37 protein-coding genes and 1 pseudogene are annotated in these 47940 nt (G+C 66.1%); 23 read left to right on the top strand and 15 right to left on the bottom strand.

What is annotated here, in order from left to right; all coding sequences use genetic code 11:
- The coding region (locus ACCC94_RS06590) for a gamma-glutamyltransferase family protein (protein WP_413348535.1) at window positions 1-1477 on the top strand (1477 nt) is incomplete at its 5' end.
- 50 nt (window positions 1478-1527) lie between these two features.
- Here ACCC94_RS06590 and ACCC94_RS06585 read toward each other — a convergent pair.
- The 3 genes and pseudogenes from ACCC94_RS06585 to tssB all read right to left on the bottom strand — a co-directional run bounded on the left by ACCC94_RS06585 (window position 1528) and on the right by tssB (window position 3864).
- Window positions 1528-2343, bottom strand: coding sequence for an OmpA family protein (locus tag ACCC94_RS06585; protein ID WP_413348534.1), 816 nt, complete (start codon window positions 2341-2343; stop codon window positions 1528-1530).
- 77 nt (window positions 2344-2420) lie between these two features.
- Window positions 2421-3343, bottom strand: a pseudogene (gene tssC, locus ACCC94_RS06580) (type VI secretion system contractile sheath large subunit); the annotation flags it as partial.
- Window positions 3344-3354: 11 nt separating this feature from the next.
- Window positions 3355-3864 (bottom strand): type VI secretion system contractile sheath small subunit, encoded by a 510-nt coding sequence (gene tssB, locus ACCC94_RS06575; protein ID WP_413348533.1) that lies wholly within the window; start codon window positions 3862-3864, stop codon window positions 3355-3357.
- Window positions 3865-4432: 568 nt separating this feature from the next.
- On the opposite strand from tssB, the gene ACCC94_RS06570 reads away from it, so the two are divergent.
- Window positions 4433-5629, top strand: a complete 1197-nt coding sequence (locus ACCC94_RS06570; RefSeq protein ID WP_413348532.1) for an MFS transporter — start codon at window positions 4433-4435, stop codon at window positions 5627-5629.
- Between the two features lie 87 nt (window positions 5630-5716).
- Here ACCC94_RS06570 and ACCC94_RS06565 read toward each other — a convergent pair whose 3' ends face one another.
- Window positions 5717-8107, bottom strand: a complete 2391-nt coding sequence (locus tag ACCC94_RS06565; protein WP_413348531.1) for a TonB-dependent siderophore receptor — start codon at window positions 8105-8107, stop codon at window positions 5717-5719.
- Window positions 8108-8321: 214 nt separating this feature from the next.
- Entirely contained in the window at window positions 8322-9239 is a 918-nt protein-coding gene (locus ACCC94_RS06560) for a LysR family transcriptional regulator (RefSeq protein WP_413348530.1), read from the bottom strand.
- 130 nt (window positions 9240-9369) lie between these two features.
- Here ACCC94_RS06560 and ACCC94_RS06555 point away from each other — a divergent pair, with 130 nt between their 5' ends.
- The 5 genes from ACCC94_RS06555 (at window position 9370) to ACCC94_RS06535 (ending at window position 12449) form a co-directional block, all read left to right on the top strand.
- Window positions 9370-10104, top strand: coding sequence for an SDR family NAD(P)-dependent oxidoreductase (locus ACCC94_RS06555; protein WP_413348529.1), 735 nt, complete (start codon window positions 9370-9372; stop codon window positions 10102-10104).
- 29 nt (window positions 10105-10133) lie between these two features.
- Complete coding sequence (locus ACCC94_RS06550) at window positions 10134-10346, top strand: tautomerase family protein (protein WP_413348528.1); 213 nt, start codon at window positions 10134-10136, stop codon at window positions 10344-10346.
- Between the two features lie 110 nt (window positions 10347-10456).
- Entirely contained in the window at window positions 10457-11653 is a 1197-nt protein-coding gene (locus tag ACCC94_RS06545) for an MFS transporter (protein WP_413348527.1), read from the top strand.
- Between the two features lie 58 nt (window positions 11654-11711).
- On the top strand, window positions 11712-12212 hold the full coding sequence (locus ACCC94_RS06540; RefSeq protein ID WP_413348526.1) for a DUF2938 domain-containing protein: 501 nt from the start codon (window positions 11712-11714) through the stop codon (window positions 12210-12212).
- 63 nt (window positions 12213-12275) lie between these two features.
- Window positions 12276-12449 (top strand): hypothetical protein, encoded by a 174-nt coding sequence (locus ACCC94_RS06535; protein ID WP_413348525.1) that lies wholly within the window; start codon window positions 12276-12278, stop codon window positions 12447-12449.
- 189 nt (window positions 12450-12638) lie between these two features.
- Here ACCC94_RS06535 and ACCC94_RS06530 read toward each other — a convergent pair whose 3' ends face one another.
- Together ACCC94_RS06530 and ACCC94_RS06525 are read right to left on the bottom strand one after the other, a co-directional pair.
- On the bottom strand, window positions 12639-14084 hold the full coding sequence (locus ACCC94_RS06530) for a SulP family inorganic anion transporter (RefSeq protein ID WP_413348524.1): 1446 nt from the start codon (window positions 14082-14084) through the stop codon (window positions 12639-12641).
- A gap of 88 nt (window positions 14085-14172) precedes the next feature.
- Window positions 14173-14736, bottom strand: coding sequence for a TetR/AcrR family transcriptional regulator (locus ACCC94_RS06525; RefSeq protein WP_413348523.1), 564 nt, complete (start codon window positions 14734-14736; stop codon window positions 14173-14175).
- Window positions 14737-14909: 173 nt separating this feature from the next.
- Here ACCC94_RS06525 and ACCC94_RS06520 point away from each other — a divergent pair, with 173 nt between their 5' ends.
- The 3 genes from ACCC94_RS06520 to ACCC94_RS06510 are packed head-to-tail and all read left to right on the top strand — an operon-like array spanning window position 14910 to window position 20649.
- The gene (locus ACCC94_RS06520) at window positions 14910-16070 is read left to right on the top strand and encodes a MexC family multidrug efflux RND transporter periplasmic adaptor subunit (RefSeq protein WP_413348522.1); all 1161 of its coding nucleotides are present in this window, start codon (window positions 14910-14912) and stop codon (window positions 16068-16070) included.
- Window positions 16071-16096: 26 nt separating this feature from the next.
- Window positions 16097-19228: a multidrug efflux RND transporter permease subunit gene (locus tag ACCC94_RS06515; protein WP_413348521.1), complete on the top strand. Its 3132-nt coding sequence runs from the start codon at window positions 16097-16099 to the stop codon at window positions 19226-19228.
- A 5-nt stretch (window positions 19229-19233) separates the two neighbouring features.
- On the top strand, window positions 19234-20649 hold the full coding sequence (locus tag ACCC94_RS06510; RefSeq protein WP_413348536.1) for an efflux transporter outer membrane subunit: 1416 nt from the start codon (window positions 19234-19236) through the stop codon (window positions 20647-20649).
- Between the two features lie 310 nt (window positions 20650-20959).
- On the opposite strand, the gene ACCC94_RS06505 is transcribed toward ACCC94_RS06510, so the two are convergent.
- Window positions 20960-21268 carry an NIPSNAP family protein gene (locus ACCC94_RS06505; RefSeq protein ID WP_413348520.1) on the bottom strand — a complete coding sequence of 103 codons (309 nt, stop codon included), beginning with the start codon at window positions 21266-21268 and terminating at the stop codon, window positions 20960-20962.
- 302 nt (window positions 21269-21570) lie between these two features.
- On the opposite strand from ACCC94_RS06505, the gene ACCC94_RS06500 reads away from it, so the two are divergent.
- Window positions 21571-22263, top strand: coding sequence for an MgtC/SapB family protein (locus ACCC94_RS06500; RefSeq protein ID WP_413348519.1), 693 nt, complete (start codon window positions 21571-21573; stop codon window positions 22261-22263).
- Window positions 22264-22317: 54 nt separating this feature from the next.
- On the opposite strand, the gene ACCC94_RS06495 is transcribed toward ACCC94_RS06500, so the two are convergent.
- Window positions 22318-22662, bottom strand: a complete 345-nt coding sequence (locus ACCC94_RS06495; RefSeq protein ID WP_081517039.1) for a cupin domain-containing protein — start codon at window positions 22660-22662, stop codon at window positions 22318-22320.
- Between the two features lie 252 nt (window positions 22663-22914).
- Here ACCC94_RS06495 and ACCC94_RS06490 point away from each other — a divergent pair, with 252 nt between their 5' ends.
- Window positions 22915-24279, top strand: a complete 1365-nt coding sequence (locus ACCC94_RS06490; protein WP_413348518.1) for an OprD family porin — start codon at window positions 22915-22917, stop codon at window positions 24277-24279.
- A gap of 1164 nt (window positions 24280-25443) precedes the next feature.
- Here ACCC94_RS06490 and ACCC94_RS06485 read toward each other — a convergent pair.
- From ACCC94_RS06485 to ACCC94_RS06475, 3 genes are all read right to left on the bottom strand, one after another.
- The gene (locus ACCC94_RS06485; RefSeq protein WP_413348517.1) at window positions 25444-28584 is read right to left on the bottom strand and encodes a CusA/CzcA family heavy metal efflux RND transporter; all 3141 of its coding nucleotides are present in this window, start codon (window positions 28582-28584) and stop codon (window positions 25444-25446) included.
- Window positions 28585-28596: 12 nt separating this feature from the next.
- Window positions 28597-29847 (bottom strand): efflux RND transporter periplasmic adaptor subunit, encoded by a 1251-nt coding sequence (locus ACCC94_RS06480; RefSeq protein WP_413348516.1) that lies wholly within the window; start codon window positions 29845-29847, stop codon window positions 28597-28599.
- 171 nt (window positions 29848-30018) lie between these two features.
- Window positions 30019-31266 carry a TolC family protein gene (locus tag ACCC94_RS06475; RefSeq protein WP_413348515.1) on the bottom strand — a complete coding sequence of 416 codons (1248 nt, stop codon included), beginning with the start codon at window positions 31264-31266 and terminating at the stop codon, window positions 30019-30021.
- A gap of 402 nt (window positions 31267-31668) precedes the next feature.
- On the opposite strand from ACCC94_RS06475, the gene ACCC94_RS06470 reads away from it, so the two are divergent.
- Together ACCC94_RS06470 and ACCC94_RS06465 are read left to right on the top strand one after the other, a co-directional pair.
- Complete coding sequence (locus ACCC94_RS06470; protein ID WP_413348514.1) at window positions 31669-32343, top strand: heavy metal response regulator transcription factor; 675 nt, start codon at window positions 31669-31671, stop codon at window positions 32341-32343.
- Window positions 32340-33725: a heavy metal sensor histidine kinase gene (locus ACCC94_RS06465; RefSeq protein WP_413348513.1), complete on the top strand. Its 1386-nt coding sequence runs from the start codon at window positions 32340-32342 to the stop codon at window positions 33723-33725. Before ACCC94_RS06470 ends, ACCC94_RS06465 begins: the two co-directional genes overlap by 4 nt.
- Before the next feature lie 12 nt (window positions 33726-33737).
- Here the strand turns inward: ACCC94_RS06465 and ACCC94_RS06460 are convergent, their stop codons facing one another.
- Window positions 33738-34073 carry a DUF2790 domain-containing protein gene (locus ACCC94_RS06460; protein ID WP_413348512.1) on the bottom strand — a complete coding sequence of 112 codons (336 nt, stop codon included), beginning with the start codon at window positions 34071-34073 and terminating at the stop codon, window positions 33738-33740.
- Between the two features lie 300 nt (window positions 34074-34373).
- On the opposite strand from ACCC94_RS06460, the gene ACCC94_RS06455 reads away from it, so the two are divergent.
- On the top strand, window positions 34374-35042 hold the full coding sequence (locus ACCC94_RS06455) for a TIGR04211 family SH3 domain-containing protein (RefSeq protein ID WP_413348511.1): 669 nt from the start codon (window positions 34374-34376) through the stop codon (window positions 35040-35042).
- A 188-nt stretch (window positions 35043-35230) separates the two neighbouring features.
- Here the strand turns inward: ACCC94_RS06455 and ACCC94_RS06450 are convergent, their stop codons facing one another.
- Window positions 35231-35764: a DUF4124 domain-containing protein gene (locus ACCC94_RS06450; RefSeq protein WP_413348510.1), complete on the bottom strand. Its 534-nt coding sequence runs from the start codon at window positions 35762-35764 to the stop codon at window positions 35231-35233.
- Between the two features lie 229 nt (window positions 35765-35993).
- Window positions 35994-36830: a 3-methyl-2-oxobutanoate hydroxymethyltransferase gene (gene panB, locus ACCC94_RS06445; protein ID WP_413348509.1), complete on the bottom strand. Its 837-nt coding sequence runs from the start codon at window positions 36828-36830 to the stop codon at window positions 35994-35996.
- Between the two features lie 85 nt (window positions 36831-36915).
- Here panB and ACCC94_RS06440 point away from each other — a divergent pair, with 85 nt between their 5' ends.
- The 8 genes from ACCC94_RS06440 (at window position 36916) to ACCC94_RS06405 (ending at window position 47839) form a co-directional block, all read left to right on the top strand.
- Window positions 36916-37713 carry a helix-turn-helix domain-containing protein gene (locus tag ACCC94_RS06440; RefSeq protein WP_413348508.1) on the top strand — a complete coding sequence of 266 codons (798 nt, stop codon included), beginning with the start codon at window positions 36916-36918 and terminating at the stop codon, window positions 37711-37713.
- A gap of 615 nt (window positions 37714-38328) precedes the next feature.
- Entirely contained in the window at window positions 38329-40656 is a 2328-nt protein-coding gene (gene metE, locus ACCC94_RS06435; protein ID WP_413348507.1) for a 5-methyltetrahydropteroyltriglutamate--homocysteine S-methyltransferase, read from the top strand.
- Between the two features lie 858 nt (window positions 40657-41514).
- Complete coding sequence (gene cobF / locus ACCC94_RS06430; RefSeq protein ID WP_413348506.1) at window positions 41515-42279, top strand: precorrin-6A synthase (deacetylating); 765 nt, start codon at window positions 41515-41517, stop codon at window positions 42277-42279.
- A 158-nt stretch (window positions 42280-42437) separates the two neighbouring features.
- Window positions 42438-43574 carry a two-component system response regulator gene (locus ACCC94_RS06425; protein ID WP_413348505.1) on the top strand — a complete coding sequence of 379 codons (1137 nt, stop codon included), beginning with the start codon at window positions 42438-42440 and terminating at the stop codon, window positions 43572-43574.
- The gene (locus tag ACCC94_RS06420; protein ID WP_413348504.1) at window positions 43513-44019 is read left to right on the top strand and encodes a hypothetical protein; all 507 of its coding nucleotides are present in this window, start codon (window positions 43513-43515) and stop codon (window positions 44017-44019) included. Before ACCC94_RS06425 ends, ACCC94_RS06420 begins: the two co-directional genes overlap by 62 nt.
- 25 nt (window positions 44020-44044) lie before the next feature.
- Entirely contained in the window at window positions 44045-45403 is a 1359-nt protein-coding gene (locus tag ACCC94_RS06415; protein WP_084359672.1) for a glutamine synthetase family protein, read from the top strand.
- Window positions 45404-45443: 40 nt separating this feature from the next.
- Window positions 45444-46529, top strand: a complete 1086-nt coding sequence (locus tag ACCC94_RS06410; protein ID WP_413348503.1) for a polyamine ABC transporter substrate-binding protein — start codon at window positions 45444-45446, stop codon at window positions 46527-46529.
- A gap of 14 nt (window positions 46530-46543) precedes the next feature.
- On the top strand, window positions 46544-47839 hold the full coding sequence (locus tag ACCC94_RS06405) for an NAD(P)/FAD-dependent oxidoreductase (protein WP_413348502.1): 1296 nt from the start codon (window positions 46544-46546) through the stop codon (window positions 47837-47839).
- Window positions 47840-47940 lie beyond the last annotated feature (101 nt).

Raw genomic sequence — 47940 nt, 5'->3', positions numbered from 1 at the left:
CGACGCCGCCATCGCCACCGCCGCCGCGCTGACCGTGGTCGAACCCACCGGCTGCGCCATCGGCGGCGACGCCTTCGCCCTGGTCTGGGTCAAGGACCAGCTGCACGGCCTGGACGCCAGCGGCCACGCGCCCGCCTCCATCTCCATCGACAAGGTCAAGGCCGCAGGCTTCGACAAGATGCCGGTGCACGGCTGGCTGCCGGTCACCGTGCCGGGCATTCCCGCAGCCTGGGCCGAGCTGTCCGCGCGCTTCGGCAAGTTGCCTTTCGCCGACCTGCTGCAACCCGCCATCGCCCTGGCCCGCGACGGTTTCCCGGTCTCCCCGGTGGTCGCCCACCAGTGGGAAATCGCCCGCCGCGAATACCAGGACAGCCGCGCCGCCGTACCGGTGCTGGAGAGCTGGTTCGACACCTTCACCATCGACGGCGAAGCACCGCGCGCCGGGCAGCTGTTCCGCAATCCGGCCCAGGCGAAGACCCTCGCCGAGCTGGCCGAGACGAAGTGCGAAAGCTTCTACCGGGGTGCCATCGCCCAGCGCCTGGCCGCCCACTCCGCCGCCACCGGCGGCGAGCTGAGCAATGCCGACCTGGCCGGCTACAAGCCCAAGTGGGTCGAGCCGATCAAGACCAACTACCGCGGCTATGACGTCTGGGAAATCCCGCCGGCCGGCCAGGGCCTGATCGCCCTGATGACCCTGAACATCCTCCAGGGCTACGACTTCGACCAGCGCGACAGCCAGCTCACCTGGCACCGCCAGCTCGAAGCGATGAAGAAGGCCTATTCCGACGGCCTGCACTACATCACCGATTCGGAGCACATGCGCGTCAGCACTGCCGCGCTGCTCTCCGACGACTACGCCGCCCGCCGCCGCGCCGAGATCGGCGAACGGGCTGCCGAGCCCAAACATGGTGACCCGCACTCCAGCGGCACCGTGTACATCGCCACCGCCGACGGCGAAGGCAACATGGTCTCCTTCATCCAGAGCGCCTACCACGGCTTCGGCTCCGGCGTGGTGCTGCCCGACAGCGGCATCGGCCTGCAGAACCGCGGTTCGGAGTTCAGCCTCGACCCGGCGCACTCCAACGCCCTGGCGCCAGGCAAGAAGACCTTCCACACCATCATCCCCGGCTTCCTCAGCAAGGATGGCGTGGCCGTCGGCCCGTTCGGCGTCATGGGCGGCTACATGCAGCCCCAGGGCCATGTGCAGATAGTGATGAACCTGGTGGACTTCGGTCTCAACCCCCAGGCCGCGCTGGATGCCCCGCGCTGGCAATGGCTGGGCGGCATGAAGGTGGGCATCGAGCAGCACGCCAACCGCGACCTGGCATTCGGGCTGGCGCGGCGAGGGCACGAGGTGGAGATCGCCTGCGACCTGACCGACTACGGACGCGGCCAGATCATCGTCCGCGATCCTGAAACCGGCGTGCTCTGCGGCGGCACCGAGCCCCGTGCGGATTCGCATATCGCGGTGTGCTGACGCCTCGCTTCTCCTCGCCAGCGGCTGCTGGCGAGGAGAAGACTCCCCCTTTATCGCTTCGCGCAGGCGCCGCCTTCCGGCGTCAGGGTGATCTCCACGCGACGATTGGCATTGCGGCCCGCTTCGCTGTCCTCGACGGCAACCGGCTCGCTGGCCCCTGCGCCGCGCACGAGGAAACAGTCATCGGGAATATCGCCCATGCGCTGCATCCAGTCGCGCACGGCCGCCGCGCGATTGCGCGACAGCTCCAGGTTGCGCTGCGGATCGCCAGTGGAATCGCTGTGGCCGGTGATGACGATCAGCCAGCCGGGTTGCGCCTTGATGTGGATCAGGCTGTTCACCAGCACCTTGGTCGAGTCCGGCCTGAGCTCAGCCTTGCCGGGCGGGAACAGCAACTGGCCGTCCAGGCGAATCGGCGCGATGGACGCAGCAGGCGCCTGCGCTTCCGGGGCCGCCCCGAAAACCGCTGGCAGCGGCTCTCCGCCAAGGCTTTTCGTCCCTTGCCACCAGTGGCCGTGCGCCAAGATCAACAGGCCGGTCAAAGCCATCAGCACACCCAGCAGAAGCAGCCAGGCCCAGAGAGGACGGCGCTTGCGCGCTAACGTCTGCTCAATCGGCGGCTCGGCACTATCCAATCTCAACACGACCACCGCAGGCGCCTCGCTGCGCGGCTTGCGCGCGGTCCGGCGACGAGGCGTGGAGACCGGCGGTTGGGCCGTTGCGGCCCCAGGGTTCGGCGTAGCCGTTGTGGCTTCCTCGTCCGCCGCCACTAGCGGTGCCACCGCGGCTTCGGCAGGTGCAGCCTCCGGGGCCAGGCGTCTGAGCAAGCCCAGCAGCTGACTGCGCAAAGCCTGCAATGGAAGCAAGGGTTCAGGCTCATGGCGCGCCAGCAGTTGCGCCAGCCGCTTGAGCTGATCGTCTACGCGCAGCAGCTCGGGCAGGTCACCATGTTGGCGGCGAAGGCGAAAGAGGCATTGGTCCAGAGGTACTTGTCGTGGTCCGGCCCCTTGACGCTTTCAACGTAATTGAAGCTGCGCACCGGCACCGTATCGGGGCCGTAAGGCAAGCGCCCCAGTACTCGCGGCATGGTCAGACCGATGTAGCGGGCGTCATCGGAATCGCGGAAGGATTTCCACTTCAGGTATTCGGCGCGATCGAAGTAGTTGCCGATGTCCTTGATCGCGGCTACTTCCTCCATCGTTTCCTTACCGAAGAAGGCCGGCCCGACAGCGCCAATGAACGGCATGTGGGCTGCGGCGGCGACCTTGGAGATATTGCGCAGCAGGGCGATATCCCGCGGGCCGCGACCAAATTCGTAGTTGGAAATGGCCGCCGCGATGGGCTCGCCGCCGGGGGTGTCGTACTCCTGCGTGTAGGTATGGAGGTACAGACCGCTCTGGGCGATCTCCGGAGCGTCCTCGAAATCCTGCACCAGGTGGTCCTTGCTGATGTCCAGCAATTCGATGCGTACATTGCGGCGAAGTCGGTCTGGTCGATCAGCGACTTCACGCCGCGCCAGGTGGATTCGACTCGCTGGAAATCCGGGTGGTGCATGATCGCATCCAACTGGCGACTGATCTGCTCGTCCAGTTGGGCGATATGTTCGTCCAGCAACGTCTTGTCGAGGCGCTCGACCTTCTGCGAGGAGCGCTTGAGCAGGTCAAGGAAAACACTGACGGCAGCGGTGACGCGCTCGTCAGCGGAGACATCCGACAGTGCATCGGTGCTCTGATAGACCTCGATGCCGGTCAGCGATGAGACCGGGCTCAGGTTGATCTTGTCGAACAGTGCGGCGTAAACGCCTTGTCCATCGCGAGTGAGTACGGTGTTGCCGGCAGCCGGTACGGCATTGGTTTCCACGGACATGTCGTCTCTCCTTAGTGTGCTGCGTCGTCGTGCGGAGCCAATGCGGCCAGCTCGGCCCGCAGTTCATCGCTGAGTGCATCGTTCTTGAGGATGCGCTCCAGCTCCCGCCGGAAAGTGACGTTGTCCAGAAGGTTCGACTTGAGGTCGCGCAGGAGGTTGCGCATGGCCAGCAGCGCACGTAGCTCCGGGAGCTGGCGGGCCACCTGCTCGGGCTCGAAGTCCTTCATGTGGCGGAAGGTGAGCTCGACACTGGTATCGGCCCCGTCTTCAACCAGCGTATTGGGCACAGCCAATTTCAGGCTGGGTTGAAATTCGCTCAGTACGTTATTGAAGTTGTTCTTGTTGATATCGACCTTACCGCGCTCCGACAACGGACGGTTTTCCCGCCCATTGCTGTAGTCGCCCATCATCAGCAGCTTCAGTGGCAACTCGACTTTCTTTTGCGCGCCACCAGTGTGCAGATCAAGTTTTATATTGACCCGAGCCTTGGGAACTTCATTCTGAAAACTATCAGACGCCATGATTACCCTGCCTTACAGTCCCTTTGTTGATGCAAGAACACACCGCGAACGTATTGAAATTCGCTCGAAGCATGCGACGAATTGGGAAATATTATTTACGCCAACCTTCTGCCCTATCTAACTCGGCGCTTCTATAAGAATTTTCTGATGCAGCTGGTTTTCTGAATTCATACAGGCGACGTTCGTGGCGAAAACAGTTCAAGCCTGCCATGTACTTTTCGCAATTCAACCCTAATCAATAGGTTTAACTACATTCAGGAAACGCCCTACAAACCTCAATCAGAATTCTCTTAAAATAATTCGACATTCAAACTTCCTACAGAAACGTTGCCGCAAGAAAATTCAGAATTGTTCATTTTTTAATCAACCATCCGCTCTAGCGGTATTGCAGGATTACCGACTGCCATCTCGATCGCTTCCTCCAATTGGGGCGACTCACACCGGCGAGTCGTTCTCACGCTAGGCAGAGCAAGGCGGTGTGAAGCCAGGTAATTGCTGGTGTTCTGTCGCTGCCATTCGTCTTTGTAAGGGAAAAGAATGCCCCGTCATCCCTAAGGAATACGTCAAAATGACTGCCATCCCACCCCTGGCCCCCAGCCTCAACCTGCGCCCGCTGATGTTCGAAACATTCGTCTGCACGGTGGCGGTGATGTCCTTCGTCGCGCTGATCGGACCGGTAGCCCGTACTCTGGGCTTGGCTCCCTGGCAGGCGGGGATGACGGTGACGGTCGGCGGCGTCGCCTGGATGGTCATGGCGCGGGTCTGGGGCATCGCCAGCGACCGCCTCGGTCGCCGCCGCGTGCTGCTCAGCGGCCTGGCCGGCTTCGCGATGACCTATGCCCTGCTCTGTGCCTTCATGGCGTTGGCGCTGGATGCAGCCATGTCGCCACTCCCTGCATTCATCGGGATTGTCGTGCTGCGTGGCCTGGCGGGCGGCTTCTACGCCGCCGTGCCGGCCTGTTCGGCGGCGCTGGTGGCGGACCATGTGGGCGCGGATAAGCGCGCCTCGGCGATGGCCGGGCTCGGCGCGGCCAGTGCCGTGGGCATGGTGGTCGGCCCCAGCTTCGCCGGGCTGCTGGCCATGCTTGGGCTGGCCTTGCCACTGCTGCTCACCTGCCTGCTGCCGCTGGTGGCGCTAGGCGTGCTGTGGAAATGGCTGCCGCACCACGAGCGCGCGCACGAACGCAAGGGTCCGACGCTGGCGATCAGCGACAGGCGCCTGCGCCGCTCGCTGACCCTTGGCTTCATCGCGATGGTTTGCGTGACTGTGGCACAGATGACCGTGGGCTTCTTCGCCCTCGACCGCCTGCGACTTCCCCCAGCCGATGCCGCGCGCGTCGCCGGTATCGCGCTCACCTCGGTGGGCGCGGCGCTGATCTGTGCACAGATGCTGGTGCGCAAGTTGAACTGGACGCCGTCGCGCCTGATAGGCGTGGGCGGCACGGTCTCCGCGCTGGGCTTCGCCACGGTGTGCTTGGCCGTCGCTCCCTGGATGCTCTATGCCTCCTGCTTCGTCGCCGCCGCCGGCATGGGCTGGGTCTTCCCTGCCGTCTCGGCCCTCAACGCCAACGCCGTAGAGGCTGACGAGCAAGGAGCCGCCGCCGGCAGCCTGGTCGCCGTGCATGGTCTGGGCATGATCAGCGGCCCGTTGCTGGGCACCCTGCTGCACCAGATGGACAGCCGCGCCCCCTATGCCCTGGTCGCCGCGCTGCTCCTGTTCGGCGTCGCCTGGACAGTGCTGCCGCGCAAAGGCGCCGCCTTCTGAGGACCGCAGCCGGGAGCCGAACGGCTGCATATTCCGGTAGATGAAAAAGCCCCGCGACGCGGGGCCTTCTCATTCAGGCCAGGCGGATCACATCGAGTACTTCACCGTGAACATCAGGTTGCGCGGCTCGCCATAGTTCAGGTTGCCGAAGCTGATGCCGCTGTAATAGTACTTGTCGAAGATGTTGTTGAAGTTCACCCGGGTATCGATGTTCTCGCTGACCTTGTAGCCGAGCATGGCGTTGGTCACCGTGTAGCCGCCCTGCTGGAAGCCGGTGCTGGTGTCCTCGGTCTGGCTCTGGGTCACCAGGTTGCCGCCCACGCGCCATTTGTGCAGTTCGCCCGGCAGGGTATAGCTGGTGGCGAGCTTGAACAGGTGGCGCGGCTTGCTCGGGTCGAAGGGCTTGCCGACGTTGTCCTCGTTGCTGTCGTGCTTGTACTTGGCGTCGACGTATGTGTAGCCCGCCATGGCCTGCCAGTTCTCGGTCATCGCACCGCTGACTTCCATGTCCACGCCCTGGCTGCGGACCTTGCCCGAAGCGCGCGAGCAGTAGATCGCTGTCGGCGAACTGGGGCACGGCGAGGGGCCGCTGGTGTCGTCGGTCGCGCGGTTTTCCTGGTCGATCTGGAACAGCGCCAGCTGGGTATTGAGCGTACCGCCGAAGTGCTCGCCCTTCAGGCCGATCTCGTAGTTCTTGCCGGTGATCGGGTCGAGCAGGCTGCCGCTGGAGTCGAAGTTGCTCTGCGGCTTGAAGATGTCGGTGTAACTGGCATAGACCGAGTAGACCTCGTTCAGGTCGTAGACCACGCCAGCGTAGCGGGTGACGTTGCGGGTGACCTTCTGGGTGCCGGTGTCGTTGTGCGGGTCGGCCTCGTACCAGTCCAGGCGGCCACCGAGAATGACCTTGAGCGGATCGGCGACGTTCAGGCGGGTGGTGACATAGGCGCCCTTCTGCTCCTGGTCGAGCTTCATGTTCCAGAGGCTCATGTCGATGTTCGGCTTCTGCACCGAGCCCGGGTCCCACTTGGTCGGGTCGAATGGGGTCACTGGCGAGCCATCGTTGTAGGTCAGGTCTCCCCAGCCACCGTGGCCATCGAAGCGCTCTTCCCGGTAGCTGCCGCCGAATACCAGTTCGTGCTCGCGGCCGAAGGCCTGGAACGGGCCGTTGGCGAAGGCGTCGTAGCTCTGGTGGTCGTCGGTGTAGGCGTACTGGCCGGGCCCCTGGATCATGGTCGGGCAGCCTTCGGTGTAGTAGCAGCTGTTGTACAGGCCGAGCATGTCGATGCGCGCCCACAGTTTGTCGGCGGCCACCTTCATTTGCCATCCGTTGTCGAAGCGGTGCACCACGTCACCGAACAGGTGGGTGGTGGTGGTATCCCAGTAGGACCAGTCGGCGCCGTAGTAGTCGGAGCGCTTGAGGTCCAGGTGACGGCCGCCCAGCGGCGCCGGCAGGCCCACCCAGTTGTCGTTCTTGTTGTCGTTCTGGTAGGACGCGCCCAGGGTCAGGGTGGTGTCCGGGTTCAGGTCGGCTTCGGTGATGCCGTAGAGCACGCCGCGCTCGCCGCTGACCACGTCCTGGAAGCTGTCGCGGGTTTCGTAGGCGGCCACCGCGCGGCCGCGCAGGGTGCCTTCGCTGTTCAGCGGTCCGGACACGTCGACCTGGCTGCGGTAGCGGTCCCAGGTGCCGGCGCTGCCTTCCAGGCTCATGTGGAAGTCCTGGGTCGGGCGCTTGCGCACCATGTTGACGGCGGCGGCCGGGTTGCCCGCGCCCTGCATCAGGCCGGTGGCGCCGCGGACCACTTCGACGCGGTCGAACATCGCCAGGTCCGCGGCGGAAATCACGTCCTGGGTGTAGGTGGAGATGCTGGTGGCGAGGCCGTCGTACATGATGTTGTCGACGTCGAATCCGCGCGCGGCGTAGCTCACGCGTGCGGGGCCATATTGCTGGACGGTCATGCCGGTGACGCCGCGGATCGCGTCGTCGAGGTCCTGCATGTTCTGGTCTTCCATCTGCTGGCGGGTGACCACGCTGACCGACTGCGGCGTCTCGCGCACGGTCATGTTCAGCTTGGTGGAGGTCTGCATCACACCGGTGGTGTAGGAACCGGTGCCTTCGGTGGTGCCGGGCGCCACGCTGGCGGCGCCGACGATCTCGGTGGCGCCCAGGTCGACACTGTCATTGCCCGCGGTGCCGCTGATCTGCGCGCTGTTGCCGCTGACCGTGCCCTGCAGGCCGCTGTCCGCCAGCAAACGATCGAGTGCCTCGCGCGGCTCCATGTTGCCCTTGATGGCCGGCGCACCGACCTTGGCGGCCTGGGCACGGTCATAGGAAATCCGCAGCCCGGTCGCAGACTGCAGTTGCTCCAGGGAAGCGGCCAGGGGCTGCTTGGGCAGGTCTATGGCGACCGGCGCGGCGACTGCGGAGAGAGCAAAGGTGGAGAGACTGAGCAGGAGAGCGCCCGAGGCTACGTCTTTCATCTGCTGGAAGGATCCTTGCTGCGAGGTTTGCGCTCTGGCGGCGCAATGACTCGGGTTGGCGAATGCCGGCGTAGTGGGCACCGACGGGGAGCCAAAGTGTATGCAGATGTAAATTACTTGTAAATGCGAATACGTCTTACTAACCAGAAGAGCGGCAGACTGAGCTCCGGTCAGCCAAGCGGTTAAGCGTGATCATCGCGGACGGAGTCCGCTCCTACGCCTGGCTTGAGCGCGTCTCCAGCATGAACTCGATGAACGCCCGCACTCGCGACGGCACATGGCGCGCATGGGGGTAGATCAGCAGGAAAGGACGAGTCGTCTGGCCATAGTCCTTCAACACTTCCACTAGCTCACCCCGCTCCAGCTCTTCCTGCACGGTGAAGCGATAGGCCTGCATCAACCCGCCGCCGCACTTGGCCAGGGTCGCGGTGGCCAGGTAGTCCTCCAGTACCGTGAAGCTGCCGGAAGTCTCGATTTCCACCGGCTTGCCGTTGACGCGGAAGGTCCAGGGTACGCGCCGGCCGGTGCTGGGCAGTTCGAACTGGATGCATTCGTGCCCGGCGAGATCGTCCGGCGTCTGCGGCGTGCCGGCACGCGCCAGGTACTCGGGCGTGGCGACTACCACGTTCTCCGCCTCCTCCAGGCGCCGCGCCACCAGACTGGAATCCGCCGGGTCGCGGCCGCGGATTGCCAGGTCGTAGCCCTCATTGGCGAAGTCGATGTTGCGGTTGCTCACGTGCACCTCCACCTGCACCTGCGGATAGCGCCTGCGGAACTCCGGCAGCCGCGGGAACAGCCGGTAATGTGCGTACGGCGTGGGCACGCTGATGCGCAGGCGCCCGGAGGCGATGCTCTGGCCGCCGCTCACCGCGCGCTCGGCATCCACCAGTTGGGTCAGCGCCTGTCGGCATTGCTCGAAGTAACTGCGGCCGTCATCGGTCAGGCGCATCTGCCGCGTGGTGCGGACGAACAGGCGCACGCCCAGGCGCTCTTCCAGCCGGGCCACCGAGCGGCTCACCGCGGCCGGCGTGATGCCCGCCTCGTTGGCGGCGGCGGTGAAGCTGGCGGTCTCCGCAGCCAGGCAGAACAGCTCGATGCTGCCCAGTTGCAGGTCGTCGAAATGGCGGGTCATGGCATAGGTGGATTGATTACATGAGGTATCAATTCAAATGCCATCCGCCTCATTTTTCAATGGCTGAATGCAGCCTAGATTGGCCTCCAGGACGCGGGCACACCGCCCCGCCACACTCTCGGAGATAACCATGAGCAAGACCGTCATCGTTACCGGCGCCTCCAGCGGCCTCGGCTTCGCCATCGCCCGCGCCTACCTCGAGCGCGGCTACAACGTGGTCGGCAACGCCCGTACCCAGGCCCGCCTGGACGAAGCCGCCGCCAAGCTGGGCAACCCGCACAACTTCCTCGCAGTGGCCGGCGACATCGCCAGGCCGGACACCGCCAAACGCCTGTTCGCCCAGGCCATCGAGGCCTTCGGCCGGGTGGATATCCTGATCAACAACGCCGGCATCTTCATCGCCAAGCCAATCGGTGATTACACCGACGAAGACCTCGAAGCCATTGTCGACACCAACCTCAAGGGCTTCTTCTATCCGGCCCAGGCCGCCGCGCAGCACATGGCTGCCAACGGCTCGGGGCACATCATCAGTATCACCGCCTCCATCGCCCTGCAGCCCAACGTGAAGGTCCCGGCGCTGCTGCCGATCCTGATCAAGGGCGGCCTGAACAGCGCGGTGCGCGGACTCGCCCTGGAGCTGGCATCGTCCCACGTGCAGGTCAACGCCGTGGCGCCGGGGATCATCGCGACCCCGCTGCATCCCGATGACGAAGGCACCCGCGCCTTCCTGCGCGGCCTGTCGCCCAGCGGCGCGATCGGCGATCCGCAGGACATCGTCGACGCAGTGCTATACCTCACCGACTCGACCTTCGTCAGCGGCGCCATCCTCAATGTCGACGGTGGCTCCACCACTGGCGTCTGGTAATCCCACCCTATCCCCAACGGAGAACTGCCATGCCATATGTGAACATCCAGGTCACCGACGAAGGCGTCACCGCCGACGAACGCCGCCAGCTCATCGAAGGCGTCACTGAACTGCTGGAGCGCGTCCTGCGCAAACCGCCCGCGAGCACCTTCGTGGTGATCCAGGAAATCCCCACCGACAGCTGGGGCGTGGGTGGCGAGACGGTCAAGGCGCTGCGTGCCAGGGAGAAGGCCGGGACCTGACGCAGCGGGCACGCCGGGGGTTCGCCAGAGCTCTCGGCGCTTGCCATGCACCAAGCTGGTGCTGATAGGATCGGGAGCCTACCCGTTACCTTCGACACCAGAGGCATGGAATGCTCGCCGCGCTCAAGCGTTATCCGCTACAGGTCAACCTGCTGCTAGCCGGTACCTTCCTGCTTACCCTGGGCCGGGCCATTACCCTGCCCTTCCTGGTTATCTATCTCTCTACCCAGTTCGCCCTGCCCGTCAGCCGCATCGGCCTGATCCTCGGCGGCGCGCTGTTCGGGGGCTCGCTGCTGAGCCTCTACGGCGGCTTCCTGATCGATCGCCTGCCCGGCTTCCGCCTGATCCTCGGCTTCGGCACCTGCTTCGTCGCCGCCTTCGCCGGCATGTTGCTGAGCACGCAGCTCTGGCTGTTCTTCCTGTTCCTGCTGGGGTTCAACTTCGCCTATTCGGTCACCGACGTGGTGGTGAAGACCATCTTCGGCCGCCTGCTTCCGGCCGGTGAGCAAGGCCGCGCGTTCTCCATCCGCTATACGCTGATCAACCTCGCCTACGCCATCGGCCCGTTCATCGGCGCCGCGCTGGCGCACTGGGGCCAGCACCTGCCCTTCGTGCTCTCGGCGTGCCTGGGCGCGCTGTTCCTGCTGGCTTTCGCGCGCTATGGCGACCGCGGCATGCGCCCGGCCGAAGGCGTGGCGCCGCCCTCGTTCATCGCAGTGATGGGTGTGCTGGCGAAGGACCACCGGCTGATGTATTTCACCATCGGCGGCGTGCTCACCGCCGTGGTGTTCGGTCAGTTCTCCGCCTACCTCTCGCAGTACCTGGTGGCCACCGGCACGGCGGAGCGCGCCTACCAAGTAATCCAGACCCTGCTCGGGGTCAACGCGGTAACGGTGATCGCGCTGCAGTACCTGCTGGGCAAGCGCATCGGCAACGAGCACCTGCAGCGCTGGCTGATCGTCGGCCTGGGCCTGTTCGTGCTGGGCATCGTCGGCTTCGGTCTGTCGCAAAGCCTCGTGCACTGGGGGCTGGCGATGGTGGTATTCACCCTGGGCGAGATCATCGTGATCCCCGCCGAGTACATGTTCATCGACCGCATCGCCCCACCCCACCTGCGCGGCGTGTACTACGGCACGCAGAACCTGGCCAACCTCGGCGGCGCCTTCGGGCCGATCCTGGTAGGCGGCTTCCTCACCCTGTTCGCGCCGCACTGGGTGTTCGTCATGCTTGGCGCCTTCATCGTCGGCGGCGGGGTGTTCTACGTGCTCGGTTCGAACCTGAGCCGGCGTATGGCCCGCGAGGCTTGACCTCAAGTCCACTTGAACCGGGATGCTGGCGCCCTCGACTCATTCGAAGGAACCTGCCATGCCGCTTTCCCCCCTGCTCGCCTCCCTCGCCATCGGCGTCGGCGCCACCCTGCTGATGGATGGCTGGACCATCCTGCGCAAGCGTCTGCTGGGTGTGCCCTCGCTGGATTACGCACTGGTCGGCCGCTGGGTCGGCCACATGCCGCACGGGCAATTCCGCCACGCCGCCATCGGCAAGGCTGCGCCGGTTACCGGTGAACGCGCGCTGGGCTGGGTGATCCACTACCTCACCGGGATCTGCTTCGCCCTCGCCCTGATCACGCTAGCCGGCAGCGACTGGCTGTGCCGACCGACCCTGCTGCCAGCGCTGCTCTTCGGCGTGGTGACCGTGGCTATGCCCTTCCTGTTGATGCAGCCGGCATTCGGCCTGGGCATCGCCGCGGCGAAGAGCGCCAACCCGGCCAAGGCGCGGGTGCACAGCCTGATCACCCACGGGGTTTTCGGCCTGGGCCTTTTCCTGGTGGCGAAGCTGCTCGTGCCCCTGACCTGCGCCGGCTGATCCCCCGCCATCAGGGCTACCCTTGCTGCACACCCGAGCGCAGGAGCCGATCCGCAACTCTGCATGATTGCCGCTCTGAAACAGCGCCTGGTGGTTGCCGAGCTCCTGCGCGAGCTGGCGCCGCTGATCGCCAACGAAGACCTCAACCGCCGCCTGCGCTGCGCCGCCCGCCAATTGCTGCGTGATGCCGATGCGCTGGAAGAGATCTGTCAGGAGCTGGCGTCCTCGCACCATTGAGCCCGACCAGCCCCTGCAGGTTTGCATCGGAATGAAAAAGCCCCGCTGACGCAGGGCTTTTTGCTGTTGCAGGAGCGAGCTTGCTCGCGAACAGATGCCCAGGCGGCTCCAGCGTTGGGCGGTTCGCGAGCAAGCTCGCTCCTACACCGCTCCTGCACCGCTCCTGCACCGCTCCTACAGGTCCCGCGCTCAGGCGTGCTGCGCACCCGCCCGCTTGAGCAGTTGCCTGCAACGCTCGGACAGGTGCACCACCCGCAGGTGCTTGCCGGCCTTGCTGTAGCGCTCGCGCAGGGTCATCAGTGCGGCGATGGCGGAGTAATCGACGAAGCTAAGGTGCGCGCAGTCCAGGGTGACCTGCTGCGGATCGCCCGCCGGGTCGAACTGGTTGAGGAAGGCCGTGGTGGAAGCGAAGAACAGCGTGCCGTGGACGCGGTACAGCTTGCTGCCATCGGCCTGGTCATGGATATCCGCGTACAGCTCGCGGGCGTGCTTCCAGGCGAAGTCCAGCGCGGCCACGACGATGCCGCAGAACACCGCCACGGCGAGGTCCGTCGCCACGGTGATGGCGGTCACCGCGATGATCACCAGCACATCGCTGCGCGGCACCTTGGTGATGACTCGCAGCGAAGCCCAGGCGAAGGTCTGCTGGGACACCACGAACATCACGCCCACCAGCGCCGCCAGCGGGATGCGTTCGATCAGCGGCGAGAGGAACAGCACGAAGAGCAGGATCATCAGCCCGGCGACCACGCCGGAAAGCCGGCCGCGGCCACCGGAGCTGAGGTTGATCACCGTCTGCCCGATCATCGCGCAGCCGCCCATGCCGCCGAATGCCCCGGAGACCATGTTGGCCGCACCCAGCGCCACGCATTCGCGGTCCGGGAAGCCACGGGTCTCGGTAATCTCGTCGGTGAGGTTGAGCGTCAGCAGGGTTTCCAGGATGCCGACCATGGCCATCAGGAAGGCGTAAGGCGCAATGATCCGCAGGGTATCCAGGTTGAAGGGAATGTCCGGCCAGGAGAACTGCGGCAGGCCGCCGGCGATGTGCGCCATGTCGCCCAGGGTGCGGGTCGGCAAGCCGAGCAGGTAGACCAGCAGGCCCACGCCGAGGATCGCCACCAGCGCCGGCGGAACCGCGCGGGTCAGTTTCGGCAGCAGATAGACCACCGCCATGGTCAGTGCCACCAGCCCCAGCATCAGGTACAGCGGGTTGCCGCTGAGCCAGTGTCCGCCGTCCTTGAAGTGCTCCAGCTGGGCTAGGGCAATGACGATGGCCAGCCCGTTGACGAAGCCCAGCATCACCGGGTGCGGCACCATGCGCACCAGCTTGCCCAGGCGCAGCAGGCCGAACAGGATCATCACCACCCCGCCCAGCAACACGGTGGCCAGCAGGTACTGCACGCCGTGCTGCACGACCAGCGCGACTATCACTACCGCCATCGAACCGGCGGCGCCGGAGACCATGCCGGGACGCCCGCCGAACAGCGCGGTGAGGGTGCAGAGGATGAAGGCGCCATACAGGCCCATCAGCGGGTTGAGGTGGGCGACCAGGGCGAAGGCGATGCACTCGGGCACCAGCGCAAAGGACGTGGTGAGTCCGGCCAGGACATCGGCACGCAGGCGGGCGGGTTTCATTCTGCTACTCGGAAGCGGGGATCACGAAGGGCCGGCAATGGTACGGAAAACCGCCCCGCCCGGCCACCCGCCGCTCGCGCACCGCGCCTCAGGGCTGGGGCTGAGCCAAGGCGCCGTTGAGGAACAGTTGCTCCAGCACGTGGGCAGAACTGGAGCTGGCCGCGCGGCCATAACGCTCGGCATCGACCATGCCGTAGAGCATCGAGAGGAAGAGTTCGGTGAACACCGCGGCGGTGATGTCGATGCGCAGCACGCCGCTCTGCTGGCCGCGCAGGAAGAAGGCGTCAACCGCCTCGGTGTAGTAACCCCAACGCTCCGTCATCACCTCCATGTCGTGCTGCTCGGCGCGGTACTGGAACAGCAGGAAGTTGAGCATGTCGCGGTGCCGCAGGTGCTCGGCGATCAGCCGGCGCAGCGCCTCCAGCGGCTCAGCCTGCTGCAGCCCGGAGGCTTCGAGTATCTGCCGGATCACCACGTGGCCATAGTCCTCCAGCATCGCCATCAGCCCGTCGCGGGTGCCGCAGAAGCGGTGCAGCGTCGCCTTGCTCACCCCCGCCGATTCCGCCAGCTCCTTCAGCGTCGCCCGAGGGCGGTCGACGATGGCAACGGCCAGCGCCTTGAGCAGACGTTCATCGTGGGGAGAGAGAGTCATTCGGGGGGCCTCTTGTCGGGTGGCGGATCGTCTCATTGTGCAGAAAAGGACCTCTGCTTTGAAAGGTCATGTCACATTTTATACGCCACAGAATCAAATGAGACATTATTGACTCATTTTAAGTTTCAAAGGATCATGCGCACCTTTCCAGATAGACAGACCCCGGGTGAAACATGGGCAGGTTGCGTGCAGTAGGGACAATCAGTGCGTTGGTGGCAGCGCTGGCGCTGGCGGGTTGCGGACAATCCGGCGAGCCACAGGCGGCAGCGGAAGTCGCGCGCCCGGTGGATGTGGTAGCGGTCGCGACCGAACCTCTCACCCTGACCTCGGAGTTGCCGGGGCGTATCGAACCGATGCGCGTCGCCGAGGTGCGGGCGCGAGTGGCAGGCATCGTGGTGCAGAAGCGCTTCGAGGAAGGTGCCGACGTGAAGGCCGGCGACCTGCTGTTCCAGATCGACCCGGCGCCGCTCAAGGCCGCCGTGTCCCGCGCCGAAGGTGAACTGGCGCGCGCCCAGGCCGCGCAGCAGGAAGCCCAGGCGCGGGTGAAGCGCTACGAGCCGCTGGTGAAGATCGAAGCGGTCAGCCAGCAGGACTTCGACACCGCCACCGCCGACCTGCGCAGCGCCCAGGCCTCGGTGCGCTCGGCCCAGGCGGACCTGGAAACCGCACGCCTCAACCTGGGTTATGCCTCGGTCAAGGCGCCGATTTCCGGACGCATCGGCCGCGCGCTGGTGACCGAAGGCGCGCTGGTCGGCCAGGGCGACGCCACGCTGATGGCGCGCATCCAGCAGCTCGACCCGATCTACGCCGACTTCACCCAGCCGGTGGCCGACGCCCTGCGCCTGCGAGAGGCGCTGCAAAGCGGCAACCTCCCCGCCGGCCAGAGCCAGGCCCTGAGCCTGCGCGTCGAAGGCACCGAGTACGAGCGAAAAGGCGAATTGCTGTTCACCGACATCTCGGTGGACCGCGGCACTGGCCAGGTCTCGCTGCGCGGCAAGTTCGACAACGCCGACGGCCTGCTGCTGCCGGGCATGTACGTACGCGTCACCGCCCCGCAGGGCACCGACGCCAAGGCCATTCTCGTGCCGCAACGCGCCGTGCAACGCGCCACCGATGGCACCGCCCACGTACTGGTGATCGGCGCCGACAGCCGCGTCGAGACCCGCCAGGTGCAGACCGGCGCCATGCAGGGCTCGCGCTGGCAGATCAGCCAGGGCCTGGCCAGCGGCGACCAGGTCATAGTCGGCGGCCTCACCGGCCTGCAGCCGGGCGCCAAGGTCGAAGCCCGTCAAGCCCAGAAGCAACAGCAGCAACAGCAGGCGTCGCGCCAGTAAGGCGAAGGTCGCCGCGAGGAATCCCCATGTCACTGTTCTTCATCAAGCGCCCCAACTTCGCGTGGGTGGTGGCGCTGTTCATTTCCCTGGCCGGCCTGCTGGCCATCCCGCTGCTGCCGGTGGCCCAGTACCCCAGCGTGGCGCCGCCGCAGATCACCGTCACCGCCACCTACCCCGGCGCCTCCGCGCAGGTGCTGGTGGATTCGGTCACCAGCGTGATCGAGGAGGAGCTCAACGGCGCCAAGGGCCTGCTCTACTTCGAATCCACCAGCAACTCCAACGGCATGGCCGAAGTGGTGGTCACCTTCCAGCCCGGCACCAACCCGGAACTGGCCCAGGTGGACGTGCAGAACCGCCTGAAGAAGGCCGAGGCGCGCATGCCCCAGGCCGTGCTCACCCAGGGGCTGGAGGTCGAGCAGACCAGCGCCGGCTTCCTGCTGATCTATGCGCTCAGCTACAAGGAAGGATCCGAGCGCACCGACACTACGGCCCTGGGCGACTACGCCGCGCGCAACATCAACAACGAGCTGCGCCGCGTGCAAGGCGTCGGCAAGCTGCAGTTCTTCTCCTCCGAAGCCGCCATGCGGGTGTGGATCGACCCGCAGAAACTGGTCGGCTACGGCCTGTCCATCGATGACGTGGGCAACGCCATTCGCGGGCAGAACGTGCAGGTTCCGGCCGGCAGCTTCGGCGCCTCCCCCGGCAGCGCCGAGCAGGAGCTGACCGCCACCCTCGCCGTGAAAGGCACCCTGGACGACCCGGCGGAGTTCGGCCGCATCGTCCTGCGCGCCAATCCGGACGGTTCCACCGTCAAGCTGGCTGACGTGGCGCGCCTGGAAGTGGGCAGCGAGAGCTACAACTTCACCGCGCGCCTGGACGGCAAGCCCACCGTGGCCGGCGCCATCCAGCTCTCCCCCGGCGCCAACGCGCTGCAGACCGCCGCGCTGGTGAAGGAACGCCTGGCCGAGCTGTCGGTGAACTTCCCCGCCGACGTCGAGTACTCGGTGCCCTACGACACCTCGCGCTTCGTCGACGTGGCCATCGAGAAGGTGATCCACACCCTGCTCGAAGCCATGGTGCTGGTATTCCTGGTGATGTTCCTGTTCCTGCAGAACGTGCGCTACACCCTGATCCCGGCCATCGTGGTGCCGGTGTGCCTGCTCGGCACGCTGACGATGATGTACCTGCTGGGCTTCTCGGTGAACATGATGACCATGTTCGGCATGGTGCTGGCCATCGGCATCCTGGTGGACGACGCCATCGTGGTGGTGGAGAACGTCGAGCGGATCATGGCCGAGGAAGGCCTCTCCCCGCCCGCTGCCACGGTCAAGGCGATGGGCCAGGTCTCCGGCGCGATCATCGGCATCACCCTGGTGCTGTCGGCGGTGTTCATGCCGCTGGCGTTCATGGCCGGTTCCGTGGGCGTGATCTACCAGCAGTTCTCCCTGTCGCTGGCAGTGTCGATCCTGTTCTCCGGCTTCCTCGCCCTGACCTTCACCCCGGCGCTGTGCGCGACGCTGCTCAAGCCGATCCCCGAAGGTCATCACGAGAAGCGCGGCTTCTTCGGCGCCTTCAACCGCGGCTTCAACCGCCTGACCGAGCGCTACACCCTGCTCAATACCGCGCTGGTGAAGCGCGCCGGACGCTACATGCTGATCTACGCCGGCATCGTCGCCCTGCTCGGCTACAGCTACCTGCGCCTGCCGGAATCCTTCGTACCGGTGGAAGACCAGGGCTACATGATCGTCGACATCCAGCTGCCGCCCGGCGCCACCCGCGCGCGCGCCGACGTCACCGGCCAGGAGCTGGAGCAGTTCCTCAAGTCCCGCGAGGCCGTGGCGTCGTCCTTCCTGGTGATGGGCTTCAGCTTCTCCGGCATGGGCGAGAACGCCGCGCTGGCCTTCCCGACCCTGAAGGACTGGTCTGTGCGCGACAAATCGCAGTCGGCCGAAGCGGAAACCGCCGCGATCAACGAACACTTCGCCGGTATCAGCGATGGCGCGATCATGGCCGTGACCCCGCCGCCGATCGATGGCCTGGGCAACTCCGGCGGCTTCTCGCTGCGCCTGCAGGACCGCGCCGGCCTCGGCCGCGAGGCGCTGCTGGCCGCCCGCGACCAGCTGCTCGGCCAGGCCAATGGCAACCCGAAGATCCTCTACGCCATGATGGAAGGTCTCGCCGAGGCACCCCAGCTGCGCCTGGAGATTGACCGCGAGAAGGCGCGCACCCTGGGCGTCAGCTTCGAGTCCATCAGCAGCGCGCTGTCCACCGCGTTCGGCTCCTCGGTGATCAACGACTTCGCCAACGCCGGCCGCCAGCAACGCGTGGTGGTGCAGGCCGAACAGGGCGACCGGATGACCCCGGAAGCCGTGCTCAAGCTCTACGTGCCCAACAGCGCCGGCGAGCTGGTACCGCTGTCCGCCTTCGTCAGCACCCGCTGGGAAGAAGGCCCGGTGCAGCTGGCGCGCTACAACGGCTACCCGTCGATCCGCATCTCCGGCGACGCCGCGCCCGGCGTCAGCACCGGCGAAGCCATGGCCGAGATGCAGCGTCTGGTAAGCGAGCTGCCGGCCGGCATCGGCTACGAATGGACCGGCCTCTCCTACCAGGAAAAGGTCGCGAGCGGCCAGGCCACCCAACTGTTCGCCCTGGCGATCCTGGTGGTGTTCCTGCTGCTGGTGGCGCTCTACGAGAGCTGGGCGATCCCGCTGTCGGTGATGCTCATCGTGCCCATCGGCGCCCTTGGCGCGGTGCTCGCGGTGACGGTCACCGGGCTGCCCAACGACGTGTACTTCAAGGTCGGCCTGATCACCATCATCGGCCTGGCGGCGAAGAACGCGATCCTCATCGTCGAGTTCGCCAAGGAGCTCTGGGAGCAGGGCCACAGCCTGCGTGACGCCGCGATCCAGGCCGCGCGCCTGCGCTTCCGCCCGATCATCATGACCTCCATGGCCTTCATCCTCGGCGTGGTGCCGCTGGTGATCGCCAGTGGCGCTGGCGCCGCCAGCCAGCGCGCCATCGGCACCGGGGTGATCGGCGGGATGCTCAGCGCCACGCTGCTCGGGGTGATCTTCGTGCCCATCTGCTTCGTCTGGCTGCTGTCGCTGCTGCGTCGCCAGCCCAAACCTGCGCATCAACCCACGGAGGCCGCGCAATGACCACCCTGCGCAAACCCGCCTTTGCCGCCAGCGCCCCGCTGCTGGCGATGATTCCGCTCTTGTGGATAGCCGGCTGCTCCATGGCCCCCACCTACGAGCGCCCCGAGGCACCGGTAGCACAGAGCTGGAGCGGCCCCGCCGCCCAGCCCGGCGCCGCGGCCAGCAACCTCGACTGGCAGAGCTTCATCGTCGACAGCGAACTGCGCGAGCTGGTGAACGTCGCCCTGGACAACAACCGCTCGCTGCGCCAGACCCTGCTGGACATCGAACAGGCCCGCGCGCAGTACCGCATCCAGCGCGCCGACCGCGTGCCCGGCCTGAGCGGCGCCGCCAACGGCAATCGCCAGCGGCTGCCGGCGGACCCGTCCAACAGCGGCAGCTCGGCGGTGAGCAGCAGTTACCAGGTCGGCCTGTCGCTGCCCGAATATGAGCTGGACCTGTTCGGCCGGGTGAAGAGCCTGACCGATGCCGCGCTGGAGCAGTACCTCTCCACCCAGGAAGCCGCCCGCAGTGCGCGCATCGCATTGATCGCCGAAGTCAGTCAGGCGTACCTCACCTACGACGGTGCGCAGCGCCGCCTGCAACTGACCGAGCAGACCCTGGCCAGCCGCGAGGATTCGCTGGGCCTTATCAGCCAGCGGCGCAGCGCCGGTGCTGCCACCGCGCTGGACTATCAGGAAGCCCTGGGGCTGGTCGAACAGTCCCGCGCGGAGCTGGAAAGCAATGCGCGGCAGAAGCAGCAGGCGCTTAACGCGCTGGTACTGCTGCTCGGTACTGCCGATGCGGCCAGGCGCATCCCGCAGGTGCCGCAGGACAAACCGATGCTGATCCAGGACATCGCGCCCGGCACGCCGTCGGAGCTGATCGAGCGGCGCCCGGACATCCTCGCCGCCGAGCACGTGCTCAAGGCGCGCAACGCCGACATCGGCGCGGCCCGCGCGGCGTTCTTCCCGCGCATCAGCCTGACCGGCAGCTTCGGCACCTCCAGTGCGGAAATGTCCGGGTTGTTCGACGGCGGCTCGCGTTCCTGGAGCTTCGTGCCGACCCTGTCGTTGCCGATCTTCGATGCCGGCCGCAACAGCGCCAACCTCGATCTCGCCAAGGTGCGCAAGGACTCGGCGGTGGCCGCCTACGAAGGCACCATCCAGACCGCGTTCCGCGAAGTGGCCGACGCACTCGCGGCGACCGATACCCTGCGCCGCGAGGAAGCCGCGCGCCGGGCCCTGGCCAACACCACCAACGAAACCCTGAAGCTGGCCAAGGCGCGTTACGAAGGCGGCGTCGACAGCCACCTGCGCTACCTCGACGCGCAGCGCAGCAACTTCGTCAACGAGTCGGCCTACATCGAGACCAGCACCCAGCGGCAGATCGCCCTGGTGGACCTGTTCCGCGCGCTGGGCGGCGGGTGGAGAGCGCTCTAACCAGTCCTCTGCCGGCTGATGGCAATCGCGGACGGAGTCCGCTCCTACGCCGGCCGGATACGTAGGAGCGGACTCCGTCCGCGATGATTCCGGCGCCGTCGGCAGGGAGTTCCGTGTTGCTCTCGTAGGAGCGGATCTTATCCGCGATCCGCCGGCAAAGCCGGCACCCGACACGCCGGTCGAAATGGCGCCGCCGTGGGGACTTCGCGGACAAGGTCCGCTCCTACGGGCAGCCCAGCCGCGTAGGGCGCATAACCCGGAACGGGTTATCCGCCGCAATGGCACCCAGCACCGAGCCCGCGCAGGGGGATCAGCCGCCGAACACCGGCCGGAAGAAGCTGCGCTCGTAGCTGAGGATGCAGCGGGTCTCTTCGGCATAACGGAACGCGGCCTGGCACTCGGGATCGTCCATGGACTGCTGCCGGTAGCGCTCGTAATCGGCAAGGCTGGGGAAGGTGAACATCGCCAGGGCAATGTTGCTGGCCCCTTCCGAAGGCAGGAAGTAACCGTGGTGCTGGCCGCCGAAGCGCTCCACCAGCGGGATCCACAACCGGCCGTAATGTTCGAATTCCTTGAGCTTGTACGGGTCCAGCACGTAGCGCAGGTAACAGGTGACCATCTTGCCGACTCTCTTCTTCCGTTGAATGGGACGGCCACTCTACCCAATCCTCGCGGGAACACATAAACCCGTCGCATGGGCACCGCTCTTCGTAGGAGCGAGCTTGCTCGCGAACCAGACCTCCCGGCGACTACGGCGTGAAGCGTTTCGCGAGCACGGCCCTCGGCCCTGTAGGTCCAGCCTGCCTCCTATCACCCCGATACCGTCGCCAGCCCGTTAGACTGACCACACCTTCCTATCCACCGGGGCACCATATCCCTTTCGACGAGCGTCGGCGCAAAGCCGGCGCGGAGCACCAAGGCATGTACTTCGATATCTTCCTCGACCTCTTCGCGGCGCTTGGCTTCGGCGCGCTGATCGGCATGGAGCGCCAGTGGCGCCAGCGCTTCACCGGCGTCGCCACCCACGGTCTGGTCGCCCTCGGCGCGGCCACCTTCGCCACCCTGCCCTTCCTCATGGGCGCCGAGGACCAGGTGGTGCGCATGTCCGCCCAGGTGGTCACCGGCATCGGCTTCCTCGGTGCCGGCGTGATCATGCGCGACGGCCTCAGCGTGCGCGGCCTGAGCACGGCAGCCACGGTCTGGTGCACCGGCGCGGTGGGCGTTCTGGCGGGCAGCGGGTTCCTCGCGGCGGCGCTGGTCGCCACCCTGCTGATCGTGCTGTGCAACCTCACCCTGCCCTCCGTGACCCGCTGGATCCAGCGCCACGCGCCCATCGAGCCAAGCAGCGAGCGTTACTACACGGTCCAGGCTGTCACCGAGGCCCATCAGGAAGCGCTCGTGCGCTCCACCCTGCTGCGCCGCCTGAGCGCCAACGGGCTCGCCCTGCAGAGCCTGGAAAGCCATGCGCGCAAGACCGGTGGGGAAGTAGAAGTCGCAGCCCTGGTACTCGCCCCCAGCGACAAGGACAGCCTGCTGGAATCCCTGGTTGGCGAACTGGCCCTGGCACCCTATGTGTCGGCCACCAGTTGGTCGGTCAGCGATGGGCCGCAGTAAGCATCACGCAATGAAAAGGGAGCCTGCGGGCTCCCTTTTTCGTCTCGCCTAGCGTCAGGCGAAGACGAAATACTTGCGCACCGTCTCGACCACTTCCCAGGTGCCCTTCATGCCCGGCTCGATGACAAACACGTCGCCGGCGCGCAGGTGGACCGGCTGCTCGCCTTCCGGGGTGATCACGCAGTAGCCGTCGAGGAAATGGCAGTACTCCCACTTCTCGTAGTTCACCTCGAATTTGCCGGGGGTGCAGATCCAGGTGCCCATGATCTTGCTGCCGTCCGCCGACAGGTAGGCGTTGAGGTTGACGGTGTGCGGGTCGCCGCCGATGCGCTTCCACTTGGTGGCGTCCAGCACGGGGGTCGGACAGGTGTCGCGCAATACGGTAATGAAGTCGGACATGACAGCTCCAGTCGTTCCGGTGAAGGTCCGCCACCCTAGCCACGAACCGCCGCCGGCAGTTGCCTGGATTCGACATCGGTATGTCTGGCAGCGCTGCCCGTCCGTTTCTCATCCTCTGCTGACAGATTTGTCATCCGCCGCTCACGCCGCCGTTATCCGCGCTCCCACACGATGCCCGTGGCCCTCGCCACACCTGGGCGAAAACAACAACAGCAGGCGGTAACCAGCCGTCCTGCCCTTGGGAGCACATCCATGTATCGCACGCATCGCACGGATCGAAAGTACCGACGCAAATTCCCGCTGGCGGCTTCGCTGCTGGCACTGGGGGTCGCTTCGCCGACCGTCTTCGCCGAGGCAAAAACCGACGACAAGGCCGAAGGTTTCCTCGAAGGCGCCAGCCTGGAAATCCTCAACCGCAACCTCTACTTCAACCGCGACGCCCGCAACGGCCAGTCCGCGCCGCCGCGCGGCAACGGCTACTCGGAAGTCTGGGCCCAGGGGATCATCGGCAAGTTCGAATCCGGCTTCACCCAGGGCACCGTCGGCGTGGGCGTCGATGCCTTCGCCATGCTCGGCTTCCAGCTCGACACCGGTGACGGTCGCAACGGCGCCGGCAGCTCGGTGGACGTACTGCCCACGGACAACGACGGGCGCACCGAGAGCGACTACGCCAAGGCCGGCGGCGCGGCCAAGGTGCGCCTGTGGGACACGGTGCTGAAGCTCGGCGACGTGTTCCCGGAAACCCCCGTGGTGCACTACGGCGACTCGCGCCTGCTGCCCGAATCCTTCCGTGGCTTCACCCTGCAGAACACCAGCCTCCAGGGCCTGACCCTGCAAGGCGGCCGCCTGCATTCCATGAGCCAGCCGCAATCGCGGCAGATGGACGACGGCTTCGCCACCTTCTACGCCGGCCCGGTGGACTCGGCCTGGCTCGCCTACGGCGGCGGCGACTACGCCATCAACGACAACGCCAGCGTCAGTCTCTACAGCAGCCGCCTGAAGGACGCCTGGAACCAGTACTACTTCGGCACCGCGCTGAACTTCCCGCTCAGCGAAGCCGTGGAGCTGTTCGGCGGTTTCAACTACTACAAGTCGCAGGACGAGGGGCGCGAGCTGCTCGGCGAGTTCAATACCAACATCTGGAGCGCCAGCGCCGGTGTGCACTTCGGCGCCCACCGTATCGCCGTCAGCCACCAGCGCAACAACGGCAACAACGACTTCGACTACCTGCGCCAGGCCGACTCGATCTACCTGGACAACTCCATCCAGTACAGCGACTTCAACTCGCCGAAGGAGCGCTCCTGGATGGTCCGCTACGACCTCGACATGGCGACCTACGGCGTGCCGGGCCTGAGCTTCATGACCCGCTACGCCCGCGGTACCGACGCCGACTACTCCAACGCCAACGCCGTGTACATGCGCACGGATGACAACGGTGACCCGCTCACGGACCAGAAGCGCTGGGAGCGCGACGTCGAGGCCAGGTACGTGTTCCAGGAGGGCCAGCTGAAGGACCTTTCCCTGCGCGTGCGCCAGGCAACGACCCGCGCCACCGCCTTCGAATCGGACCTGGACGAAGTGCGGCTGATCGTCGAATACCCGCTGGCGATTCTCTGAGGTCCTGCGCCTGGCGGGCGAATGACGGAATTGTCAGCTGCGCCTCAGCCTCCCGTTAGGCGCGCCTGCGTATAACGGAAGCCATCACCGCCCCCCAAGGCTTCTGGTGATGATTTTCCCGCAGCACTGCTCCTCTCCCTGGCGCTCCACGTGCCCTTTGGGGGGAGAGGAACTCTCGGCGCCCGACTGGGCGCCTTTTTTTTTGCGCGTCGAAAAGCTCTCCCTGCCATTTCCTCGGAGCTGGACTGTAGGACCGAGGGGGACGCCTAGTCCTTGCTCGCGAACCGCTCTCCACCGCCCTACCCGGCAAGCGCACTTGCAGATTGGCCAGGCGGCGTTCCGCAAGCTTGCGATGCCCATGCTGTCGGTGCAGCGGAATCGATGGGTATCGCTTCGCTCCACACCATCCTACGTTCGTGCTTCGCCGTGATTTTGATGTGGCTGGAGGCTTTGATCGCGGACGGAGTCCGCTCCTACGGGGCAGGCAGCTGTGCCAGGCGATTCGCGAGCAAGCTCGCTCCTACGAAAAGCACGCGGAATTCAAGCTGGACTGCAGGACAGAGGGGGGCGCCTAGTCCTTGCTCGCGAACCGCACTCTACCGCCCTAGCCGGCGAGCGGATTCGCTGGGTGGGTTGGGCGGCGTTCCGCAAACTTGCGATGCCCATGATTCTGGTGCAGCGGAATCGATGGGTATCGCTTCGCTCCACGCCATCCTACGTTCGTGCTTCGCCGTGATTTTGATGTGGCTGGAGGCTCTGATCGCGGTCGGAGGCCGCTCCTACGGGGCAGGCAGCTGTGCCAGGCGATTCGCGAGCAAGCTCGCTCCTACGAAAAGCACGCGGAACTTCAAGCCGGACCTGTAGGAGCGAGCTTGCTCGCGAACCGCACTCTACCGCCCCATCCTGCGAGGTTGTAGGGCGCATAACCCGCTCCGGGTTATCCGCCCTGCGTGCCAACTCTGTGGCTTGCGCTCTCGTAGGAGCGGAGCTTCTCCGCGAATCGTCATCAGGCGAAGATCGACGGTATATATCCCAGCACCTGCCATTTCCGCCGCGAAGGGTTTCGCGGACAAGGTCCGCTCCTACAAAAGCAGCACTTCGGTGCGGACCTATAGGAGCGACTTGACCAAGCGTCCCCGTCCGTCCGCCAAGTGGGGCAATGCGTCAGACGCCCTCCTCCCGCCGGTGCATCCACCGATACAACGCCGGCAGCACCAGCAGCGTCAGCGTGGTCGAGGAGAGGATGCCACCGATCACCACCGTCGCCAGCGGCCGCTGCACCTCCGCGCCGGTGCCGGTCGCCAGGGCCATGGGCACGAAGCCCAGGGAGGCTACCAGCGCCGTCATCAGCACCGGCCGCAAGCGCGTCAGCGCGCCCTCGCGGATCGCCGCGTCGAGGCAACATCCCTCCTCCCGCAGGCTGCGGATGAAGGAGATCATCACCAGCCCGTTGAGCACCGCCACGCCCGACAGCGCGATGAAACCCACGCCTGCAGAGATCGACAGGGGGATTTCCCGCAGCCACAGTGCGACCACCCCGCCGGTGAGAGCGAAAGGAATCCCGGTGAACACCACCAACCCGTCACGGACGTTGTTGAACATCATCAGCAGCAGGGTGAACACCAGCAGCAGCGCCACCGGCACCACGATCTGCAAACGCTGCGCTGCCGATTGCAACTGCTCGAACTGGCCGCCCCATGTCGTCCAGTAACCGGCCTGCAACTTCACTTGCTGCTCGATGTTGCCGCTGGCCTCGGAAACGAACGAGCCGATATCCCGCCCACGCACGTTGGCGCTGACCACGACCAGACGCTTGCCGTTCTCGCGGCTGACCTGGTTCGGCCCCTGCACCAGCTCCAGTCGCGCCACTTCGCCCAGGGTAATGAAGCCGATGCGCGAATCCGCGGCGTTGGCCGGGGCCGGCACCGGGATGAGCATGCGCGACAGGGCATCGATGTCGCTGCGCAGGTTCTCCGGCAGGCGCACGATCAGGTCGAAGCGGCGGTCGCCCTCGAACAACGTACCGGCCTGCCGACCGCCCACGGCCACCGCCACGGTGTCCTGGACGTCGCCGACATTGAGGCCGTAGCGCGCCGCGCGCTGGCGGTCGATGTTCACGGTGAGCACCGGCAGGCCGCTGGTCTGCTCGACCTTCACCTCGGACGAGCCCTGGACCCGGCGCAGCACGCCGGCGATCTGCTCGGCGGTCTGGTTCAGCACCGCCATGTCGTCGCCGAAGACCTTCACCGCCACTTCGCTGCGCACCCCGGAAATCAGCTCGTTGAAACGCAGCTGGATCGGCTGCGACAGCTCGTAGGCGCTGCCCGGCACGCCGTTGGCGGCTTCCTGGATTTCCGCCTCCAGCTGCGCGCGGCTCTTGTTCGGATCAGGCCATTGGTCTTTAGGTTTGAGCATCACGTAGGCATCGGAAATATTCGGCGGCATCGGGTCGGAAGCGATCTCGGCGGTGCCGGTGCGGCTGAACATGCGCTGCACCTCGGGCACCTTGTCGAGCACCTGGCGCTCCAGCTTTTCCTGCATGGACACCGACTGCGTCAGGCTGGTCCCCGGCGTGCGCAGCGACTGCAGGACGAAGTCGCCCTCGCCCAGGCTGGGCACGAACTCGCTGCCCATGCGGCTGGCCAGCAGCCCCGACAGCACCACCAGCACGGCAGCACCGGCGAACACCCAGGCGCGCCGCGCCATCACCGCGTCCAGCACTGGCTCGTAGGCGCGGCGCGCACCGCGCATGAGCAGGTTTTCCTCTTCCTTCACCTTGCCGGTGATGAACAGCGCAATGGCCGCCGGCACGAAGGTCACCGAGAGGAGCATCGCGCCCAGCAGCGCCAGCACCACGGTGAAGGCCATGGGGTGGAACATTTTCCCCTCGACGCCGGTGAGCGCGAAGATCGGCAGGTACACCACCATGATGATCAACTGGCCGTAGATCAGCGCGCGGCGCGCCTCCTTCGATGCGGCGAAGACTTCGTGCAGGCGCTCGCTGCGGGTCAGCATGCGGCCGTGGTGCTGTTGCGCATGCGCCAGGCGGCGGATGGCGTTCTCGACTATCACCACGGCGCCGTCGACGATGATGCCGAAGTCCAGCGCGCCGAGGCTCATCAGGTTGGCGCTGATGCGGTTGCCGAACATGCCGGTGAAGGTGAACAGCATGGCCAGCGGGATCACCATGGCGGTGATCAGCGCCGCGCGGATGTTGCCGAGGAACAGGAAGAGCACCGCGATCACCAGGATCGCGCCCTCGGTGAGGTTGCGCTTGACCGTGGCGATGGCCTTGTCGACCAGTTGCGTGCGGTCGTAGACGGTCACCGCCTTCACCCCGGCCGGCAGCGTGCGGTTGATCTCGTCCAGCTTGGCGGCGGCGGCCTTGGCGACGGTGCGGCTGTTCTCGCCGATCAGCATGAACACCGTGCCGAGCACCACTTCGCGGCCATCCTCGGTGGCGGCACCGGTACGCAGCTCGCGGCCGAGATCGACCTCGGCGACGTTGCGCAGGCGGATCGGCGTGCCGTCGACATTGGCCACGACTATGTTGGCGATGTCCTCCAGGCTGCCCACCTGCCCCGGTGCGCGCACCAGCAACTGCTCGCCGTTGCGCTCGATGTAACCGGCGCCGACATTGGCGTTGTTGCGCTCCAGCGCGGCGATCACATCGGCCAGGGTCAAACGGTAGGCGGCCAACCGGCGGGTATCCGGGGCGACCTGGAACTGCTTGGCGAAGCCGCCGATGGTGTTCACCTCGGCGACGCCCGGCACGTTGCGCAGCTGCGGCTTGATCACCCAGTCGTGGATTACCCGCAGGTCGGTCGGCGTGTACTCGCCGCCATCTTCCTTGCGCGCACCCGGCTCGGCCTCGATGGTCCACAGGAAGATTTCCCCAAGGCCGGTGGAGATCGGCCCCATGGCCGACTCGACGCCCTCGGGCAATTGCTCGCGCGCCTGCTGCAGGCGTTCGTTGACCAGCTGGCGGGCGAAGAACAGGTCGGTGCCGTCCTTGAAGATCACCGTCACCTGCGACAGCCCCGAGCGCGAGATCGAGCGCGTCTGCTGCAGGCCGGGCAGGCCCGCCATGGCGGTCTCCACCGGGTAGGTGACGCGCTGCTCGGTCTCCAGCGGGGTGAAGCCCGGCGCCGAAGTGTTGACCTGCACCTGTACGTTGGTGATGTCCGGCACCGCGTCGATGGGCAGCTTCTGGTAGCTGGCGATGCCCAGGCCGGCCATGCCGAGGACGGCGAGCAGCACCAGGTAGCGCTGCTCGATGGCGAAACGAATAAGGCGTTCGAACATGCTCTCGCTCCGTCAGTGCGCGTGGGACGCCGAGCTCTTGCCCAGCTCCGACTTGAGAACGAAGCTGCCTTCGGCCGCCACCTGGTCGCCGGCGGCAAGGCCGGCCAGTACCTCGACCTGACCGGCGCTGCGCGCTCCGAGATCGACCGGGCGTGGATCGAAGCCTTCGGCGCTGCGCACGAAGACGCTGGGCTTGCCTTCCACCTCCTGGATCGCCTGTTCCGGCACCGCGACCGGCACCTGGCGCGCACTGCTGCTCACCCGCACATTGACGAACAGGCCGGGGCGCCAGGCGCCGTCGGGATTGGCCAGGGTGACGCGGGCCACCGCGCTGCGGGTCTGCTCGCCGAGCAGGTTGCCAACGTAGCTGACGCGACCGTCGACCTGCATGCCGAGGTCGGTCGCTTCCACCCGCGCCGGCTTGCCCACCTGCACCCGCGCCAGGTCCTGCGGTGCCACGCTGAAGCTGGCCCAGACCCGCGACAGGTCGGACAGCGTGAAAGCCGCGGTGGTCTCGCTGACCACCTCGCCGGGCACCAGGTGCTTCTCCACCACCACGCCGTCGAAGGGTGCGCGCAGTTCATAGCGATTGCCGCCGGCGCTGGCCGACACGCCGCTCAATGCGTTGGTCTTCTGCTGTGCGTTGGCCAGGGCGATGCGCGCTTCTTCCAGGTCCTGGCGGGCCTGCAGATAGTCCTGCTCGGCGGAGATCTTCTCCTGCCACAGCTCCCGCTCGCGCTCGAAGGTCTTGTTCGCCAGGGCTACCCGGCGCTGGGCGGCAGCCAGTTCGCTGCGCAGCTCGGAGACCTGCTGACTGGCGATCACCGCCAGCAGCTGGCCCTGCTTCACGTTCTGCCCGAGATCCACCGCCACCGACTCCACCACGCCGGGCGTGCGCGGCACGACGTGGGCGGTGCGGTCCTGATCGAAGCCGATCTCGCCGGGCAGGCTGAACGCCTCGTCCAGCGCCTGCGGTCCGGCCGTGGCCAGCTGGATGCCGGCAGCCTCGATCTGCGCAGGGCTGAGGTGCAGGCCCTCCTCTTCGGTCGGTGCCTCCTTGGCGGCGTGATGCTCGCCATCGGCATGGCTGGCTGCTTCGGCATGGCGAGTCGGCGCAGCGCTGGCGTGGTGCTCGCCGTCCGCATGGGTCGCGTCGTCGAGGTGGCTGCCGCCGGCCTGTTCGCTGCCCATCCAGGCGTAGGCGCTGACGGCCAGCGCCGAGGCCAGCAGAACGGCCGCGGCGAGTGGGGTTTTCTTGATCATGAAAGCTCCGGGAAAGGTCCGCTGGCGCCGCGCCGTAGCGCCGGCACCGCAGGGTGATGGAGGGTGCTGAGTAGGTCGTGAACACACCAGTGCACGGGCAGGCTCATGGTTGGCGCGGCGGAGGACGGCGTCAGGGTCACGAGCAGCAGGCCGAGCCAGGCGCGGCGGCGTTCAGCGGGCCGCGCCGACATCGCCGTAGACCCGCTCGATCCGTCCACAGGCATCGCTGACCTGGGCCAGCGCACGCAGGTACTGGTCGCGGGCGGTGATCAGGGTGCGCTGGGCATCGAGCACTTCGAGGAAGCCGAACTTGCCCATCTCGAAGCCGCGCGTGGCGCTTTCCACGGCGGTCTGGGCGCTGGGCAGGATGGTCCGGCGGAAGGCATCCACCTCGCCCTGGGCGGTGCTCCATTGCTGCAGCGCCTGCTGGGTTTCCTGGCGCAGGCGCAGCTCGGTGGCGTTGCGCAAGTCGCGGGCCTGATCGGCTCGGCGCGATTCGGCGAGGATATTGCCCTGGTTGCGGTCGAACAGCGGCAACGGCAGGCTGAAGCCGATCACCGCGATGCGGTCGCGGTTGCCGGCGTCGATGGCCTCCTGCGTGCCCAGGCTGACGTCGAGGTCGGGGATGCGCTGGGTCTTCGCCAGGCGCACGGCGGCTTCGCCTTCGTCGATACGGGTTTGCGCCAGGCGCATTTCCGCGCTGTCTCCGAGGCGGCGCAGCAGATCGTCAGGTGTTGGCAGTGCGGGCAAGGGCTGGCCACTGTCGGCGCGCACGCTGCTGAAGTCCGGCGATACCTGCCCCATCAACGCGGCCAGTGCCTGGTTGGCGTCTGCCCGTTCGCGGCGGGCACGGTCCTGCTCCAGGCGCACCTCGGCGAGCTGCACCTGCGCGCGGTTGGCCTCAAGCGGAGGCGCCTTGCCGGCACGCACTCGGCCTTCAGCCGCGGCCAGGCCACGCTGCGCCAGCTCTACGGACTGTTGCGCCAGGCGCTCGCGCTCCTGCGCTCGCAGGGCTGTGTAGAAAACCGCGATCACCTCTCCGCGCAGCTGGTTGCGCCGAGCCTGCAAGCTCAGCGCGGCCACGTCCTCGCCGCGCTCGGCCAGCTCCACCCGCGCACCGCGCTTGCCGCCCAGCTCCAGCGGCTGGCTGATGCCGAGGGTGGTGGTGCGGTTGCGCGACTCGGTGCCCTCCTGCTCCCAGGACAGCGTCGGGTTGCGCAACAGGCCGGCCTGTTCGCGCAGCCCCTGGGCGATGCCGATTTCCCGGCCGCTGGCGGCCAGCTCGGGATTGCCCTTGGCGGCGGCCTGCAGGGCCTCCTCGATGCCGATCTCGCGGGCTTGCGCCGCGGTTGGCAACTGCCAGAGCAGCAGCGCGAGCAGCGTTGCTCTGGCTGCGAATGCAGAACGTCTTGAAAACACGGCGAACCTCGCACGGTGGAGACAACTTCGACGGCATCCCGTCATTTCCACCGGCGAATCTAGAAGTGCCTCTCTAGCGACAAGGTGACTGGATAATTACAAACATGTAATTAGCCATGCGCCGACTTCCCGTTGTATGTATTTAAAAAGGCCCTGCACCTCTTCCAGGTAACTTCAGGAAACAATTCGCGGCACTTCCAACACATTGCAGTCCTTCTGAAATCCCTTACAGACCAGCGGCCTACAGAACTTTCAGTGCTCCGCTCCCAGTCAGTCAGGCGACATCGCCGCGGTTGACCCTGAAGTCGCTACAGCTTCTAGACTGCGCGCCTTTCCCGTTGGCGGCATGAACTTTCCTGCGCCTGCGGCACCACTCCTCACGTCATTACCGGGTAACTATCCATGAAAATCCTGCTCATCGAGGACGACCACAAGACGGCCGATTATCTGCAACAGGGACTGAGCGAAAGCGGCTATGTGGTCGACCGCGCGGACAACGGCATAGACGGCCTGCACCTGGCCCGGCAATGCGCCTATGACCTGGTCATCCTCGATGTGAACCTGCCGCAGATGGACGGCTGGGACGTGCTCGCCAGCCTGCGCCAGCACAGCGACATCCGGGTGATGATGCTCACCGCCCGAGGCCGCCTCACCGAACGGGTGAAGGGCTTCGACCTCGGCGCCGACGACTACCTGCTCAAGCCCTTCGAGTTCCCCGAACTGCTGGCCCGCGTGCGCTCGCTGATGCGCCGCAGCGAACGCATCGACCAGCCGCAGGTGCTTGAGATCGGCGGGTTGGAACTGGACCCCGGCCGCCACCGCGCGTACCGCGACGCACAGCGCATCGACCTGACCAGCAAGGAGTTCGCCCTGCTGCACCTGCTGATGAGCCGCAGCGGCGAAGTGCTCTCGCGTACGCAGATCATCTCGCTGGTGTGGGACATGAACTTCGACTGCGACACCAACGTGGTGGAGGTCACCATCCGCCGCCTGCGCGCGAAGATCGACGATCCCTTCGCCGACAAGCTGATCCACACCCTGCGCGGGGTCGGCTACGTGCTGGAGTCCCGCGCATGAAGCCGGCCAGCCTGTCGCTGCGCATCGCCCTGTGGGTCGGCGTGCTGGGTTCGGTGCTGATGATGCTGCTGCTCACCCTCGCCTACCTCGCCCTCGACCACCAGCTGGACCAGCGCGCCCACCGCGAGCTGGAAGACAAGCTCGGGCAGCTGCGCCACGCGCTGGAGGCCGACCCGGGCCTCTCCGGCCTGCCCCTGCGCGGCCATGCGCTGCAGGACCAGCTGATGGGCCACGACAACCTCAGCGCCGTGCTGCTGGATGAGCAGCGCGGGCGGCCGGCGCAGTTCAGCAGCGGGCCGAATGCCGATCTGCCGATACTTGATGAGTTCGCCGGCAAGGGCCGCGCCTTCGGCTGGACCGCGCCGGACGGTCGCCGCCTGCTCACCGAACGCAGCCTGGTCCGCCTGCGCGACGGCAACAGCCTGCGGGTGTTCCTGAGCCTGGATCGGCGTGACGACGACGCCCTGCTCGGCGCCTTCCTGCGCTCGGCCTGGCTGGCGGTGCCCCCACTGCTGCTGCTGATCGCCCTCGGCGCGCGCCTGGTGGCCAAGCGCGGCCTGCAGCCGTTGCGCCAGTTCGGCCAGGTGGCCTCGCGGGTCACCACCCAGGACCTCAGCCACCGCATTCCGCTGCGGGACCTGCCGCGGGAGCTGGGCAAGGCCGCGCGGGCGCTGAACCTGATGCTGCACCGGCTCGACGCCGGCGTGCAGCAGCTCACGCAGTTCTCCGACGATATTGCCCACGAGTTGCGTTCGCCCATCGGCAACCTGCTGGGCAAGGCTCAGGTCACGCTGTCGCGGCCACGGGAAAAGGAGGAGTACGAAGCGGTGCTCGCGGCGAGCACCGAGGAGCTGGAACGGGTCGGCCGGATCGTCGGCGACATGCTGTTCCTCGCCCAGGTCAGCCACCCGCGCGCGCTGCTGCCGCAGCAACCGGTGCGGCTGGAAGAAGAGGCGGCGAAGGTCGCCGAGCTGTTCGATTTCAGCGCCGAGGAGAAGTCGCTCGCCATCGTCATCGAAGGCCATGGAGTCGTGCTGGGAGACCGCCTGATGATCCAGCGCGCCATTTCCAACCTGCTGTCCAACGCCATCCGCCACACGCCCGAAGGCCAGCGGATAGATGTGCAGGTAAGCAACGACGGCGAAGCCGTGACGCTACAATTGCAGAACCCCGGCACGGGCATTGCCGCCGAGCATCTGCCGCACCTGTTCGAGCGTTTCTACCGGGTGGACAAGGGGCGCTCGCGGGCACAGGGCGGCACGGGCCTGGGGCTGGCCATCGTACGTTCGATCATGGAGCTGCACCTGGGATCGGCCAGCGCGCAGAGCTCGGAGGAAGGGCCGACGCGCTTCCTCCTGAAATTCCCTTCCGCATCCGACTGACCTTCGGCTCGATCAGCGGGTGGTACGGCAGGCGACGCGTTCGGTGCGGTACTCGATGGCCTGCTCTTCACCGAAGGAGTCCCGGTAGCGCAGCTGCACGGGCACCACGCCGCAGTCGGTGCTCAAGGGCGTCACCGCCACGACCTCGGCGATATCCAGGTTCATCCCGTAGGTGTACTGCTTCGCCTCGGCGATCTGCGTCGGCGAAGGCGCGCCCTGGCGCGCCTGCATGACCTGCTGGCGGGCCTGTTCCATGCGCGCGAAGGTGATGTCGCCGCCACCGTCGGCCAGGGCCAGGGAAGACGCGCCCAGCAGGGCGGCGGTCAGGAGGATGCGGGAGAGTTTCATGGCAGTCACCTCGTGGTGGTTGAAAGTGACTCCACCTTAAAGGGCCGCCGCTAACGGGAAGCTGAGGCCCGGATGACGATTCGGTTATCCAGTTCAGAAACGACTTAAGCGGTTTTCCACCACTCATCCGTGCAATTTCCCACCGGTGAACTCTCGGCGTCCGACAACTGTCTGTGTGCTGTCGGCCCACCGGGCGGCATTCCTGGCCATTGGCCACCCGGACAGCCCTGAACAATTCATCCGGCCGACGTTTTCGCTCCCGCAAGGCGGGTTTCGTTCCAAGTCATGTGAAGATTGCCCATGTCCCTATCGCGTCGTTTCCCCGCACGAGTTTCCCCTCTCCCGACCCGCGCCCTCGCTGCCTGCCTGTTCGCCGGCCTGCTGGCCGCCGGCGCCCCGGCCCAGGCCGAGGAATCCGCCAGCAACGCGCGCTGGGTGAACGACAGCCTGAGCACCTACGTGCGCAGCGGCCCCACCGACGGCTACCGCATCGTCGGCACCCTGACTTCCGGGCAGAAGGTCCAGCTGGTCAGCACTTCCGGCGACTACAGCCAGGTGCGCAGCGATAGCGGCAACACCGTATGGATCGCCAGCAAGGACCTGCAGGACAAGCCCGGGCAGGCCGAACGCCTGCCGGCGCTGGAACAGAAGGTCACCGAGCTGACCACCCAGCTGCAGACCATCGACGACTCCTGGAAGAACCGCGTGCAGGGCATGCAGGAAACCCTGGACGCGCGCAAGAAGCTCATCGACGAACTGCAGGCCGCCCGCAGCGCGCTGGACGCCGACCTGAGCCAGGCGCGCTCGCAGCTGCGCGACGCCCAGGCGCAACTGGGCGACGAGAACAAGCAGGTGCTGATGCGCTACATGGCCTACGGCGGCAGCATCGCCGGCGCCGGCCTGCTGGCCGGACTGATCCTGCCGACCATGCTGCGCGTGCGCCGCAAGCGCAGTACCGAGTGGGTCTGAGGCCTCGGTCGATGCGCAGTTCGTACTGCCGATAACCCAGGGCATCGCTGCCCTGCGGCTTGAACCCGGCGCGCTAGTACAGGAATCGCGCCGGGTTCTCGGGGCGCACGCTGAGCTTCAGTCGGGTGCAGCCTTCCTTCCGGGCGTCGACGATAAAGCGCTGCAACAGCGAGGCGAATACCGGCGATTCATTTCGTCGACGAAGGGAGCGCCGCATCCAGTAGTTCACGCCCCTGGCTCTCGAAATTTTCCAACCGCAGCACCGCTTCCGCCCTGGCATCCAGCAATTGCTGGATGCGCCTGTCGTAGTCCGCCTTGACGCCGATCATTTCCGTGACCAGGGTATTTTCCCAGACCGCCCCTGCCAGATTGTCATTGGCGCGACTGCGCTCGTAACTCAGCCACCTCAGCTGCTCATCGCGCTTCTCGCGCAATGCCTCGATTGCCGCGTCGGCCTCCCGGATGACGTTCCTCATCCGGCTCACCTCGTTGACGTATTGCATCTGCAGCGTCGAGTTGACCACCGAACGATTAGCCCGTTTCTGCTGAGCGATATCTTCCTCATTCGGCTGCCAGGTATTGGGGATGACCTGAATGTCATCGGTGCCACAGGGGGTCTGGGAAAAGACCGGACGACCATTGACAGTGCACTTGTAGATATCGGCTTGCGCGGTGTTGAAACCCAGCGCGGCCAGCAGGACCACGACGAATGGGAAGCGCATGATGCAATGCTCCTGACCACTCCATTGGTATTCCTGTAAACAGGACCCTTGGGATTGCCATCAGATTGACATGCACTGTTTGGGCGAGTTCTCGGGCGCTCTGTAAAGGTTCGGTAAATCCCCCGACGCTCCCAACCACCAGGAGCGGCGGCCCGCTGGCAGGGCCGGCGTCCCGGCTGTTCGCGAGCAAGCTCGCTCCTACGAAAAGCACATCGGCTTGGCGCCGGGTTCAACCGGCTCCCTGCTCCTTCGCCATCCCGAAACAATGCCGCGCCTGCGGAAACTCGTGCCCGCGCACCTCGCTGGCGAAGCGTTCGGCCGCTGCGCTGATCAGCTCGTCGATACGCACGTATTGCTGCGCGAAGCGCGGAATCTGCTCGCCGGAAAGCCCGAGCATGTCCTCGGTCACCAGCACCTGCCCGGCGCAGGCGGGTGACGCGCCGATGCCGATCACCGGGATATCCAGGCGCTCGCAGACCTGCCGCGCCAGCGGCTCCAGCACGCCTTCGAGCACCACGCTGAAGGCCCCGGCCGCAGCGACGGCATCCGCGTCGCGCAGTACCCGCGCAATGCCGGCTTCCTCCTTGCCCTGAACCTTGAAGCCACCGAGGGCATTGACCTTCTGCGGCATCAGGCCGACATGCGCCATCACCGGAATGCCGCGCTCGACCAGGAAGGCGATGGTCTCGGCCATCTCCGCGCCGCCTTCCAGCTTCACCGCCTGCGCGCCGCTTTCGGCAAGCACCCGCGCGGCAGAAAGGAACGCCTGCTGCGGCGACGCCTGGTAGCTGGCGAAGGGCATGTCCACCACCACGCAGGCCCGTTGCGAGCCACGAACCACCGCGGCGCCGTGGGCGATCATGGTGTCCAGGGTCACGGACAGGGTGTGCGGCAGGCCGTAGAGCACCATGCCCAGCGAATCCCCGACCAGCAGCACGTCGACGTGCGGATCGAGCAGGCGCGCCATGGGCGCCGAGTAGGCGGTCAGTACGACCAGGCTGCCGGGGTCGCGGCGTTGGCGGATGTCCAGGATGGACAGGCGTTGTTGCGGGCGATGGCTGCTCATGGGGCTCTCCATGGATGGCTGATATTGGCCGGGGAAGACGCTACCATCGGCCCTCCATGACCCACTTCCGACAGTGAGACAAGCTATGCCGTCAGCGGGACAGGATGCTCTGGCGCTTCCCGGCTTCACGTCGCTGCCCCGTCCCGTGTGGCTGCGCGCCTTCGACATGCCCGCCGGCCACCAGGTGGAGCCCCACGCCCATCCCTGGGGCCAACTGATGTATGCCGCCAGCGGCGTGCTCGAGGCGACGACCGAGGAGTACGCCTGCGTGATTCCGCCCCGTCGGGCGATGTGGCTGCCGGCCGGCGTGCGTCATAGCGCTCGGGCGCGCACGCTGGTCGTGCACCGCAGCTTCTACCTGGCGCCGGAACTGGCCGTCGGCCTGGGTCCGTGCCGTGTGCTGGAAATCTCGCCGCTGCTGGACAACCTCATCCAGCGCGCCAGCGAGTTTTCCCGCGACTACCCCGACGAGGGGCCGGAAGCCCGGCTCATGCAGGTACTGGTGGACGAGTTGCACAGCGCACCGGACTCCGGCCTGGCCCTGCCCCTGCCGCGCGACGCCCGCCTGCGGCGCGTTACCGATCACCTGCAGGAGCACCCCGGCGAGCGCCTGGGCATCGAAGACTGGGCTCTGCGCGTCGGCGCCTCGCGGCGTACCCTGGCGCGATTGTTTCGCGACGAAACCGGGCTGTCGTTCCGTGAATGGCGCGAGCGCGTGAGGCTGCTCGCGGCATTGCCCAGGCTGGAGCGCGGCGAGTCGGTGACGCTGATCGCCGGTGAGCTGGGCTACGAGTCCACCTCGGCCTTCATCGAGCTGTTCCAGCGCCAGCTGCGCACCTCGCCCGGTGCGTTGGCGCGGCAGATGCGTGGGCGCGACGCATAGTTCGGCGCGGGAAGAAGGAATTCGCGGACAAGGTCCGCTCCTACCTGAAATATCGCGCCGGGGCATGCCCTCTCCTCCCGCCCTCTCCCTGAAGGGAGAGGGTTAGGGAGAGGGAAGTCCAAGGCACGGACTATCAGAAGAAGACAGTTGCTCCTACGGGTTAACACCAGAGTGAACGGACCGTGGGGCGCATAACCCGGAACGGGTTATCCGCCGATTGACTCGCGGCGGAAACGCTGGCGCGTTGTCCGCCCTACGATCTGTGCCGTGCGGTTCGCGAGCGAGCTCGCTCCTACGAAGAGCCGTATCGCCGCCCCCTGTAGGAGCGAGCTTGCTCGCGAATGCCCAACGCAGGCCCTGCCGTAGAGCGCCAACGCAGGATGGGTGGAGCGCCGCATACCATGCTGCCGATGCAGCGATCGATGGGTATCGCTGCGCTCCACGCCATCCTACAAAGAGGTACTCGGGAGGCGAGTTGTAAGGAGGTCGTCCGCTCTTACAGTCAGCCAAAAACAACATGAGGATTTCTTATGTTCATCACAAGAACATTGAGTTTGTCTCATGAAGCTGCCGCCCGGAGAATTTCCCCATCGTTGATTCAATGGAGAGATTCACATGGCGCTGGCACACAACCTCGGCTTTCCCCGCATCGGCCGCGACCGCGAGCTGAAGAAAGCCCAGGAGGCCTTCTGGAAGGGCGAGCTGGACGAAGCCGGCCTGCGCGCCGTCGGCCGCGAGCTGCGTGCTGCCCACTGGCAGGCGCAGAAGAACGCCGGCATCGAGCTGCTGCCGGTGGGCGACTTCGCCTGGTACGACCAGGTGCTGACCCACTCGCTGACCTTCGGTGTCATCCCGGAACGCTTCCGCGCTCACGGCGAGGCAAAGCCGACCCTGCAGACCCTGTTCGCCATGGCGCGAGGTGCTGTTGGAAACAAGAGCGGTGCGGGATGCTGCGGCGCCCACGCGCAGCCCCTTCTTGCACAAGAGCTAACCAAGTGGTTCGACACCAACTACCACTACCTCGTCCCCGAGTTCGACGCTGAACAGCAGTTCGAACTGAGCTGGGAGCAGCTGTTCGAGGAAGTGGAAGAAGCCCACGCCCTCGGCCACCGGGTGAAACCCGTGGTGATCGGCCCGCTGACCTACCTCTGGCTCGGCAAGACCAAGGGCCGCGAATTCGACAAGCTCGACCTCGTGGAGCGCCTGCTGCCGCTCTACGGCCAGATATTCCGCCGCCTCGCCGCGCAGGGCGTGGAGTGGGTACAGATCGACGAACCGATCCTCGCCCTTGACCTGCCGCAGGACTGGAAGAACGCCTTCGAGCGTACCTACAACTTGCTGCAGAGCGAGCCGCTGAAGAAGCTGGTGGCCACCTATTTCGGCGGCCTGGAGGACAACCTCGGGCTGGCCGCCGGCCTGCCGGTGGACGGCCTGCACCTGGACCTGGTGCGCGCGCCTGAGCAGTTCCCGACCATCCTCGACCGCCTGCCGGCCTACAAGATTCTCTCCCTCGGCGTGGTCAACGGCCGCAACGTCTGGCGCTGCGACCTGGAAAAAGCCCTCGACGTCCTGCGTTACGCCCATGACCGAGTAGGTGATCGCCTCTGGATCGCGCCGTCCTGCTCGCTGCTGCACAGCCCGGTGGACCTGGAGCGGGAAGACCAGCTGGATGCCGAGCTGAAAAGCTGGTTGGCGTTCGCCGTGCAGAAATGCGCCGAAGTCGCCCTGCTCGCCCGCGCCGTCAATCAGCCGGAAGCCCCGCAAGTCATCGCCGCGCTGCAGCAGAGCCGCGCCGTGCAGGCCAGCCGCGCCGCCTCACCGCGCATCCACAAGCCGGAGGTGAAGGCCCGTCTGGCCGCTGTGAAAGCCAGCGACAGCCAGCGCCAGTCGCCCTTTGCCGAGCGCATCCCCAAGCAGCGCGCCGGCCTGAACCTGCCGGACTTCCCCACCACCACCATCGGCTCCTTCCCGCAGACCTCGGCCATCCGCCTGGCGCGCCAGGCCTTCAGACAGGGCAAGCTGAGCGCTGCCGACTACACCGAGGCCATGCACAGCGAGATTCGCCATGCCGTGGAAATCCAGGAAAACCTCGGGCTCGACGTGCTGGTACACGGCGAAGCCGAGCGCAACGACATGGTCGAGTACTTCGCCGAGCAGCTCGACGGCTACCTCTTCACCCGCTTCGGCTGGGTACAGAGCTACGGCTCGCGCTGCGTGAAGCCGGCGGTGATCTTCGGCGACCTGAGCCGCCCGCAGGCCATGACCGTGGAATGGATCAGGTATGCCCAGAGCCTCACCAGCAAGGTGATGAAAGGCATGCTGACCGGCCCGGTGACCATGCTGATGTGGTCCTTTCCGCGCGAGGACATTTCCCGCGAAACCCAGGCGCGCCAACTGGCCCTGGCGATTCGCGACGAAGTGACGGACCTGGAGGCTGCCGGCATCCGCATTGTGCAGATCGACGAAGCCGCCTTCCGCGAGGGCCTGCCGCTGCGCCGCAATGACTGGGGCCGCTACCTCGACTGGGCCACCGGAGCCTTCCGCCTGTGCGCCTCTGGCGTGCGCGACGAAACGCAGATCCACACCCACATGTGCTACAGCGAGTTCAACGACGTGATCGAGTCCATCGCCGCCATGGACGCCGACGTCATCACCATCGAGACCTCGCGTTCGGACATGGAGCTGCTGGAAGCCTTCGAGAAGTTCGAATACCCCAACGAGATCGGCCCGGGCGTCTACGACATTCACTCGCCGCGCGTGCCGGGCAAGGACGAGATGGTCAAGCTGCTGCGCAAGGCGGCCCGGCGCATTCCCGCCGAGCGCCTGTGGGTCAACCCCGACTGCGGCCTGAAGACCCGCGCCTGGCCGGAAACGGAGGCGGCGCTGGTGAACATGGTCGCCGCGGCCCGCGAGCTGCGCAGGGACCTGGCCCTGCTGGGTTGACCGGCGCCGGTCGATGACGCCCCGGCGTCACCGGTTTGCAGAGGATCAGAGGTGCTCCCGTAGGAGCAGACCTGTCCGCGAATCATTCGTCACGCGGGGATTCCCGGCGGGACGAGCCTTGTCGTCAGGAAGCGCCGCAGGATGGTGTGGAGCGCAGCGATACCCATCGGCCTCGCGTATCCACCGCATGGGTATCGCTACGCTCCCCCCATCCCGCGATCCTGACCGGGCCACCCCGTAGGGCGCATAACGCCCCAGGCGTTATCCGCCACCGCGTATAACCCGTGCCTGGTTATGCGCCCTACGGTGCCGGTTTCCGGAGAATCAGGCGTGCTCCCGTAGGAGCGGACCTTGTCCGCGAATCTTTCGGCACGCCCAGATTTACCGGCCGGCGCGGACCTTGTACCACGTCAGGGCGCACCTACGATCCTGACCGCTGCCACCTCGTAGGGCGCATAACGCCCAGGCGTTATCCGCCCTACGCTGCTGAAAATCCGTACCAGGGCTCTCCCTCTCCCCAGCCCTCTCCCTGAAGGGAGAGGGAGCTGTCCGTGCCAGCTGACGCCATAGTTTCATCCTGCACCGAACGGTCCCCTCTCCCTTCAGGGAGAGGGCTGGACTTAACGTAGGGCGGATAACCGTCCCGGCTTATCCGCCCTACGTTGCCGGCTTCCGCAGAATCAGGCGTGCTCCCGTAGGAGCGGACTCCGTCCCCGATTGGCATCGACCCGCCGCGGAGCATCGGCGCCCCCTGTCAGCGCGGCAAGGGATCTGCCGCCGCGTCGAGCCGGCAGATGAGCGCCGCGACGGACAGGCGTACTCTTGAGACCTCCCGTACCTTCAGCATGCAGGCCAGACATGAAGCAGCTGCTCGTCATCGGCATCGGCGCCGGCGACCCCGAGTACCTCACCGTGCAGGCGATCAACGCGATGAACCGCGCCGATGTGTTCTTCCTCATGGACAAGGGCCCCAGCAAGGACAAGCTGGTCCAGCTGCGCCGCGAGATCCTCCAGCGCTACGTCACCCGCGCCGATTACCGCGTCGTCGAAGCCAGCAGCCCCGAACGCGTGCGCGAAGGCGATTACAGCGGCCAGGTGCGTGACCTCAACCAGGCCAAGCAGGAGCTTTTCGAGCGCCTGATCGAGACCGAACTGCAGGACGGCCAGTGCGGCGCCTTCCTCGTCTGGGGCGACCCCTCGCTCTACGACAGCACCCTGCGCATCCTCGACGCCATCCTGCGCGAGGGGCGCGCGCGCTTCGATTACCAGGTGATCCCGGGCATCACGAGTGTGCAGGCGCTTGCCGCACGCCACCGGGTACCGCTCAATGCCATCGGCCAGCCGGTGCAGATCACCACCGGGCGCCGCCTGGGCGAAGGATTTCCAGCCAACGCCGAGAGCGTCGTGGTGATGCTCGACGTCGAGGACAGTTACCTCCGGCTGGATGATCCCGAGCTGGAAATCTACTGGGGCGCCTATGTCGGCACCCCGGACGAAATCCTCCGCAGCGGGCGCCTCGCCGAGGTCGGCGAGGACATCCAGCGCACCCGCCAGGCAGCTCGCGAGGCCAACGGCTGGATCATGGACAGCTATCTGTTGCGGCGCGCGCCCAAGGAAGACTGAGCAGCCCCGGCAAAAGCGGCTAGAGTGATTTCGTTGTGCCGCGGCGGTTCGCCAAGTGCCCGTCCACCGGGCCGGGAGCACGGTCGGGCGCGGCCTATACTGATCCGGCGCGCAGCAAGGAAATCCTCTGGCGCGCTCCCTTCGGCGGAGGATGGTCAATGAATGCGCCTGGTCCCGTTGTTCGTCCGACGATCCTGATCGTCGACGATGCGCCCGAAAACCTGACGCTCCTTTCGGAGCTGTTGAAGATCCTGTATCGCGTCAAGGCCGCCCGTACGGGCGAAAAAGCGCTGCAGATCGCCCTCTCCGACGAGCCGCCGGACCTCATCCTGCTGGACGTGATGATGCCCGGCATGAATGGCTTCGAGGTCTGCCGGCGCCTGCGCGAAGACGCTCGCACGCGCCACATTCCGGTGATCTTCGTCACCGCCCAGGATGCCGCCGACGAGGAAATCCGCGGCCTGGAGCTGGGCGCGGTGGACTACCTGACCAAGCCGATCAACCCGCCGACCGTGCTGATGCGCGTGGATAACCAGCTGCGCATCAAGGCCGCCGGGGACTTCCTGCGCGACCAGAACGAATTCCTCGAGCGCGAAGTGCAGCGGCGTACCCGGGAGCTGGCGGCCATCCAGGACGTGACCATCCTGGCCATGGCGTCCCTGGCGGAGACCCGCGACAACGAGACCGGCAACCACCTTCGTCGTACCCAGCACTACGTCAGCGCGCTGGCCGAGCACCTGCGGGAGCACCCGCGCTTCGCCGCCGAACTGGACGAGGAAACCCGGCACCTGCTGTTCAAGTCGGCGCCGCTGCACGACATCGGCAAGGTCGGCATTCCCGACCAGATTCTGCTCAAGCCCGGAAAGCTCACTCCGGAAGAGTTCGAGCTGATGAAAACCCACACCACCCTGGGCGTCGAGGCCCTGGAGAAAGCCGAAGAGCGCCTGGGCATGGACGTGCCCTTCCTCCGGCTGGCCAAGCAGATCGCCGCCGGGCACCACGAGAAGTGGGACGGTTCGGGCTATCCTAACGCTCTGGCCGGCGATGCGATCCCTGTGTCGGCACGACTGATGGCAGTGGCCGATGTCTACGATGCCCTGATCAGCAAGCGGGTCTACAAAGCCCCCATGAGCCACGCCAGCGCCGTGGATTTCATCCAGAGCCAGCGCGGACAGCATTTCGACCCGGATATCGTCGACGCCTTCCTGGCGCTGAAGGACGAGTTCCGTCGCATTGCCGAGCGCTTCAACGACAACGCCGGCGAACCTGCAGCGCCACTCCAGGCGCAGCGATAGGTCCCAGCAGCTGTTCGGCTTCGGCGGCATCCTGCTGCTCGTCCTGTTCCTCGGCCTGTACAGCCTGCAGGTGCAGCGCGAGCAGATCGCGCGGATGAACCTGGTCTACGAGAAGGAGATGCCGGGGCTTTTGCATCTCGAGGCAGCCCGCGCCAGCCTCGCGGGCATCGGGCATCGCACGCCCGCGCTACAAGGGCTGGTGCGCTTCGAATCGGCCTGCGAGGACTACCAGGATCAGGTCCAGCATGTGCTGGCGCCCAACGATCAATCGCTACGGCCGGGCAAAACAGCGACCTGGGCGCCATTGCGCTGCTCTCCTCCACCGCCCGCAGCCAATTCCAAAGCCTTGCGGAAAGTGGATAGAACGCAGGCCCGCCCCCGGCTGACACTAGCCTCGCCTGGCAGCACGATGCTGCGTGCATCCATTACAAAATCCCCTTTATAAAATCAAAAAAACACCCGAGGCTTGTATGACCACCCCCGCCGAGCAACTGGAGCAACGGCTGAAGCAACAGAAAATCACCGAAGTCGAATGCGTGGTGAGCGATCTCACCGGCATCGCCCGCGGCAAGATTTCCCCCACCAACAAGTTCCTCGGCGAAGGGGGCATGCGACTCCCCGAAAGTGTTCTGCTGCAGACCGTCACCGGCGATTTCGTCGATGACGACGTCTACTACGACCTGCTCGACGAAGCGGACATCGACATGGTCTGCAAGCCCGACCCGGACGCCATCTTCCTCGTGCCCTGGGCGCTGGAACCGACCGCGATGGTCATCCACGACACCTTCGACAAGGTCGGCAACCCCATCGAACTGTCGCCGCGCAACGTGCTCAAGCGGGTGCTCAAGCTCTATGCCGACAAGGGCTGGAGCCCGGTGGTGGCGCCGGAGATGGAGTTCTACCTGACCAAGCGCAGCAGCGACCCGGACTTCCCGCTGGAAGCCCCCGTCGGCCGCTCCGGCCGCCCGGAAAGCGGCCGCCAGAGCTTCTCCATCGACGCCGCCAACGAATTCGACCCGCTGTTCGAAGACGTCTACGACTGGTGCGAACTGCAGGGCCTGGACCTGGACACGCTGATCCACGAGGACGGCCCGGCGCAGATGGAAATCAACTTCCGTCACGGCGACGCGCTGAGCCTGGCCGACCAGATCATCGTGTTCAAGCGCACCATGCGCGAAGCCGCGCTCAAGCATGATGTCAGCGCGACCTTCATGGCCAAGCCGATCACCGACGAGCCCGGCAGCGCCATGCACATCCACCAGAGCGTGCTGGACATCGCCACCGGCAAGAACATCTTCGCCGCAGAAGACGGCTCCATGAGCCAGCTGTTCCTGCACTACATCGGCGGCCTGCAGAAGTACATCCCGAAAGTGCTGCCGATGTTCGCGCCCAACGTGAATTCCTTCCGCCGCTTCCTGCCGGACACTTCCGCACCGGTGAACGTCGAATGGGGCGAAGAGAACCGCACCGTGGGCCTGCGCGTGCCCGCCGCTCCGCCGGCCGCGATGCGCGTGGAAAACCGCCTGCCTGGCGCCGACGCCAACCCGTACCTGGCGCTGGCCGCCAGCCTGCTCTGCGGCTACCTGGGCATGATCGAGCAGATCAACCCCAGCGCCGCCGTCCAGGGCCGCGCCTACGAGCGCCGCAACCTGCGCCTGCCGATCACCATCGAGGACGCCCTGCAGCAGATGGAAGACTGCGCCGTGCTCAAGGAATTCCTCGGCGAGAAATTCGTGCAGGGCTATGTCGCGGTGAAGCGCACCGAGCACGAGAACTTCAAGCGGGTGATCAGCTCCTGGGAGCGTGAGTTCCTCCTGCTTAGCGTCTGATCCTCATCCCTGACTTCACAACAACAATTCGGGAGTCCCCATGAGACTGCTGCGCACCCTTGCGCCCTTTGCCCTGGCCACCGCGGCCATGGCAGTACAGGCTGAACCGACGGTCAGCATCTACAACTGGACCGACTACATCGCTCCGGACACCCTCGCCGGCTTCCAGAAGACTACCGGCGTCAAACCGGTCTACGACGTCTTCGACTCCAACGAGACCCTGGAAGGCAAGCTGCTGGCGGGCCGTTCCGGCTACGACGTGGTGGTGCCGTCCAACCACTTCCTGACCCGCCAGGTGCAGGCCGGCGTGTTCCTCGAGCTCGACCGCAGCCAGCTGCCGAACTGGAAGCACCTGGATCCGACGCTGCTCAAGCTGCTGGAACAGAACGACCCGGGCAACAAGCACTCGGTGCCCTACCTGTGGGGCACCAACGGCATCGGCTACAACGTTGCCAAGGTCAAGCAGGCGCTGGGCGTCGACAGGATCGATTCCTGGTCGGTGCTGTTCGAGCCGGAGAACATCAGGAAGCTCCAGGCGTGCGGCGTGGCGTTCATGGACTCGCCCGACGAGATGATCCCCTCGGTGCTCAACTACCTGGGCCTGGATCCCAACAGCACCAACCCGTCGGACTATCCCAAGGCCGAGGCCAAGCTGGTGGCGGTGCGTCCGTACGTCGCCTACTTCCACTCGTCCAAGTACATCTCGGACCTGGCCAACGGCAACATCTGCGTGGCCTTCGGCTACTCCGGCGACGTATTCCAGGCCGCCGCCCGCGCCAAGGAAGCCAACAACGGCATCGAGATCGCCTACGCCATTCCCAAGGAAGGCGCGAATCTGTGGTTCGACCTGATGGCCATCCCTTCGGATGCGAGCCATCCGGAGCAGGCCCTGGCGTTCATCAACTACATCCTCGATCCGAAGGTGATCGCCGGCATCAGCGAATACGTCGGCTATCCCAGCGCCAACGCCGACTCCAAGGCGCTGCTGCCCGAGGAGATGCAGAACAACCCCGAGGTCTTCCCGAGCCAGGCCGTGCTCGACAAGCTGTACATCGCCAAGGCGCCTCCAGCCAAGATCATGCGCCTGATGACCCGCAGCTGGAGCAAGATCAAGTTCAACCAATGAGCCGAGAAACTTCCATGAAGCACACCGAGGAGCACGCCGCGTCCTATTACGCCGCGACCGCCCGCGACCGTGAGCAGTACCCTTCCCTCACCGGGGATGTGCGGGCGGACGTCTGCGTGATCGGCGGCGGCTTCACCGGCGTCAACACAGCCCTCGAGCTGGCCCAGAAAGGCCACTCCGTGGTGCTGCTGGAAGCCCGGCGCATCGGCTGGGGCGCCAGTGGGCGCAACGGCGGGCAGCTGATCCGTGGCATCGGCCACGACGTCAGCGGCTTCGCCAAGTACGTCGGTGAAGACGGCGTGCGCTACCTCGAGCAGGCGGGTGTCGATTCGGTGGCGCTGGTCGCCGAGCGCATCCGTGAGCTGGATATCGAGTGCGACCTGCGCTGGGGCTTCTGCGAGCTGGCCAATACCCCGGCGCAATACGCCGCCATGGTCCGTGAGCAGGAATCGCTGGGCGCTTCGGACTACCCGCACGAGACCCGCCTGGTGCCGCCGGAGCGCATGCGCGAAGTGGTTGCCAGCGACCTCTACGCCGGTGGGCACATCGACATGGGCTCGGGCCACCTGCACCCGCTCGACCTGGTGAAGGGCGAGGCCCGCGCGGCCATGTCCTTCGGCGCGCAGATCTTCGAGCAGAGCCCGGTGCTGCGTATCGAGCACGGTGCGACCGCCGTCGTCCACTGCGCCCAGGGCCGCGTGCTGGCGAAGACCCTGGTGCTCGGCTGCAATGCGCACCTGGAGGAGCTGGAACCGAAACTGACCGGCAAGGTATTGCCCGCCGGCAGCTATGTGGTGGCCACCGAGCCGCTGTCCGAGGAACTGGCAGCGCAGCTGATCCCGCAGAACATGGCGCTGTGCGACCAGAAGGTGGGGCTCGACTATTACCGCCTGACGGCCGACCGTCGCCTGCTGTTCGGCGGCGCCTGCCACTACTCCGGCCGCGACCCGGCGGACATCGGCGCGTACATGCGGCCGAAGGTGCTCAAGGTGTTCCCGCAACTGCAGCAGGTGAAGCTCGACTACCAGTGGGGCGGCATGATCGGCATCACCGCCAATCGCTTCCCCCAGGTCGGCCGACTGAAGAGCCAGCCGAACCTGTATTTCGCCCAGGGCTATTCCGGCCACGGGCTGAACGTCACGCACTGGTCCGCCAAGCTGCTCGCCGAAGCCATCCACCAGGGCGAAAGCAAGGGGCTGGACCTGTTCAGCGCCGTGCCGCACCTGACCTTCCCCGGCGGCAAACTGCTGCGCTCGCCGCTGCTGGCGCTGGGCATGGCGTGGTATCGGGTGCGGGAATTGATCGGCTGACGTTGAGGCTTGTGTAGGATGGGTGGGGGGGCCGGCGAACCCAAGAGTTTGGGCCCGCGGTTGTTTGGTTTGGGGGGGGGGCCCCCGGGGGGTTATAAAAA

This window comes from Pseudomonas sp. Pseusp97 (assembly GCF_047304025.1).
Classification (GTDB): Bacteria; Pseudomonadota; Gammaproteobacteria; order Pseudomonadales; family Pseudomonadaceae; genus Pseudomonas.
This window is presented reverse-complemented; position numbering and strand designations above follow the sequence as displayed.

Excerpts from the sequence above, each read along its gene's own strand:
- tssB (WP_413348533.1), bottom strand. The coding sequence starts at position 3,864 with ATGGCGTCTGATAGTTTTCAGAATGAAGTTCCCAAGGCTCGGGTCAAT.
- ACCC94_RS06570 (WP_413348532.1), top strand. The coding sequence starts at position 4,433 with ATGACTGCCATCCCACCCCTGGCCCCCAGCCTCAACCTGCGCCCGCTG.
- ACCC94_RS06565 (WP_413348531.1), bottom strand. The coding sequence starts at position 8,107 with ATGAAAGACGTAGCCTCGGGCGCTCTCCTGCTCAGTCTCTCCACCTTT.
- ACCC94_RS06560 (WP_413348530.1), bottom strand. The coding sequence starts at position 9,239 with ATGACCCGCCATTTCGACGACCTGCAACTGGGCAGCATCGAGCTGTTC.
- ACCC94_RS06555 (WP_413348529.1), top strand. The coding sequence starts at position 9,370 with ATGAGCAAGACCGTCATCGTTACCGGCGCCTCCAGCGGCCTCGGCTTC.
- ACCC94_RS06550 (WP_413348528.1), top strand. The coding sequence starts at position 10,134 with ATGCCATATGTGAACATCCAGGTCACCGACGAAGGCGTCACCGCCGAC.
- ACCC94_RS06545 (WP_413348527.1), top strand. The coding sequence starts at position 10,457 with ATGCTCGCCGCGCTCAAGCGTTATCCGCTACAGGTCAACCTGCTGCTA.
- ACCC94_RS06540 (WP_413348526.1), top strand. The coding sequence starts at position 11,712 with ATGCCGCTTTCCCCCCTGCTCGCCTCCCTCGCCATCGGCGTCGGCGCC.
- ACCC94_RS06535 (WP_413348525.1), top strand. The coding sequence starts at position 12,276 with ATGATTGCCGCTCTGAAACAGCGCCTGGTGGTTGCCGAGCTCCTGCGC.
- ACCC94_RS06530 (WP_413348524.1), bottom strand. The coding sequence starts at position 14,084 with ATGAAACCCGCCCGCCTGCGTGCCGATGTCCTGGCCGGACTCACCACG.
- ACCC94_RS06525 (WP_413348523.1), bottom strand. The coding sequence starts at position 14,736 with ATGACTCTCTCTCCCCACGATGAACGTCTGCTCAAGGCGCTGGCCGTT.
- ACCC94_RS06520 (WP_413348522.1), top strand. The coding sequence starts at position 14,910 with ATGGGCAGGTTGCGTGCAGTAGGGACAATCAGTGCGTTGGTGGCAGCG.
- ACCC94_RS06515 (WP_413348521.1), top strand. The coding sequence starts at position 16,097 with ATGTCACTGTTCTTCATCAAGCGCCCCAACTTCGCGTGGGTGGTGGCG.
- ACCC94_RS06505 (WP_413348520.1), bottom strand. The coding sequence starts at position 21,268 with ATGGTCACCTGTTACCTGCGCTACGTGCTGGACCCGTACAAGCTCAAG.
- ACCC94_RS06500 (WP_413348519.1), top strand. The coding sequence starts at position 21,571 with ATGTACTTCGATATCTTCCTCGACCTCTTCGCGGCGCTTGGCTTCGGC.
- ACCC94_RS06495 (WP_081517039.1), bottom strand. The coding sequence starts at position 22,662 with ATGTCCGACTTCATTACCGTATTGCGCGACACCTGTCCGACCCCCGTG.
- ACCC94_RS06490 (WP_413348518.1), top strand. The coding sequence starts at position 22,915 with ATGTATCGCACGCATCGCACGGATCGAAAGTACCGACGCAAATTCCCG.
- ACCC94_RS06485 (WP_413348517.1), bottom strand. The coding sequence starts at position 28,584 with ATGTTCGAACGCCTTATTCGTTTCGCCATCGAGCAGCGCTACCTGGTG.
- ACCC94_RS06480 (WP_413348516.1), bottom strand. The coding sequence starts at position 29,847 with ATGATCAAGAAAACCCCACTCGCCGCGGCCGTTCTGCTGGCCTCGGCG.
- ACCC94_RS06470 (WP_413348514.1), top strand. The coding sequence starts at position 31,669 with ATGAAAATCCTGCTCATCGAGGACGACCACAAGACGGCCGATTATCTG.
- ACCC94_RS06465 (WP_413348513.1), top strand. The coding sequence starts at position 32,340 with ATGAAGCCGGCCAGCCTGTCGCTGCGCATCGCCCTGTGGGTCGGCGTG.
- ACCC94_RS06460 (WP_413348512.1), bottom strand. The coding sequence starts at position 34,073 with ATGAAACTCTCCCGCATCCTCCTGACCGCCGCCCTGCTGGGCGCGTCT.
- ACCC94_RS06455 (WP_413348511.1), top strand. The coding sequence starts at position 34,374 with ATGTCCCTATCGCGTCGTTTCCCCGCACGAGTTTCCCCTCTCCCGACC.
- ACCC94_RS06450 (WP_413348510.1), bottom strand. The coding sequence starts at position 35,764 with ATGCGCTTCCCATTCGTCGTGGTCCTGCTGGCCGCGCTGGGTTTCAAC.
- panB (WP_413348509.1), bottom strand. The coding sequence starts at position 36,830 with ATGAGCAGCCATCGCCCGCAACAACGCCTGTCCATCCTGGACATCCGC.
- ACCC94_RS06440 (WP_413348508.1), top strand. The coding sequence starts at position 36,916 with ATGCCGTCAGCGGGACAGGATGCTCTGGCGCTTCCCGGCTTCACGTCG.
- metE (WP_413348507.1), top strand. The coding sequence starts at position 38,329 with ATGGCGCTGGCACACAACCTCGGCTTTCCCCGCATCGGCCGCGACCGC.
- cobF (WP_413348506.1), top strand. The coding sequence starts at position 41,515 with ATGAAGCAGCTGCTCGTCATCGGCATCGGCGCCGGCGACCCCGAGTAC.
- ACCC94_RS06425 (WP_413348505.1), top strand. The coding sequence starts at position 42,438 with ATGAATGCGCCTGGTCCCGTTGTTCGTCCGACGATCCTGATCGTCGAC.
- ACCC94_RS06415 (WP_084359672.1), top strand. The coding sequence starts at position 44,045 with ATGACCACCCCCGCCGAGCAACTGGAGCAACGGCTGAAGCAACAGAAA.
- ACCC94_RS06410 (WP_413348503.1), top strand. The coding sequence starts at position 45,444 with ATGAGACTGCTGCGCACCCTTGCGCCCTTTGCCCTGGCCACCGCGGCC.
- ACCC94_RS06405 (WP_413348502.1), top strand. The coding sequence starts at position 46,544 with ATGAAGCACACCGAGGAGCACGCCGCGTCCTATTACGCCGCGACCGCC.